Here is a 57,671-nt window from a genome sequence, read left to right on the forward strand (position 1 = left end):
AAAGCATCATTTACTGTAATTGTTGCAGTCCCAATACAGCCTATTACCGCATCCGTAACGGTAACATCATAGTTGCCTGCTTCGAGGCCTGAAATATCCTCACTTGTTGAGGTAAATCCATTTGGACCTGTCCAAGCAAATGTAAACGGACCAGCAGTACCGCCTGGTGTTATATCTATAGCTCCATTAAATGGTGCCGTACAATTTGTGTTATCTATATTATTATCCACAGTCACAGTAACTGTTGGTGTATTATCACCAACTGTAAATGTTGCTGTAGCTGTACATCCCAATGAAATATCTGTTACTGTAACATCATAATCACCATTTTCCAAAGCGGTTATATCCTCATTATTGGAAGTAAACCCATTAGGTCCTGTCCACGAATAACTAAAAGGTCCGGGGGTTCCACTTGCGGTGATTAATATAGCTCCATTAAAAGGTGCTACACAGTTAGTATTATCAGAAATTATATCCGATGATACCGTAATTGTAGGTAAATTATCATTTACTGTTACAGAAGCTACTTCTGTACAACCTGTACCAACATCCGTAACCGTAACATCATAATTCCCTGCTTCAAGCCCTGAAATATCTTCATTAGTTGAAGTAAACCCACTTGGTCCTGTCCATGAATATGTGAATGGACCAGCAGTTCCTCCGGCTGTAATTTCAATAGCTCCGTTAAATGGTGCTACACAACTGGTGTTGTCAGTCACCAAGTCTATAGAAACAGTGATTGCTGGCCTGACATCTCCAACTGCTATGCTGGCCGTGGTAGTACAACCTGAACCTGAATCTGTTACAGTAACATCATAAGTTCCATCCTCAAGAGTAGAAATATCTTCTGAAGTTGAAGTGAAGCCATTTGGACCTGTCCATGAGTATGAGTAAGGTCCTACTCCACCCACAGGCGTAATAAGTATCGTTCCGTTAAACGGTGCTATACATTTAGTGTTATCTGTTGTTGCGTCTACATTTACCGTGATTAAAGGAGTTACATCATTAATAGCAATAGTTGTTGTAGCCGTACAGCCAGTGTTCGTATCAGTAACTAAAACGTCATAAGAACCATTCTCTAATGCAGAGATATCTTCATTAGTAGATGTAAAACCATTTGGACCTGTCCAGGCATAGCTGAAAGGTCCGGCGCTGCCTCCTGCAGTAATATCAATAGCCCCATTGAATGGAGCAACACATCTACTATTATCAGTAACGTTATCAGTGGTTATTATTATGGTTGGAACAGCATCATTAACCTGAATATTAGCAGTTGCGGTACATCCCGTATTTGTATCAGTTACGGTTATATCATACGTACCTACCTCAAGTCCCGTAATATCCTCTGATGTAGAAGTAAAACCGCTTGGTCCTGTCCAGACGTAACTAAACGGGCCTACACTTCCACCTGCAGTGATCTCTATTGCTCCATTAAATGGTGCAACACAATTGGTATTATCTGTAACATTGTCAGTGGTTATAGTAATTGTAGGTTTAGCATCCCCTACTACTATGCTAGTTGTAGCTGTGCAGCCTGTATTCGTATCAGTTACTGTGATATCGTATGAACCATCCTCTAGCGTTGAGATATCTTCTGAAGTTGATGTGAATCCGTTGGGTCCTGTCCAGGCATAACTAAACGGACCGGCACTTCCTCCGGCAGTAATATCTATTGCTCCATTAAAAGGGGCAACACAATTGGTATTATCCGTAACATTGTCAGTAGTTATGGTAATTGTAGGTTTAGCATCTCCAACCACTATGTTTGATGTGGAAATACACCCTGTATTGGTATCTGTTACTGTAATATCATAAGTTCCATCCTCCAATACAGCTATATCTTCATTAGTGGAAGTGAAACCATTGGGGCCTGTCCATGCAAAAGTAAATGGTCCGGCACTTCCTCCCACCGTAATATCTATTGCTCCATTAAACGGTGCTGTACAATTTGTATTATCTACTACATTATCTGTAGTAATTATTATACTGGACGATGCAGCATTAACTACTATACTTGTCGTTGCGGTACAGCCCGTATTAGTATCAGTTACTGTAATATCATAAGTTCCATCTTCAAGAGCTGAAATATCTTCACCCGTGGAAGTGAAACCATTGGGGCCTGTCCAGGAATAACTAAACGGTCCGGCACTTCCTCCGGCAGTAATATCTATTGCTCCATTAAATGGTGCTGTACAATTTGTATTATCAACAACATTATCGGTTGTTATCGTTACTGCTACCGAAGCATCATTAACCACTATACTCGTCGTTGCGGTACAACCCGTATTATCATCCGTTACAGTAACATCATAAGTTCCATCTTCCAGTGCTGATATATCTTCACGAGTGGAAGTGAAACCATTGGGGCCTGTCCAGGAATAACTAAACGGTCCGGCACTTCCTCCGGCAGTAATATCTATTGCTCCATTAAATGGTGCTGTACAATTTGTATTATCAACAACATTATCGGTTGTTATCGTTACTGCTACCGAAGCATCATTAACCACTATACTCGTCGTTGCGGTACAACCCGTATTATCATCCGTTACAGTAACATCATAAGTTCCATCTTCCAATGCAGAAATGTCTTCATTAGTAGAAGTGAAACCGTTGGGTCCCGTCCAGGAATAGCTAAACGGTCCGGCACTCCCTCCGGCGGTAATATTTATTGCTCCATCAAATGGTGCTATACAGTTTGTATTATCAACAACATTATCGGTTGTTATGGTAACCGCTACTGAAGCATCGTTGACTACTATACTCGTAGTTGCGGTACAACCCGTATTATCATCCGTTACAATAACATCATAAGTTCCATCTTCCAATGCAGAAATGTCTTCACTGGTAGAAGTGAAACCATTGGGGCCTGTCCAGGAATAACTAAACGGTCCGATACTTCCTCCAGCAGTAATAGCTATTGCTCCATTAAATGGTGCTGTACAATTTGTATTATCAACAACATTATCGGTTGTTATCGTTACTGCTACTACGGCATTATTAACCACTATACTCGTCGTTGCGGTACAACCCGTATTATCATCCGTTACAGTAACATCATAAGTTCCATCTTCCAATGCAGAAATGTCTTCACTGGTAGAAGTGAAACCATTGGGTCCAGTCCAGGAATAGCTAAACGGTCCGGCACTCCCTCCGGCGGTAATATTTATTGCTCCATCAAATGGTGCTATACAGTTTGTATTATCAATTACATTATCGGTTGTTATTGCTACTGCTACTACGGCATTATTAACCACTATACTTGTTGTAGCAATACAACCCGTATTATCATCCGTTACAGTAACATCATAAGTTCCATCTTCCAATGCAGAAATGTCTTCACTGGTAGAAGTGAAACCATTGGGTCCTGTCCAGGAATAACTAAACGGTCCGGCGCTTCCTCCGGGAGTAATAGCTATCGCTCCATTAAACGGCAACACACAACTTGTGTTATCCACTACATTATCTGTTGTTATAGTAACAGCTACCGTTGCATCATTGACTACTATACTTGTTGTAGCCGTACAACCTGTATTGGTATCAGTTACTGTAATGTCATATGTGCCATCCTCTAGCGTTGAGATATCTTCAGAAGTTGAAGTAAATCCATTTGGTCCTGTCCAGGAATAGGTAAATGGCCCGGCAGTTCCTCCAGGGGTAATTTCTATTGACCCGTTAAATGGTGCTATACAATTTGAATTATCTACGACATTGTCTGTAGTTATAGTTATAGTTGGCTTCGCATTTCCTACTACTATGCTTGTTGTTGCTGTACAGCCGGTATTTGTATCCGTTACTGTAATATTGTATGAACCGTCTTCTAGTGTTGAAATATCTTCTGATGTAGAGGTAAAGCCATTTGGACCTATCCAAGCATAAGTAAAAGGTCCGGCTGTTCCTCCTGGGGTAATCTCTATTGCCCCGTTAAAAGGTGCTATACAATTTGAATTATCTACGACATTGTCTGTAGTTATAGTGATGGTTGGCTTCGCATCTCCTACTACTATACTTGTTGTAGCCGTACAACCTGTATTGGTATCAGTTACTGTGATATCGTATGAACCATCTTCTAGTGTTGAAATATCTTCTGATGTAGAGGTAAAGCCATTAGGACCTGTCCATGCATAACTAAACGGTCCGGCTGTTCCGCCAGGAGTAATCTCTATTGATCCATTAAATGGTGCTACACAATTTGAATTATCTACGACATTGTCTGTAGTTATGGTAATGATTGGCTTAACATCTCCCACCACTATGCTGGTTGTGGCAGTACAACCTGTATTCGTATCGGTTACAGTGATATCATATGAACCATCTTCTAGTGTTGAAATATCCTCTGAAGTTGAAGTAAAGCCATTAGGACCTGTCCATGCATAACTAAACGGTCCGGCTGTTCCGCCAGGAGTAATCTCTATTGATCCATTAAATGGTGCTACACAATTTGAATTATCTACGACATTGTCTGTAGTTATGGTAATGATTGGCTTAACATCTCCCACCACTATGCTGGTTGTGGCAGTACAACCTGTATTCGTATCGGTTACAGTGATATCATATGAACCATCTTCTAGTGTTGAAATATCCTCTGAAGCTGAAGTAAAACCATTGGGACCTATCCATGCATAACTAAACGGTCCGGCTGTTCCACCAGGAGTAATCTCTATTGATCCATTAAATGGTGCTACGCAATTTGAATTATCTACGACATTGTCTGTAGTTATACTAACGGTCGGCTTAGCATCTCCTACTACTATGCTGGTTGTAGCTGTGCAGCCTGTATTCGTATCAGTTACTGTGATATCGTATGAACCATCCTCTAGCGTTGAGATATCTTCAGAAGTTGATGTGAATCCGTTGGGTCCTGTCCAGGCATAAGTAAAAGGTCCGGCCGTTCCTCCGGGAGTAATCTCTATTAATCCATTAAAAGGTGCAACACAACGGCTATTATCCACAACATTGTCAGTAGTGATGGTAATGGTTGGTCTGTTATCTCCTACAGTAATTGCGGGAAAAACTGTTGAACAGGTTGTAGTGTTATCGGTCACAGTAACCGTGTAATCCCCCTGCTCCAATGCTGTTATATCTTCAGATGTTGAGGTAAAACCATTTGGGCCAGTCCAACTATAAGACAAAGTGCCTATAGCATCACCCACAGTAATATCAATAGCACCATTAAAGGGTGCTAAGCAACGTGTATTATCCGTTACGGAAGAAGAAATTGATAAAGTCTGAGTATTCAATGTAACACTACCGTTCATAAACACTGGCGTACATGCACCTTGACTAGCCTGTACTGTTATAACGGCATTATCCGGAAAGCTTCCTCCCGGTAAAGTAATTGCAAAATTAGATGTCCCATCCCCTTGTCTAGTTACGCCACTTGGGGCTCCGTTAATATAAATTTCATAAACCACTGGTGGTTCTGGAAGTGCAGGAACGGGATCACTATCACTCAGGATAATATCTACATCATCAGTACTGCAGACTACCTGAGGGGAAGTATTGGTTATATTGTAAACTGTTGGTGAAGGATCATTCAAGGCAGGGAGTACCGTGAGAACCTCAGAACAATTCGTTCCCTGGTCAAACACCTCAACAGTATATGTTCCTCCAACGATCCCGGAAATATCCTCCAAGGTTGATGTGAATCCGTTGGTACTTGTCCATGAATAATCATACCCTATGCCAGAGCCTCCCGATACTGTAATATTAATAAAGCCGTTTGGAGTCGCACAACTAGTATTATCAGATGGGCTACCCGGATCTACCGTTACAGATAAGGGCGAGACTATATTGTCAATGGTAAAACTCGTATTTACTGTTTCATCATCATCCTGAGCAACTACCAGATATGTTCTTGCAGGCAAATTAGTCAGGGAAGTTACATCCCCGTCATTTGGGCTAAAAGAAAAGTTTGGAGGACCAAAAATCAATAGAGATATAGGTCCGCTGGAGTTAGAAACAGTTATGTCGATGGATCCATTAGCCAACCCATCACAGGCATCCTTTTCGTTGGACAGGTCTACACTAAGTTGTGCAATTGCATAATTACTTGATATAAAAGAAACCAGCGTAAACAACAAAAGGATTAATAAACTACTCTTTCTCATAACTACGTTCATAATAGTTTTACTTGATTTCAGTGGTCACTTCCTTCCTACAACCTGAATTGTCTTGTATGACAATCAAGTAAGTGCCTGGCTGAAGATCAGTTATCCGGGTTAGGTTAATATTTAGTTTATTCTTGGAACGTTTGTCGCCAATAACAGAAATGTTAAAGGGCTTACGCCCTCCTTCTATTATAAGGTCTATAGAACCGTTACTCAGTCCGTGACTGGTATTCTTTATATTGTATTCTACAGATACTATTTCACATGGCTCATCGTTCTGGGAAAAACCGTCAGTAACAAATAAACATATTGAGATGCTCAATACTAGAATTAACTTTCGCATGGATACCACAAAAAATTTCTTTCAATATATATAGTTAAAAAAATTAAAGTAACCGACTATAGACATTTTGAACTATTCCGACATAATATCAAAAAGTAAAGATGTAGCTTTAATTGGTTTTTTCAAATAATAATACTTATCAAGGGTTCAATTTAGTCATATGAGCAATATTTCATAATAAAAAACCCAGTTTTTACAAAATATCGATCTAGGAATAATCTAAAATAAGATTAATTCAAGTTTAATTAATATTTTCTATTGATTATTTCACTTAAGATGATCGCTTTACGTGCCCCATCTTCGTCTTGAAGCATCTCTAAAACCTCGCTGGCCATGGTATTCTCATCTTCAGTTTCATATGGCTTGAAATGATCCATCCTCTCCAGGGGCTCATCCAAACTGACTAATTCATCAAGTGTCTTTAGCTTCTGAGCCTCATTGACCGACCTATTGTAAGTTTCTTGAATTTGATCACCTACATATTCCTCCTCATATGAATATGCTTCTTCCTGATGCGTATATCCAGACTCAGGTTTAGGTTCTTGGTGAACTGGTCTATCCTCTCCTGTAAATTCTCGAAGTAGCTCCTCAAAGGTAAGCGTCTTCTCCGTTTTTCTGGTGGGCGTATCCATGGACTCAGTTTGATCTGACGAGGTAGGCTGACTGCCCTCTTTCTTACTTTTTAAAACCCTAGAAAGTATGGCAATTGCAATAAATATGATATAAAGTATTAATTCGATATCCATGGTTTAACAAATTTATCATTTTTAATTTTAAATTTGTTGCCTTTGCTTTGATTAATAATGTTATTAGTTGATGGTCAGGGCAATCAAATTTTTTAATTAGTTTTAGTGAATGCAACTTTCCAAGCTAGAGATCAAGGGTTTTAAAAGTTTTGGTGATAAGGTAACCATAAATTTTGATGAGGGGATTACCGGGATTGTTGGACCAAACGGTTGCGGGAAATCTAACATTGTTGATTCTATCCGCTGGGTGCTAGGAGAACAGAGTAGTAGAACCCTACGCTCTGAGAAAATGGAAAATGTTATCTTCAATGGAACAAAAAAGCGTAAACCCACCCAACTCGCTGAAGTTTCACTAACCTTTAATAATACAAAGAATTTACTACCAACTGAATATTCACATGTAACCATCACAAGACGCTATTATAGGACAGGTGATAGTGAATATTTACTCAATGGAGTGACTTGTAGGCTAAAAGACATTACAAATCTATTTTTAGATACCGGTATTGCCTCTAACAGTTATGCTATCATAGAGTTAAAAATGGTGGATGACATCCTTAATGATAAGGATAACTCCAGAAGAGGACTTTTTGAAGAAGCTGCGGGAATATCAAAATTCAAAAAAAGGAAGAAAGAAACTCTTAAAAAGCTACAAGATACTGATGCAGACCTGGAGCGTGTTGAAGACCTGCTTTATGAAATAGAGAAAAACATGAAATCTCTTGAGCGACAAGCCAAGCAGACTGAAAAATATTATAAATTAAAGGAAGAATATAAAAAATCAAGCATTCTTTTAGCTAAGCTTACAATCAGCAAGCATACAGAAAGCTATCAAAAGCTCAATAAGCAGATTGAATCCGAAAACGACAAGAAGATAAGTCTTAATAAGCAGGTTAGCGAAAAAGAAGCCGGTCTGGAAAAGTCAAAGGCCGAACTTATTAATAAAGAGAAGACGCTCTCGTCCAGGCAAAAGACACTCAATGAACATGTAAATAAAATCAGACAGTACGAGAGTGAAAAGAAAATAAAAAATGAGCGTCTTCGTTTCCTGAATGACAAGTCTGAAAGTCTGAGAGATCAAATTGAGCAAGATAGAAAAAGTAATGAAAGGGCTAAGTTCAGTGTTGAAAGCCTTACCCATGAAAGAAGCTCCGCTCAAAAGATATTTAGTGAAATAGAACAAAAAGTAGCTTTTCTACGAGAGGACTATGAAGTACAGAAAAGGAAAACTTCTCAACTCCAGGAAGAAACTGACACTCTACGAAAAATTCAGAAAAACAAACAAGAAGAAGTTTATCAGCTAAAAAAATCTGTTGAGATCAAAGAGCTCCAGCTCTCTAGCTTGAAGCAAGAGCTTGAAAAAACAGCTACAGATACAAGTCAACAGAGCGCCAGCTTAGTAGAATTTGACAAAAAAGTTAATACGCTTTCAGAACAGTTAGCTGTTAAAAATAAGGAACTTCAAAAACTACAGGCTACGGAAGAGGACATTCAGTACAGAATGGAAGCAACCTCCAAGACCATAGAAGTTATCAGAGAAGAGTTAACCCAGACCAACCGGAAGCTTGATGCTAGACAAAATGAATATAATCTAACCAAATCACTGGTTGAAAACCTTGAGGGTTTCCCTGAAGCTATCAAGTTTTTGAAGAAAAAAGCCGGATGGAAAAAGAATGCGCCCCTCCTTTCAGATATTCTAACTTGTGATGACGAATATCGTGTAACCATCGAAAATTATCTAGAGCCATACCTTAATTATTATGTTGTAGACCAAGAAGCCGAAGCATATGAGGCTATCAACATACTAAGTGATGCCGCCAAAGGAAAGGCTAATTTCTTCATCCTTGACTCATTTGAGAAATTCACACCTTCCGACACCAAACTTTACAATAATGCCTTTCCTGCTACTGAGATCATGGAGTATGATACCAAATACAGGAAATTAATGGGGCATATTCTTGATAGGGTTTATATACTCGAAGGGGATTACAAAAACATACCTCAGGATGATGAGAATATATTCATCACCAAAAGTGGTAAGGTAACCAGGCGTAGATTCAGTATTTCCGGAGGATCGGTTGGACTTTTTGAAGGAAAAAAAATAGGAAGAGCCAAAAACCTTGAAAAACTTGAGAAAGAAATAAAGCTGCTCTCAAAAAAACTTGATGAAGTGCAACAAAGCCTTGGCGAAAAGCAAAAGGAACTTGAAAAGCTAAAGGCAAGTACACGAAAGCAGGAAATTGAAGAGCTCAGAGAAGAGATCAAGCTCATTAATGAGGAGTACATTTCCATTAAAACCAAGCAGGAACAATTCAGCCAAATGCTTTCTGATGCAGATATGCGTAAGGAAGACATTATTGCTAAAATAGAGGAGCTTACCGATGCAATTAGCATAGACAAGCCTAAAGCTGAAAAAGAAGAGAACGAGCAGCAGGAAAAAGAGAGCAGACTGAGTCAGTTGCTTTCTGATCTCAATGAACAAAATGAGCTTTTAACAGAAAAGTCATCTGCCTTTAACGAGCAGAATATTTTCTATCACCAGCAAGAGAACAGAGTTAAGAGCATTGAGCAAGAGATTGAATACAAGCAGGACGCCTTTGAAAATAGTAAAGCCAGAATAGAAAAAAACCAAGAAGAGCTGAAGCAAAATGAGGCGGAAATCAAACAACTGGTAGAAAGGGCGGAAACCAGTGACGATGAACTCATAGCCATGTACGATGAAAAAGAAAGCATCGAACAAGGTGTAAATGAAGCTGAAAAAGAGTACTACGCCGCCAGAGGGGACATTGACGAGCTTGACAAAACTGCCAGGGAGATACAAAGAAGCCGCGAGAGTATTGACACACTTCTGATGGAACTTCAAAATAAGCTCAATGAAACAAAACTGGAACTGAGTGCTGTTAAGGAAAGACTCTCTGTTGAATTTAACATCAATCTGGATGACTTGATCGAAGACGAGGAAACTGACACACCTACAGAAGAAACTCCCGATGAAGAAACTCTGCACGAGGACGTTGCCAAAATCAAGGATAAACTGGAGAAAATGGGGCCAATCAATCCCATGGCCATGGAGGCTTACCAGGAAATAAAAGAGAGAAATGACTTTATCTCCTCTCAACGTGAGGATCTTTTTAAAGCCAAGGACTCCTTGCTCACTACTATTGACGAAATTGATACCGTAGCAAAAACCACCTTCATAGAGGCTTATGAAAAAATTAAGGAGAACTTTATGAAAGTTTTCAGAAGTCTGTTTACTGAAGAAGATGATTGTGACCTAAGGTTAAGCGACCCTGAAAACCCATTAGAATCGAGCATTGAGATCATTGCCAAGCCAAAAGGTAAACGTCCGCTTACTATCAACCAATTGTCGGGGGGTGAGAAAACATTAACCGCCACCTCTCTCCTGTTTGCGATCTACTTACTAAAACCAGCACCATTCTGTATTTTTGATGAAGTTGATGCGCCTCTTGATGATGCAAATATTGATAAATTCAACCAAATCATTAAGAAGTTCTCAAAGGAATCTCAGTTCATAATTGTTACCCATAATAAGCGTACTATGGCCAGTACAGACGTCATCTATGGTATTACAATGATCGAACAAGGTGTATCGAGAGTAGTACCCGTTGACTTACGTGAACTGGCAGATGAATAACCTCCATTACTATAACCACATTTAAATCAGCGCTTTCCCCAGAAAGGGTCTCGGGGTTACCCCTGAGACATCTTCTTTTGAGAGTTATTAACATATTAATAATACCCACATAAAGCATCAAAATTCAACACACACATGCATTTCAGAAGGTGTTTCTCTGATATTTCATTTTAAGAAAACACCCTGAAAGAAATGGCTTATTTACACGCCAAATTTGATATATCATTTTCAACCAAAACAATATATCAAATGAAATCCACCCAAACCTCCTTCTCAATTTATATGACGCTCATTCTATTCGTCATGGCTAGTATAAATGCAAATGCGCTTACAAAAAAAGAAAGAAACACAAAAGAAGACCGTGTCAAGGGACTCGTAATTTTTTCAATGATCAAGTATGTTCAATGGCCTGAAGCCAATAAAGAACTTATCATAGGAATATTATCAGATGATAAAGAAATGATTGACTTGTTTAACGAAATGGCTTCCAGTCGGTCTAACTCTCACAAAAGGATTATTGTCAGGTCATTCTCAACTCTTGGAGAGGCTACTCAACATTCAAATATTCTCTTTATTCCAAATGAAAACAGCGCAATGTTCGAAGCTTACACAAAAGACATCCAAAATGTTTTGATTATTACCGAGAAAGAAGGGTTATGCCAACACGGCAGTGCAATCAATCTCATAACAGTTAATGGAAAGCTAAGATTTGAAATCAACAGAAAAGCTGTTGAACAATCCACATTAAAGGTTTCTTCAAAACTCACAGAAATGGGTATTGAAGTTTAGTTGTGGCTAACTAAATTCCGGAGGAGCCTATTGGCTTCTCCTTATATTATCACAAATTATGGCAGTTGCCATAGCCACATTCAAAGACTCCGCCTTTCCATACCGAGGAATAGTTATTTTTTTTGTCAGACACCTCAGAACGTCAGCTGAAATGCCATTTGCTTCATTACCCATTACAAGAATTCCTCCTTTTTCAAATGAGGAATTATGAACATCTCCTCCTTCCATTGCTGCCCCATATATGCACAATTGGCTCTTACTCAAAAACTCAGGCAAATCAGCATAGTAAATATTAACCCTACAAAATGAACCCTTAGAGGCCGCGATTACCTTCGGGTTATAAAAATCTGCTGTCTGAGCAGAAGCTAAAACCGTATCAATCCCATACCAATCTGCAATGCGCAAAATTGTACCCAGGTTTCCCGGGTCATTGATATCATCCAAGGCTATAGCCCACTCATCAGGCTGCAGCCTTATTTCTCTTTGAGGCTTCATGTTAACCACTGCAATTGCCGCATCATTGGTTTTTAATGTTCCCAGACTTGCAAGCTGTTTTGCAGAAGTCTCTATTATCTCCAGTTGATGGGATAGCAATGACGTATGACCATTGATAAATTGCTCTGTGGCAATTAACTGCTTAAGCTCATAATCAGAATTCAACACTTCAAGCACACTTTTTGCTCCCTCCACCAAAAAGCATTGTTCTTGTTTCCTGTATTTCTTTAATTGCAATGATTTAATGAACTTCGCATTACTTTTTGAGACCATAATTAGCTTTTGAATTTGAGGATAGCCCTGTACTTAGCACTTTTTTTAGTTATTGGTATAGTCACTTCCGGGTGTCTGGGGACCAAATATCTGAAAGATGATGAAAAATTGCTGTATAAACAGAAAATAAAAGGTGCCAAAAACATTGATAAGGAAGAACTTGCCCAACTTTATGCTCAAGAGCCCAACAGACAGTTTCCAATAATTCCTTTTTCTCCCTATGTATGGTTCTACTATTGGGGACTGGATAACTATGATGTTGCAGAATATGAAGCCAAACGTGAAGCTGTCAAAGTCAAGTACAACTCAAAAATTGCCCTAGCCAAAGAAAAAGACAAAACACGTAAAATTGTACATCTGGAGAAAAAGAAAAGAAGGAGAATAGCCAAGATTGATAAAACAATTCAGGAAGGGAACGTATTAATGCGCTGGGGTGAACCTATTGCTGTATTTGACTCAACTCTCGCTGAACAAACTATGGGCAGGCTCAAACTCTACCTTAATTCCAAGGGTTATTTTCAAGCCAAAGTAGATACTTCCATTGATGTCTCTAACAAAAACATCTCAATCACCTACTTATTGAACCAAGCTGACCCATATCGCATCGATACACTATTCTCTCAAACTGGTGACAGTGCCATTAATAAAATACTGAAGCGAAACAAAGCCAAAAGCTATTTGATAGAAGGTGAAAATTATGACCAAAATAACTTAACAAAAGAACGAGAAAGAATAGACCTTTTGCTAAAAGATAACGGGTATTTCGACTTCAGTAGACAATATGTCGAGTTCAACATAGATACCGCGTTGATGGGAGACAAGAAGATCGCAATCCAAACCGTAATCAATAAACCCTCAAAACGTGGATATCATAAGGTATTTACTGTTGGTGCGGTTAATCTTACCACAGATGCTGATATCAGCCTGATACCCGACTCTTTAAGAACAGAAAAAAAGTACCGAGGCATTACATATCGCTACCATAACTATCAGTACAATGAAAAAATACTTAGTCGACGGATATTTATCAAAAAAGACAGTGTATACAGCAAATCAAATACCTTTAGTACACAAAGGCAGCTTGCCAACCTGGACCACTTCCGGTTCATTAATATCCACTACGACTCATCTGGAGGCAAGCTCATAGCCAACATATTTACCAGCCCCCTGAACCGCTACCAATGGACCAATGAAGTTGGCATTAATGTAACACAAGGCTTTCCTGGACCTTTTTACAACCTCTCCTTCAAAAAAAGAAATGTATTTAAAGGCCTTGAAATATTTGAGATCAACGGACGTATCGGTATCGAGGGTGTGGCTCCAGCCACCGAAGTGAACGATGTTTATACTAGTGTGGAAGCCGGCATTAATGCCACACTGACATTTCCTCAATTTGTACTTCCATTAAGCACTCGTGCCAAAGAAAAACTGGGTAGAGTAAATCCTAAAACCAGATTATTGGCAGGTTATACCTATACCGATAGACCTGAATATATACGGAAGAACACTAATTTTTCAAATACCTACTCATGGCAAAACGAGAATCGTGGGCTTTTTAGCTTCACTGCCACAGATGTCAGTATAATCAACTCCAACCTTGATTCCGCCTTTCTGGGTACCCTGTTGGCCTTGGAGAGAAATGGAAACAGGCTTATCAACACGTTCAAGCCTTCTTTTGTGAGTAGTATGACGCTCAGTGCCACCTGGAACTTTAATAGCTATGGCCTTAACTTTACCAACTCATCATTCCTCAAGGCTTATATTGAAAGTGGTGGCACCAGCCTGAATTTCATTGGCACGAAAACCTTGGAAAAAGAAGATCTGGAGTACTATAAATACATAAAACTTAATGTAGACTACAGAAAGATTCACCCTGCCAATAAAAACACCACTATTGCCTACAGGATCAATGCCGGATTCGCCAAACCCTATAGTGATAACCGGATTTTACCTTACGAAAAGTACTTCTTTGCCGGGGGGAGTAACGGTATCAGAGCCTGGAGACCCAGGCGATTAGGGCCTGGCTCGTATACCCCACTAGACTCAAGCGACGACAAAGTACGTATTAGTTACAACTTTGAGCAACAGGGTGAAATACTTCTGGAAGGAAGCTTTGAATTAAGAAAAAACCTCATTGGGTTTATAGATTATGCAGCATTCATTGATTTCGGCAATATTTGGACCATACAAGAAGATCCCTCACGAGAAGGGGCTCAATTTAAATTTGATCGTTTTTATAAAGAAATCGCGATAGGTACGGGCCTTGGACTCCGCTTTGATTTCTCATTCCTCGTACTGAGACTCGACGCCGGGTTAAAAATCTACGATCCTGCCAGACCTGAGAATAAGCGTTTTATCTTGTCGAAGGGCTTTTACGATCCACCCTTCACTCCAAGCGCCGCAGAATCAGTAGTATTCAACATCGGAATTGGGTATCCTTTCTAAGTATTAAGCAACAAAAAAGTGCTTCTGTATAATGGCAGAAGCACTTTTATTATCAATTTCAGGTAATTAATACGCAAGCAAACTCTCCAATGCATCTGCCACCTTATCAGCATTCGGCAACATTTTCTTTTCAAGATCCACATTTAATGGGATTGCCGGTAGGTTAGCCGCTCCAAACGTTTGAACCGGTGCATCTAAATACTCAAAACATTCCTTTGAGATTCTGCCTGCCAACGATTCTGCAAATGAATTCATTATTGGCTCTTCCGTAAGCACCAAGGCCCTACTATGCTGTTTAACGCTCGCCTGGACAGCATCCCAGTCAAGAGGGTTAAGCGTTCTTAAGTCAAGGATTTCAATTCTTCCTGCATATTTTTTAGCCGCTTCTTTAGCCCAATAGACCCCCATACCATAGGTAATCACCACCAAAGACGATTCCGTTTCCATTTTCTGCTCATCCGCTTCAAGGACTTTGTTTGCTTTGCCCAAAGGAATAATATAATCCTTGTCAGGCTCATGTGTTTTGGCATCCCCAGTACCTGGCACTTTAGACCAGTAAAGCCCCTTATGCTCCAACATGACTACAGGGTTGGGATCATGGAAAGCAGCTTTCATAAGGCCCTTCATATCCGCAGCATTAGACGGATACACCACCTTTATTCCCCTTATATTCAACAGAGTAGACTCTACGCTTCCTGAGTGATACGGCCCACCTCCTCCGTAGGCTCCTATAGGTACCCTGATCAATGATTGTATAGGAAATTTACCTTTCGATAAGTAACAACTTTTCGACAGTTCTTCTACCAATTGATTAATACCCGGCCAAATATAGTCTGCAAATTGTATTTCAACGATTGCCTTGGCACCCACAGCTGACATACCAGCCGTTGATCCCACAATATAAGCTTCCTGAATCGGGGTATTGAATATCCTTTCATCACCATACTTTTGTGCTAATGTAGCTGCTTCCCTAAATACACCTCCAAGTGTACCCCCAACATCCTGGCCATAAAACAACGCCTCGGGATGATTCTTTAGAATATCATCTACTGCATGAAGAGCAGCATCGACCATTACTACCTTTTCAGCACCCTTAGGCTTACGCTCACCCTTTTCTTCAATTATTGGCGTTTGTGCAAACTCATGACTATCAAAATCATTGATATCAGGATCAGGAGAATTTAGTGCATGTTCATAATCCTTGGCAACTGTATCAAATGCAGCATCAGCACGCTCCTTCAGGCTTTTCTTAGTTTCCCCCGTTTCCAGAAGGTATTTTTCAAGTATCGGCAATGGGTCAATCTGGGCATGGAGCTTAAGATCATTATCACCTCTATACCATTCCTTTCTTACCCCTGAGGTATGATGCCCTAACAAAGGGCATTTAGCATGTACCAAAATAGGCCCTTTACGATCCCTTGCATACTTATACGCCTTTTTCATCCCTTGATAAGAGTCCACAAAGTCAGACCCGTCAACCCTCATCCGCTCCATTCCTTTAAAGCCCGCCGCAAACTCGTAGGCATCCATTGTCCTCATCTCCTTACCAGTAGCAGAAATACCCCAATCATTATCCTGAACCAGATAAACAATGGGTAATTTTTTCAATACTGACATCTGGAAAGCTTCAGAAACTTCTCCTTCTGTGACTGAGCCATCTCCCAACGAGCATAATACAACGGGTTTATCTTTTCCCTCCAAAAGCCCCTGACTCTCGAGATATTTAAGACCATGGGCCATGCCTGTTGCTGGTATGGCCTGCATACCTGTAGCTGAACTCTGATGTGGAATAGTTGGGAACCCATCCCTTTTCAAAGAGGGATGCCCATAATAAGTTCGTCCACCAGAAAAAGGATCATCAGCCTTACCCATTAATTGAAGCATCAATTCATAGGGCTGCATACCAATACCTAAGAGAATCGACTCATCTCTATAGTAGAGAGATGCAAAATCGTAACTCTCAAGCTGCATTCCAGCAGCCAGCTGAATAGCCTCATGTCCTCGCGACGTACTGTGAACATACTTACTGCATACCTCCTTATTCTCATCGTAGGTTTCAGCCATCCTTTTAGAAGTACACATCAGCTGATAAGCCTTAAGTATGATCTCCTGATTAATTTTCGGTCGTTTAACTTTTTTTGCAGGGTTAGCTTCTCTTGTTGAGGGCATATATTTTATCTTTTTTCTTCTGATAAAGTTTATGAATAATCTATCTCCAAACAAACGATCATTTGTAATACAATCGTTTGCGAATTTACGGAATTTATAAAAAAAGACCTGTGTGAATTAAGAATTTAGACCTCTTAAAATCATAGATGTAAAGAGATCAGAACAAAGGGCATGGGTTAAGTAAAATAGATTCAATACTTTTGCTGCATGCTAACTAAAGAAGAGATCACAGACTGGTTTAAAAATCTCCAGGACAACATTTGCAAAGAGCTCGAAGAAGCTGACAGCGCAGGGAAATTCAGAGAGGATCTTTGGAAACGCGAAGGCGGTGGTGGCGGAAGGTCACGTACTATTGCCGATGGTGACGTTATTGAAAAAGGTGGCGTTGGTTTTTCAGCTGTTCATGGAGATACTCCCGAAAACATACTAAAAGCCCTTCAATTGGAAAAATCTGGTTTTTATGCCACAGGAGTTTCCATTGTATTGCACCCTAAAAACCCACGTGTACCCATCATTCACATGAATGTACGTTACTTTGAAATGACCAATGGCACTTGGTGGTTTGGTGGCGGAATTGACCTTACGCCTCATTACATTGATAAGAATGATGCCAGGTATTTCCATGAAAAACTGAAGTCAGTATGTGATAACCATGATGCTTCTTACTACAGCAAATTCAAAAAATGGGCTGATGACTATTTCTATATTAAACACCGCAATGAAACCAGAGGCATCGGCGGAATATTTTTTGACAGACTGGGCGCAGAACAGCCAAAATCAAAAGAAGAACTGTTCGACTTTGTGAAAGAGGTTGGCAATAGCTTTGCTCCTATTTACACCTATTTCATGAACAAAAATAAAAATATGAGCTATGGTGAGCGAGAGAAGCAGTGGCAAATGTTACGCCGTGGCAGATATGTTGAGTTCAATCTGGTATGGGATAAAGGTACCAAATTTGGACTTGATACTGGTGGGCGTACAGAGTCCATTCTCATGAGTTTACCACCACAAGCCAACTGGCTTTATGACTATAAGCCAGAAAACAACTCTGAAGAAGCCCAAACACTGGAACTTTTGAAAAAGGATATCGATTGGGCCTGAACTTCAAATAACCAAGCATCTCAAGATTAGTTAACAACATGCTCGAATCACTGATTGAACTAGACAAAGAGCTCTTCTTTTTTCTGAACAGCCTTCATACCAAAGGATTGGACCAGATTATGTATTGGATCTCAGATAAACTAATTTGGATTCCTTTTTACGCATGGATATTGTATCTGATCATAAGAGAATATAAGTGGAAAGCAATCATTTGGCTAGCTGGTATCGGACTGGCTATAACAGCTTCAGACCAGATCCTCTCAGGAATAATGAAGCCTTTTTTTGAAAGATACCGTCCCTCTAGAGACCCGCAATTGGAAGGTTTAGTCCACATTGTAAATGGATATACAGGTGGCAGATATGGTTTCGCATCATCACATGCAGGTAATGCATTTGCACTTGCCACCTTCCTATATTTTCTATTTAGAGAGAAGTACCATTGGATAGGCTGGCTTTTCGCATGGGCAGCCATCGTATCATATTCCAGAATTTACCTTGGTGTTCATTTCCCCGGAGATATACTAACCGGAGCCATCATCGGTGCGCTGATGGGATACCTGTTCTTCAAACTTAGCCATACAATAAAGAACAGACACTATCCTGAAACAATAACCTAACCTTTAGCCAAAAGACGCTGCACATATTTGCCAACAATATCAAACTCAAGGTTAACAATACTACCAACTTTCACCTCCTTCATGTTGGTGTGCTCATAGGTATAAGGAATAATAGCTACACTAAAAGCTCCTTCACGGGAGTTAAAACAGGTTAGACTAATACCGTTGATAGTAATTGACCCCTTCTCAACAGTCACATTACCTAAAGAAGCATCATATTCAAAGCCAAATACCCAGCTTCCCTCCTCTTCCTTAATACTTTTACAGATACCTACCTGATCTACATGTCCCTGCACGATATGTCCGTCAAACCTACCATTATTCAACATGCAGCGCTCAAGATTAACATATGTACCAGGTTTAATGGACCCTATGCTGGTTTTTTTCAATGTCTCATCAATAGCTGTAACCCAGTGTCTGTTGGCTTCAGCTTTGGTTACAGTAAGACAAACCCCATTATGAGCAACACTTTGATCTACCTTTAACTGATCGGAAATACTACTCTCAACTTCAAAATGTTTATTAGTTCCCTCTGTTTGAATTGTCTTAACCGTACCCAGAGCTTCTATTATTCCTGTAAACATGTGCTTTTTGTTATTCTTTCTGCTAAGATAACCCAACCAAACTGAGAAAAAAACACGAACTCATCTTCCTATACTTGGATTGAAGACGGATTTTATTCGCCTGATGGTAAGCAATATTACCCTTTCTTTCACATGAACCTAAAAAAACTACGGTAACTAATTTTTGATGCCAGTCGTTTATGATAACTTTGAAGCGTGAAATTTTGCCTCGACCGGCATCAAATTTTAATTTAATGACCTCAAAAGAAAAGTATCCGATCACCCTGTACAATACCTTATCAGGGAAAAAAGAAGTGTTTAACCCCATTCATCCTGACCACGTCGGCATGTATGTATGCGGCCCTACAGTTTACAGCGATGTCCACCTCGGTAATATAAGGACTTTCATGTGTTTTGATGTCATTTACAGATACCTCATGTATATTGGGTATAAAGTAAGGTATGTGCGAAATATCACTGACGTAGGGCATCTTGAAAATGATGCAGATGAAGGTGAAGACAAAATTGCCAAAAAGGCCCGGCTACAACAGCTTGAGCCAATGGAAATTGTACAACAATACACTAACGGCTTTCATCATGTGCTGGATCAATTCAACCTTATGCCTGTAAGTATTGAACCAAGTGCTACCGGCCACATCATGGAACAAATAGAAATGGTACAAAACCTGATAAACAATGGCTATGCCTATGAGATAAATGGTTCAGTATACTTCGATGTATCCAAATACGATAAGGCCCACAATTACGGTAAACTATCCGGACGGAAAATAGAGGAATTGATGGAAAGTGGCCGATCCCTTGACAGTCAGGATGAAAAAAGAAATAAGATTGACTTTGCAGTGTGGAAAAAAGCCTCCCCTACCCATATTATGAGATGGAACTCTCCTTGGGGAGAAGGTTTTCCGGGGTGGCATCTGGAATGTACAGTTATGAGTACTAAGTATCTTGGAGAATCTTTTGATATTCACGGCGGAGGAATGGACCTAGTATTCCCTCACCACGAATGTGAGATCGCTCAGTCCATAGGCTCAACCGGAAAAGACCCTGTCAAATACTGGTTACATTCCAATATGCTCACAGTAAATGGTCAGAAAATGAGTAAATCTCTTGGAAACTCATTCCTGCCACATCAGCTTTTCTCAGGAGACCATGAACTGCTGGACAAAGGATACAGCCCTATGGTAGTTCGCTTTTTTATGTTGCAATCGCACTACTCCAGCACGCTGGATTTTTCTAACGAAGCGCTACAAGCAGCCGAAAAGGGTTATAAAAGGTTAATGGAAGGATTTAAAATCTCTAATAACCTTAAACACAATAGTGGTCAAACTGATAGCGACCTTGAGAATAAAACCAAAGAACTGATCGATGACTTATTCAAAAACATGAGTGATGACTTCAATACAGCTAAAACACTAGCCGTACTTTTTGAGATCACCACCATGATGAACAATTTCAAAGCTGGCAACTTAAAAGTAAGCCAACTTTCAAAAGAAACATTTGATGAGCTTATTGTTCAATATCAAGGTTTTATAACTGACGTACTGGGTATTAATGAAGAGAAAGAAAGTAGCAATGACTTACTTAATGGCGTGATTGATGTACTAATCAACCTACGTCAAAATGCAAAAGAAGCTAAAAACTATCAGTTATCTGATAAGATCAGGGATGATTTAAAAGACCTTGGTGTTATCTTAAAAGATAGCAAAGAGGGTACAGAGTACTCGTTATCGTAAGAGAACTTATAAATTACGCTACTTGAAGCTGATTAAACTAATATTTATTATCCCTATCCGGTTCTATCAACTGGCAATAAGTCCCTTGCTAGGCTCTAACTGCAGACACACACCGACCTGCTCAAGTTATATGATAGAGTCCATAGAGGTGTGGGGACCATTCAAAGGAACATGGCTCGGGTTAAAAAGAATATCCCGATGCCACCCTTGGGGTACTAGTGGTTATGACCCTGTACCCAAAAAAGAGAAATAGTCTTATTTAACCACTATTTTCATACGCAAAACATCAGGGGCATCTATAATCTCGATAAAATAATTGCCTTCTTCAAGAGGAAGTAGCTCTATTACCTCCGTATCCTTTTGCAGTACTTGGTCAAACTGATGTACTCCATTAATGGTAAAAACAGATACTTTAGAACCTCTTGATATTTCCTTATTGAATTTCAGCTTTATATTCGTGTTAGGCAAAAGTGTATTGGGATATACTACTAAATCTTCAAGATCACGGTAGTACATAGTTACTTTAACCGGTTTGGAGTAAGTATACTCTTCCCCACCATCCTCTACTTTTAACCTGTAGTATGCAGAACTCCATTTAGGGATAAGCCCTTTCAAACTGTATTCTAAAGCATTATTTCCTTTTAGATAATCCAAAACTGTCCAGGTTTCTGCAGACCTGCTTGTTTCAATGATAAAATCAAGGCTATTTACACCCGAGGCCGTACCCCAGCTAAAATCCAGCGTGTAACCATTCTTCACCACATTGAAATAAGTCACCTGATCAACTTTATGACAATCCGCCTGAGCAAAAGAATTAATTTCATAAATTGACGAAGCAATGAAAATCAGTATTTTTATACCTGAAGAAACAAAAGCACTCATGATTCAAAAAACTAACCATGTAATATCCGTGTAATATATTGTAATATAATAAATAAAAACCGATCTATATAATATCCTCCTCGAAATATCCATGCACTTCCCGATTTCAAATTATACCAAACTTATGCTGCCATAAACATCCATTTTAATAGATTTGTGAGATTGGCAAAACCTTATCTACAATTATGCTGAAAATAGACATGCACACCCATATTATTCCCGAACATATGCCCAATTGGACAGAAAAGTTTGGTTATGGGGATTTCATATACCTACAGCATCATAAACAAGGATTTGCCAAGATGATCAAGGGCAATCAGTTTTTTCGAGAAATAGAAGAAAATTGCTGGAATCCTGATTTGAGGATCAAGGAATATGAGCAATTCAATACCCAGGTACAGGTAGTCTGCACCATTCCTGTAATGTTTTCTTACTGGGCTAAACCTGAAGATTGTCTGGACCTGTCAAGATTCCTGAATGATCATATCGCTGAACTGGTCAATAACCATCCTAAAAATTATATTGGTCTGGCTACCGTTCCAATGCAGGATAGTGACCTTGCTATAAAAGAGCTTGAAAGATGTAAAAAACTAGGTTTTCCAGGAATACAGATAGGAAGCAACATCAATGATGAGAACCTAAGTGAAGAACGCTTTTTCCCTATTTTTGAAGCCTGCCAAGAACTAGATCTTGCAGTAATGGTTCACCCCTGGAATATGATGGGTATGAAAAACATGACCAAATACTGGCTTCCCTGGCTGGTAGGTATGCCGGCAGAAACATCGAGGGCTATCTGCTCTATGATTTTTTCGGGCGTACTCGAAAAGCTACCTGACCTGAGGGTGAACTTCGTTCATGCGAGTGGATCATTTCTGGCTACAATAGGTCGTGTAGAGCACGGGTTCAACTGCCGGCCTGACCTGGTAGCTATAGATAACCCTATTAATCCTAGAGAGTACCTTGGCAAATTCTGGGTGGACTGTATCACTCATGACCCTAAAATGCTACAATATGTACTGGATCTGCAAGGTTCTAAAAAGGTAACTTTAGGATCTGACTACCCCTTCCCATTGGGCGACCTTGAAATTGGCAGGTTTATTGAGGACATGCAGTTACCAAAAGAAACTGTTGAAGATATATTTTGTAACTCAACACTTGAATGGCTCAAGATAGACAAGAGAGACTACATAGATGTATAAGATTATTTTATTGTTGATTGCCTGTTCTTTTTCATTTGCAGGCATAGCTCAGGTTACCGAAGAAGACCGAGTACAACAACTTCTTCGTGATCAGGAGCAGGCTAAGCATGCGGAATTAATGAGGCTAATGGACCAGGGTATAGAGCTGATGGATGAAGAACAATATGAAGAGGCTAACCTCAAGTTCAAGGAAGTTCTTAATACCGCTAAAGTTGTGCCTACTGAACTTTGCTTTTTCTTTGGCAAGAACTCATTCTATATGGGTAAGTACCGTCAAAGTATTGATTGGCTCAACAAATACATTGAATTAAAGGGCACGAAAGGTCAATATTATGAGGAGTGTGTTGATTATTTGGATAAGTCCAATGAGGCCTTTCTAACCGTTAGACAAGAAGAGAGAAAAGAGGTTCACAACATACTTACAACAAACTATGACATAGACTGCGGCCCTTCTGGCAAAGTTGTATGCCCTGTCTGCAAAGGCAAAGCAGTAATTATAACAAAAGGCGCCTTTGGTGATTCCTACAAAGCCTGCCCTTATAGTGACGACCACGGATATCTCACCTGTGAGGAATATAATAAACTTCTAAGGGGCGAGCTGGAACCCAAAAACTAACACTTTGCCGACTTTTTGATAAATCATGTCATTCGGGTATTGACGTTTGTCTATTGATAATTGTTATATTTGCGAGTTGAAACTAAATCATTCTTGCAAAATGATATTGCACAATAGAGTAGACAGAAGAATCCTTAAAAAAAAATTAAGGGAGAGTAACGAAAAGAGAGTTACATTATCCTTTTACCGGTATATTCAGCTTGCCGAACCGGAAGAATATCGTAATCAACTATTCCTGGACTTTAGCAATCTTGGAGTTTTTGGTCGAATTTATGTAGCCCACGAGGGTGTTAATGCCCAAATTAGTGTGCCTGAAGAGAAATTCGAAGCCTTCAAAAGCTACATTTCCAACTCTCCCGAGTTAAACGGAATCAGGTTAAATATCGCTATAGATGATGATGGAAAATCCTTCTTCCAACTAAAAATACAAATTAGAAACAAGATTGTAGCTGACGGGCTTAATGATAACACTTTTGATGTTACTGATCGAGGCACTCACCTTTCTGCTGAAGAATTCAACAAACTGGCAAATGATCCTGACACTGTGATCGTAGATATGAGAAATCACTACGAAAGTGAAGTTGGTCACTTCCAAGATGCAATTTGCCCTGATGTAGATACCTTCAGAGAATCTCTCCCCATTGTGGAAAAGATGCTTGAAGACAAGAAAGAAAAAAACATAGTAATGTACTGCACCGGAGGTATCCGATGCGAAAAAGCAAGTGCCTACTATAAACATAAAGGCTTTAAAAATGTTTTTCAACTGGATGGTGGTATTATAGAATACGCCCGACAAGTAAAAGGTCAAGGACTTGAAAACAAGTTCCTAGGTAAGAACTTTGTGTTTGACGAAAGACTTGGTGAAAGAATCTCAGAAGAGGTTATCAGTACGTGCCACCAGTGCGGACAACCATGCGATGACCATACCAACTGCAAAAATGATGGTTGTCATCTTTTATTTATCCAGTGCAAGGAATGCGCTGAAAAACATCAGGGGTGTTGCTCTACCGAATGTAAAGACATCATCAATCTACCTGAAGAAGAGCAAAAAGAAATTAGAAAAGGACTAAACAAGGGCCGGCAAGTATTTAAAAAAGGTCGCTCTGAAAAACTTCTCTTTAAAAAATAATGCAAAAAGCTAGAATAGGTATAATCAATGTATCTGACCGAGCCAGTCAGGGTATTTATGAAGACACTCCTGGGAAAGCTATTGTAGCAACTCTGGAAGAATTCGTTACCTCTGACTGGGAATCAGAATATATAGTTTTACCCGATGAACAAGACCAGCTGGAAAAGGCCATGATAGAGATGGCAGATAAAAAAAGCTGTTGCCTGATCATCACCTGTGGAGGAACTGGTCCGGCTAAAAGAGACGTAACCCCTGAGGCTACTGAAGCAGTTTGCGACAAGATGATGCCTGGTTTTGGAGAGTTAATGCGACAGGAAAGCTTGAAGTATGTACCCACTGCTATTCTATCACGACAGACAGCGGGTATTAGAAATCAAACTTTAATTGTTAACTTACCTGGGAAACCAAAAGCAATTCGAGAGTGTTTAGACGCTGTATTCCCGGCAATACCTTACTGTATAGATCTGCTGGAAGGCCCATATATCGAATGCAATGAACAATTTGTAAAGGTATTCAGGCCCAAACAACATTAGAACATGGCACGAATAAAGTACTATTACGATACAGAAACTTGTAAATACGAGCGAGTTAAGGTTAAAATGCAGGATGTGGTCCTTAACTTTTTAGGTTTAGCGTCACTCATTGTAGCAGTGGCTGCCGGGCTTCTCATGTTATACAACAGCTATTTTGAATCACCTAAAGAAGTGATGTTGAAAAACGAGGTTTCTGAGATGGAGTACTACTACGAACACCTCAACGAGGAAGTTTCCAAGCTGAACCAGATACTTGCTGCTCTTGAAAAACGAGATGATGACGTTTACCGTGTAGTACTAGGGGCTGAACCTATTGACCCGTCTATCAGGGATGCTGGTATCGGTGGTGTAGACCGTTATAGTGAAATTCGCAACAAGAATATTGATCATAAAGATCTGATATTATCGCTTAATGAGAGTGTTGACAAACTAAGAAGGAAAATGTATATCCAGTCAAAAAGCTACGACGATATTGTTGAGCTGGCGGATAATAAAGCTAAAATGTTTGCTGCAATTCCTGCTATTCAACCGATCTCCAACAAAGAACTCATTAGGTTGGCCTCAGGTTTTGGCTACCGTGTTCACCCAGTATACAAAGTTAAAAAGCTGCATACTGGTATAGATTTCTCAGCTCCTATAGGAACTCCAATCTATGCTACGGCTGATGGCACGGTTGCCAAGGTCAAGGTTAGGTTCAGCGGTTATGGAAAGCTGGTAGAAATAGATCATGGTTTTGGTTTTAAAACCAGATATGCACATATGCATGAGTTTGAAGTTAGAGAAGGACAAAAAGTTAAGCGAGGGCAGATCATTGGCTATGTAGGAAACACTGGACTTTCCACGGCCCCTCATCTTCACTATGAGGTGATCAAAGGAAGCAAAAAGATCAATCCTGTTCACTATTTCTTTAATGATCTTAACCCGGATGACTACGAAAAAGTAATTGAACTGGCCTCCATTGAGAACCAGTCATTAGGCATGTAATTTTCTAATTTTCAAAAAAAATTTGGATGCCAAGAAACAATTAACTTTATTCGCATCAATAGCAAAGACAAATGACATTATTCACTAGTACATATCATCATCACCATCATCATTTCAACATCGATCTGATGCATGGTAGATATATGTTTTAGCTAGAGATATAAACTATTTTAAGTAAAACAAAAAAGGCTTGCCATGTGGCAAGCCTTTTTTATTTGGTCAAATTTTCAAAGTTATGAGTAAAAAAATCAGAATCGCAGTACAAAAATCCGGCAGACTTCAAGAGCAATCTGTCAAGCTACTAAAGGAATGTGGGCTTTCATTTAGTAACGGACCTAATCGCCTGAAAACAGAAACCTACAATTTTCCTGCTGAGATCCTATTCCTCCGGGATGATGATATTCCCCAATACGTTGAAGACAACGTTGCTGATATCGGCATTGTAGGTGAAAATGTATTTATAGAAAAACAAAAGGACATCTCACTGATTGAAAGGCTGGACTTTTCAAAATGTCGTTTATCTATAGCCGTCCCCAGAGAGAAAGATTATGAAGGTATAGCAAGTATTAACGGTAAAAAAATTGCCACCTCCTACCCTAACATTGTACAACAGTTTCTAACTGAAAATAACATAACAGCAGAAATACACGAAATCAGTGGCTCTGTCGAGATCGCCCCTGGTATTGGACTGGCAGATGCCATTTGTGATATCGTAAGCACGGGAAGTACACTCTTGAGCAATGGGCTTAAAGAGGTTGAGACCGTAATGAAATCAGAAGCTGTACTTATAGCCAATAATACGCTTGATGCAGAAACTCAGGTACTACTAGAGAAACTTATATTCAGAATCAAGGCAGTAAACACTGCAAAAAACAACAAATACCTGCTACTTAATTCACCCAATGATTCTATTGAGGCTATAACAAAAGTGCTTCCAGGTATGAAAAGTCCTACAGTAACCCCATTGCAACAGGAAGGGTGGTCATCTCTCCATTCTGTTGTCAATGAAAATGAGTTTTGGGAAATTATAGACCAACTCAAGGCTCTCGGGGCTCAGGGTATATTAGTTGTACCCATTGAAAAAATGATCATTTAAGAATAACCATTAGAAAGACCATAACATGAATATCATAAAATACCCACAAATATCAGAACTCGATAGCGTTTTGAAGCGCCCGGTTTTTGAAGCTGATTTTCTCGACAGTATTGTGAAAAATATTCTCGCCAGAGTTCGTCAGGGTGGAGACCAGGCCTTATTGAAGTTCAACGAACAATTTGACAAAGTAAACCTTACCCAACTGGCCGTGACAGATGAAGAGAAAAGTGAAGCGGCCGGCCAACTGAGTGATGAGCTGAAGTCAGCTATTCAAACCGCCCTCAATAACATCAGAAAATTTCACGAAGCACAAGTCAGGGAAGAAGTAAAAATTGAAACCTCAAAAGGTGTTACGTGCTGGAGAAAAGCTATACCCATTGAGAAAGTAGGTATCTATATACCCGGTGGTACTGCTCCATTATTCTCAACTGTTCTTATGCTGGGTGTGCCCGCTTCTATCGCCGGATGCAAAGAGATTGTATTATGCACACCTCCGGGATCAGGTGGAAAAATCCACCCGGCAATCTTGTATACAGCAGAGCTTATTGGTATATCAAATATCTATAAAACGGGAGGAGCACAGGCTATTGCCGCTATGGCTTATGGCACGGAAAGTATTTCAAAAGTAGACAAGATATTTGGTCCGGGAAACCAATACGTAACCGCTGCTAAACAGCTTGTGAGTATGGAGGGCACTGCAATTGACATGCCTGCTGGTCCGTCCGAACTAGCAGTAATTGCGGACAGCTCATGTAACCCCGCATTTGTAGCTTCTGATTTGTTATCACAGGCAGAGCATGGCCAGGATAGTCAGGTAGTACTCATTTGCCCTGTAGAAGATATCATAGAAAAAATACGGAAGGAGATTGATAGCCAACTAGCGCAACTAAACCGAAAGGAAATAGCCAAAGCAAGCCTGCTCAATAGCAAAGCCATCCTGGTCAAAGACCTTGATGAAGCTATGCAGGTGAGCAATAGATACGCTCCCGAACACCTGATCCTAGCCACTGAAAATGCTTTGAGTCTAGCTGGAAAAGTAGTTAATGCCGGGTCAGTATTTATAGGTAACTATAGCCCTGAATCAGCCGGGGACTATGCATCAGGGACAAACCACACCTTGCCAACCAATGGTGCTGCCAGAGCCTATAGTGGTGTATCATTAGACAGTTTTATGAAACAGGTAACTTTTCAGGAAATAACAAGGGAAGGCTTAGCCGATCTTGGTCCGGCAATCGAGGCCATGGCTGAAGCAGAACAATTAACCGCTCACAAGAATGCAATCAGTATACGACTGTCAGAAATGAATTAGTTATGAATATAATGAACAAAGTAAGACCAAATATACTCAACCTTGCCCCCTACTCCTCCGCGCGTGATGAGTTTGAAGGCAATGGCGAGATATTTCTTGATGCCAATGAAAACCCAAACGAAACAGGCCTCAACCGGTATCCCGACCCTTATCAACTTAAACTGAAAGAGCAGATTGCCTCCTTAAAAAAAGTAGATCCAAATCAGATCTTTCTTGGAAATGGAAGTGATGAGGCCATTGACTTGGTAATGCGCATTTTTTGTGAGCCGGGGAAAGACAATATTGTAATTTCCAATCCCTCTTACGGTATGTACGCTGTCTCAGCTGCTATCAACAATGTTGCAGTAAAAAAAGTAGCCTTATCAGAGAACTTCGGCTTTACAGCCAGCGGGATGCTAAAAAAAGCAGATAGCAATACCAAAATGGTTTTTATCTGCTCTCCGAATAACCCTTCCGGCAACACACTAAATGCCTATGAGATATCTAAGGTTATAGAAAATTTTGATGGTATTGTGGTTATTGATGAGGCTTACATCGATTTTTCAGAACAATCTTCGTTTATCCTTCAACTTGATAAGTATAAGAACCTGATCATTCTCCAGACCTTTTCAAAAGCCTGGGGACTCGCGGGTGTTCGCTTAGGCATGGCTTTTTCATCACCTGATATCATTAAGCTAATGAATAAGGTAAAGCCTCCTTACAACATTAATATACTCACCCAAAAGGAAGTACTACAGGCCCTTGACAACAAGAAAAAAGTAAAAGAAGCCATCAGTAACATTCTCCAAGAGCGGGAATTTCTGATATCAGCACTCTCAAATCTTAGTATTGTAAATCATATTTTCCCAAGTGACAGTAACTTCCTGCTAATAAGGTTTAATGATTCTCAACCCATTTTTAAATATCTAACAGAAAAAAGAATCATCATACGTGACAGATCAAAAGTAAAACATGGAGAGAACTGTTTGAGGGTTACTGTGGGAACCCCCGAAGAGAACAGAAACCTGATAAAAGCATTAAAAGAATATCAATCATGAAAAAAGTACTTTTTATAGATAGAGACGGCACCTTGATCATTGAGCCTGAAGATGAACAGATTGACAGCCTCGAAAAACTTGAGTATTACCCAGGTGTATTTACATGGCTGGGAAAGATTTGTCAGGAATTTGATTATGAACTGGTCATGGTTACCAATCAGGATGGGTTGGGTACAGAGAGCTTTCCTGAAGAAACCTTTTGGCCTGCACACAACAGGATGATGGAAACATTAAAAAATGAAGGAATTTCATTTGACGAGATCATCATAGACAAAACCAGACCGGAAGACAATCAGCCTACAAGAAAACCTGGTACAGCGCTTTTAAATAAATACTTGTCAAAATCATATGACATGTGCAATTCATATGTAATAGGAGACCGATCCAGTGATATCATGCTGGCCAGAAACCTTGAATGTAAGGGGATACTGATTAATGATGGTTCCCTGAAGGAGCAATTAGCCTCAGTAAACCTTAATTCATATTGCGAGCTTATCACCATCCACTGGCGTGACATTTATGAACTTTTATCAGAACAGCCAAGGAAAGCCACTGTAAAACGTACGACAAAGGAGACTGACATAGACATAACGGTTAATCTTGATGGAACAGGCAAAAGCCAAATTGACACCGGCATAGCTTTTTTTGACCACATGCTTGATCAAATCGCCAAACATGGCCAGACAGACCTCTACATACAGGTTAAAGGTGATTTGGAAGTAGATGAACACCACACCATTGAGGATACAGCAATTGCACTCGGTGAGGCTATGAGCAAGGCACTTGGAAGCAAAAGAGGTATAGAAAGATATGGTTTCTACCTGCCTATGGATGATGCTCTAGCCCAGGTTGCCATAGATTTTGGTGGTAGGAATTGGATAGTATGGGAAGCCGAATTTAAGCGTGAAATGATCGGAAAAATGCCTACAGAGATGTTCTATCATTTTTTCAAATCGTTTTCTGATGCCTCTAAATGCAACTTGAACATCAAAGTTGAAGGAAATAATGAGCATCATAAAATAGAAGCGATTTTCAAAGCGTTCGCCAAAGCCATAAAGATGGCAGTAAAAAAAGAAAAAGGGAATAATCAGTTACCAAGCACCAAAGGTGTAATCTGAAACCTATGGAAATAGCAATCATAAAATACAACGCCGGTAATACGCAGTCAGTAATATATGCACTCGAGCGCCTAGGCATTAACCCATTATTAACCAATGACTTTGAGATCATTCAAAAAGCTGACAAGGTGATCTTTCCAGGAGTGGGGGAAGCCAGCACAACCATGAAACATCTTAAAGAGTTGGGTATGGATGTACTAATCCCCAGGTTAAAACAGCCTGTATTGGGTATATGCCTTGGAATGCAGCTTATGTGTGAATATTCCGAAGAAGGCAACACTACCTGCATGGGAATTTTCAATACCGATGTGAAAAAGTTCCAGCCTCAAAATGGTGAGAAAGTACCGCACATGGGTTGGAATAATATTACAACAATTAGAGAGAGCTGGACAGCAGATAATATCATAAGCGCTGATATGTATTTCGTTCACAGCTATTATGTACCAGTAACACCTGATTCAGTGGCCACCTGCAATTACATTGAAAATTTCAGTGCTGCAATGGCCAAGGACAACTTTTATGCTACGCAGTTCCACCCCGAAAAATCGGCAAAACAAGGTCAACAGATCATCAAAAACTTTATCGAATTATGAAGATCATACCCGCAATAGATATCATCGAGGGCAAGTGCGTGAGGTTATCGCAAGGTAATTATGATAAGAAGAAAATATACAACGAGAACCCACTGGAAGTGGCCAAATCTTTTGAAGGTGCCGGACTAAAATACCTCCACCTTGTAGACTTGGACGGAGCCAAAGCGGGAAAAATAATAAACTGGAAAGTACTTGAATCTATTTCAACAGAGACTAGCCTGGAAATTGACTTTGGTGGAGGCGTAAAATCCAATGATGACATTGCGCTGGCCTTTAATAGCGGCACAAAGAAAATAACTTGTGGAACTATAGCTGTTAAAAATCCTGCCAGGGTAATTGAATGGCTCGAAAAATATGGCTCTGACAAGCTAATCTTAGGTGCGGATGTAAAAGAAAAAATGGTTGCTGTAAGTGGCTGGACAGAAGAAACCACCCTTCATATAGAAAACCTGATCCATAAATACATGAGCGAAGGACTCAACCATGTGATCTGTACGGATATTGCCACCGATGGTATGTTATCAGGCCCAAACCTTATCCTTTATAAAGATCTATTACACACTTTCCCCGGCATCCATCTGATTGCCAGTGGTGGAGTAAGCAGAGTTCAGGATCTGGAAAACTTAAAAGAAGCCGGATTGGATGGTGCCATCCTTGGCAAAGCCATCTATGAGGGGAAAATTACGCTGACAGAACTTAGTAAAATGTGATATGTTAAAGAAAAGAATAATACCCTGCCTGGATATCAAGAATGGTCGAACAGTAAAAGGCACCAATTTCGTCAACATCAGGGATGCCGGAGATCCTGTAGAGCTGGGTGCTCTATATGCTGAGCAGGGAGCTGATGAATTGGTATTTCTGGATATTACCGCCACTAATGAGGGAAGAAAGACTTTTAAGAAATTGGTAAAGGATATCGCTCAACACCTCAATATACCTTTTACGGTAGGTGGTGGTATCAGCTCCGTTGAAGATGTGGCTCCACTACTCTATGCGGGAGCCGATAAAGTTTCCATAAACTCATCAGCTGTAAAAAGGCCTGAGTTGATCAATGAACTTGCTCTGGAATTTGGCAGCCAATGCATTGTAGTGGCTATAGATGCAAGGCTGGTCGAAGGGCAATGGATAGTCCACACCCATGGGGGATCTAAACCAACAGAATTGGAGCTTTTTAGCTGGGCTCAGGAGACAGAACAGCGAGGAGCCGGTGAAATCTTATTTACCAGTATGGATCATGACGGAACAAAACAAGGTTTTGCTGTGGACGCATTAAAAGAATTGGGGCAGAAAATCAGTATTCCAATTATTGCTTCCGGTGGAGCGGGTGTAATGTCTCACTTCGAAGAAGTCTTTACTGATGGAAATGTTAATGCAGCCTTAGCAGCAAGCATTTTTCACTTTAAAGAAATTGGCATCCCAGAACTTAAAAACTACTTAAAACTAAGGGATATACCCATCAGATAAGAAAAAATTCCTTCAAAAAAAGAAAACACAACACAAATGCTACAACCAGATTTTGAAAAAAGTAACGGATTGATCCCTGCCATTATTCAGGACTTTTATAGCCAAAAAGTACTTATGCTCGGCTACATGAATGAGGAATCTCTAGAAAAAACCAGAACCGAAGAAAAAGTCACCTTTTATAGTCGCTCCAAACAACGATTATGGACCAAAGGCGAAACTTCAGGAAACTTCCTTATGGTGAAAAAAATTGAACTGGACTGTGATAAAGACACACTACTCATTTCAGTGGTACCAGAAGGACCAGCATGCCACAAAGGAACTGATACATGCTTTGGAAACAAAGCAAACAAATCTACAGATCTGGGCTTTCTGGAGCGCACCATTCAAGAACGAAAGGTCAATCCCAAACCTGGATCCTACACTAATGATTTGTTTAATAAAGGTATTAACAAAGTAGCTCAAAAAGTAGGTGAAGAAGCAGTGGAGTTGGTGATTGAAGCCAAAGATAACAATGAAAAACTATTTTTAAATGAAGCTTCGGACCTGATGTACCACTATCTGGTATTGCTTGCTGCCAAAGGTTATGAACTGAATGACGTAATCTCCGTATTGCGAGAACGTCACAAATAAATAATCCTTATCCCTAATTTAGCAGTCGCACAATAGAGAATAGGATGAAAAACTTTTTGATACTTATCGGTAAATCTTTGCTGATCATGATTCTTTCGGTTGCATTTCTGGCCATTGCAACCAGAATCTTTCCTCCTCCCCAAAATCACCCAAATGGCACCGGAATGGTTGTTGGCGTGCTCATGATCATTGGCCTCACATCCCTGCTCTATATCGTTATATCGGCTATTTGGAGATCCAAGGAATCATTTTTCTTTAAAATCATCCTTATAACCAATTTATTAATTGCCTTATTTTCTATGTTCTCTGTTTCGCAGTAGCCCTGATATACTTTTTACGAATTAATTTTGTCAACTACCTTACAAACTGTTTACAATTAAAAGATCAACTTGGCCAAACATTAAAACACTAAGATTCCCCATGTCAAAAACTAAAACCATAGACGGATACCCATTTGAAGAGTATTCCAAGGAAACATATCCAGAAGCTGAAGTCATTAAAAGAAGTAAGCAGTTTTACGAATGGATGGACAAGCGAAGAACAGTACGTGACTTCTCTGATAAGCCCATTCCCAAAGAGGTCATTGACAATATTATTCTTACAGCATCTACGGCTCCATCGGGGGCACACAAACAGCCCTGGACCTTTTGCGTAGTAGCAAACCCTGAACTTAAAAAACAGATCAGGGTGGCCGCAGAAAAAGAGGAATATGAAAGCTACAATAACAGGATGAGTCCGGAATGGCTTGAAGACCTTAAGCCTTTGCAAACAGACTGGCACAAACCCTTCCTTGAAATTGCTCCCTATCTGATTATTGTTTTCAAAAAGGCTTATGATCTGGATGGAGAAGGAAACAAAAAGAACAATTATTATGTCAATGAATCCGTAGGTTTAGCGGGAGGTTTTCTTCTGGCTGCTATTCACCATGCGGGCCTTGTGGCTCTAACACATACCCCTAGCCCAATGAACTTTCTAGCCAAACTACTCAACAGACCATCTAATGAAAGACCTGTACTTCTAATTCCAGTGGGGTACCCCGTGGAAGAAACCTATGTACCCCAATTGAAACGCAAGTCTCTTGATGAGGTAGCTGTATATTATCATTAATACTCAAACGCCCCGCCTTATGCCTGTCCCCCCAACAGGCATCTCTCTTCTGCTCAAACAGGCGTTTTATCCACTCATATGCCAGAAACCGCTGGTCATATATTGATTATTGGTAAAGCTATAGTGAATGCATACCTTTATTTGATTCACAAAAACTATAGCATATGAAATTATTTAACTTCCTGCTGGCTCTGTCTCTTGCAAGCATTATGGCTTGTCAACAGAAGACGGAGCAAAAAACTGATGAAACCACCAACCAAAAAGATTCCGTACAATTAGAAGCTCTCCTCATGGATTATCATGACGAAAGGTTGCAGTTTTACCCTCTGGAAGCAACTTTTGCCGGAGATAACAGATACAACGATACACTTCCCAATAATATATCGCAGCAGTATTTGAATAAACTTGAAGCCTTCTATTCTAAATACAAAAAACAACTTCAGAAACTCGACCGAAATCAACTTTCGGAAAACGGTCAGATGAGCTATGATATTTTAATGTGGGAATGTGATATTAACCTAGAGTCTTTCAAATATCCAACGCACCTCACTCCTATTGATCAATTCTGGAGCTTGCATATCAGCATGGGCCAACTGGCAAGTGGTGTTGGGGCTCAACCCTTTAAAACAGTGGAGGATTACAATAACTGGCTAAAGCGCCTGGATGATTTCACTATTTGGTGTGATACCGCCATTGCCAACATGAAACAAGGCATACAAATAGGCTGGATACTTCCGAGCTCATTGACCCAAAAAGTAATTCCGCAAATAGCTGACTTGGATCATGGTCCTGTAAACGAACACCTGTTTTACTCTCCAATAAAACTTATCCCTGATGGTTTTTCTGACGAGGACAAAAAATTGCTTACAGAAAAATATGAGATCATATTAAAGGACCAAGTAATCCCTTCATTCAAGAAGCTCCATGACTTCCTTAAAGATGAGTATCTACCTGCAGGCAGAGAGACATCAGGAGCAAGTGTCTTGCCGGATGGCAAAGAGTACTATGCTTTCCGCATCAAGCAGTTCACAACAACTTCAAAGTCAGCAGATGAAATCTTCGAATTAGGGAAAAGTGAAGTTGCCAGGCTACTTTCCGAAATGGAAAAAGTAAAAGAGCAAGTTGGCTTCAAAGGTGATATTATGGCCTTTTTCGAACATGTAAGAACAAGAAAAGAATTGATGCCATTTACATCCCCAGATCAGGTTATCACTCACTTTAATGATATACATGAACAAATGAAGCCGCAGCTTAAAGAACTGTTTGACCTTGTACCAAAGACTCCATTTGAAGTACGGCGTACCGAAGCTTTTAGAGAAGCTTCCGCCAGTGCGGAATACAACCCTGGCTCATTGGATGGCACTCGTCCGGGCATCTTCTATGTGCCAATTCCTGATGTATCCAAATACAATTTATTCTCTGATGAATCGCTATTCCTTCATGAGGCTATTCCGGGACACCATTACCAAATTTCACTTCAACAGGAAAATGAAGAATTGCCAGAGTTCAGACGTACATTATGGTACAGTGCCTATGGTGAAGGGTGGGCACTTTACAGTGAATCTTTAGGTAAAGAACTTGGTCTTTATACTGACCCTTACCAATATTTTGGAATGTTAAGTGCTGAAATGCATAGAGCCATCAGGTTAGTGGTAGATGCCGGCATGCACGCCAAGGGCTGGACCAGAGAACAGGCCATTAAATACTCACTTGAGAATGAAGCGGAGTCAGAGGAAAGTATTACTTCCGAAATTGAGCGCTATATGGCTATGCCAGGGCAGGCGTTATCATACAAAATGGGGCAATTGAAAATTATTGAATTAAGAAATAAAGCAGAACAGACCCTGGGAGATAAATTTGATATTAAAGTATTCCATAATAAAGTGCTGGAATCAGGGTGTGTACCTTTGGCTATTCTGGAGAAAAAAATCGACCGTTGGATAGCAGAATAACTCATCTAATTCACCGTTTCCCGGTAATGAGGAAACGGTGAATCATTTATTTTTTCGTCCCCTCTATTCCTGAGAATACAAAACAAAGACCTCACTGACGGCATCGATATGAGAATAAACAGAGTATTGTTACATATCCTGATTTTTGTTTTTCTCACTTTTATTAGTCAGGTAGGAGGCTTTGTTTATCTAATGTATTTATTTCTTCACCCACTCATTAGCAGGCGCCTTGGAAAGTATAAAATGTATTGGTACCACAGGCTACTTCTTTTTTTAAGCATATACCTAACAGTAACGCTAATGATTATCCCATTGATTGCCCCTTTTGCTGGTCGGGTAGCCTTACCTGTATTCAACAAACCTCTTAAACCCCTGACTATCTCTACAGTGCTCTTAAACAGGCATTATGTAAGACCTCAGTTACTCACAATTGCGCAAAGCACAGCAGAAGAACTTGATAAAAAATATCCAGGTACTATCCTGTTTTACCTCGATGCTAATTTCCCTTTTCTAAACGGATTTCCTCTGTTCCCCCACCTCAGCCATAACGATGGTAAAAAACTGGATTTGGCATTTTGTTATCTATCTCAAAAGGAACACAAATACACTTGCCAACATCCATCGCCAATTGGATACGGCATTTATGCTGATCCTATGGAATGTGAGCCGGATCAACCTCAAATTTGTAATGACAATGGTTTTTGGCAATACGGTTTGATGGAACAAATCATCCCTCAATGGAACAAGAGTAAATTTATATTGGATATCAGCAGAACTAAATACATGATCAATATCGTAACATCAAAAAGCTCCATTGAAAAGGTGTTTATTGAACCGCACTTAAAACAACGGTTGGGTATATCTTCTCCTAAAGTAGGTTATCATGGTTGCCATGCTGTAAGACATGACGACCATATTCATTTACAAATAAAATAGACTGTTTTTACAAAAAACTTTCCCATCAAAACCGTAGAACATACTTTTGTCAAAACAAATTACACCAAAAAACGCCACAAACTATGAAACAGCTATTGAACACAAAGTTTCCTACATCGGTTTCGCACGTATGGCTACTAGTGCTCAGAGTTACATCAGCCGCATTTATGCTTACACATGGTTACCCTAAACTGATGACGTTACTGGAAGGTGGGGAAATTGCCTTTTACGATTTCCTGGGGTTAGGTATGACAGCCTCCTTGGCATTAGCTGTACTGGCCGAATTCATTTGTTCTATTTTATTAATCCTGGGACTCGCCACACGACTTGCCTCAATACCCCTTATCATCACTATGTTGGTAGCTGCCTTTGCTGTACACGCTGATGATCCATTTGGTAAAAAGGAGTTTGGTCTGCTTTACCTTTTAATATTTATCACCACTTTAGTCTTCGGAGCAGGGAAATACTCAATTGATCGACTACTAGAAAAGAAATAACCCGAATAATTCGTAAATTTTCCTTCATCAAAATCATTAGTTGTTTTAATTTCGTGCATTAAAATTTTCAACAGGATTTATATACCATGGGAAGAGCGTTTGAATACCGAAGAGCAGCAAAGGAAAAACGTTGGGACAAAATGTCCAAGTTATTTCCAAAACTGGCTAAAGCTATAACAGTAGCTGCAAAAGAAGGCGGAACGGACCCTGAAATGAATGCCAAACTAAGAACGGCCATTCAGAATGCCAAGGGTCAAAACATGCCTAAAGACAATATAGAATCAGCTATTAAAAGAGCCGATGGCAAAGATGCTGAAGCATATGTAGAAGTAAACTACGAAGGTAAAGGCCCTCATGGTGTTTTGGTATTTGTAGAGTGCGCCACTGATAATACTACACGCACTGTAGCCAACGTAAAATCATACTTCAATAAAGCTGGTGGTAGCCTTGTACCCTCAGGTTCTCTTGAGTTTATGTTTTCTCGCAATGCCGTTTTTGAGTTTGAGAAAACAGCCGAAATGGATATAGAGGAGTTGGAGTTAGAGCTTATCGATGCCGGCATGGAAGAAATTGAAGAGAAGGATGGTGTAGTTTACGTATATGGTGATTACACCCACTTCGGAACGCTTTCAAAAGCCCTGGAAGATATGGGTATTGAAGCTAACAAATCGTCACTTCAGCGAATTCCGAACTCTCCGGTAGAGTTTAGCGAAGAGCAAATGGAAGACATTGAGAAAATGCTCGATAAGATCGAGGATGATGATGATGTTCAGGCGGTTTATACCAATATTGCTTAAACTTTGTAAAGAGGTCGAATTTGCATAAATTGATCTATGCAAATCATCGAAAAAAAGCCTCATCAGCAGTTTAGAACACTTAAACTTATATATGCTTCAATGGCAGTGGCCATAGCACTTTTTGCATTAGCTGTATTAACGATCAACTATGTACAGCTAATGCAACCCACTCTTTCTGAAGAACAAGATTTCCGAATTTTCATCTACATCAGTGCTGCCCTCGTCATTTTATCCATGCCCATGAGCATGATACTTTTTGGCCAATCTATCAAAGGAATTAAATGGAATGAGTGTTCCCTGACAGAAAAGCTTGCACTCTATCAAACAGCGCTAATCATAAGAGGTGCAATACTTGAGTTTCCTGCACTATTTGTATGTGTGACAGTATTATTAACGGGTAACCTGTTAGCACTTTTGCTCATACCTATGGTCTTATTTATCTTTTTCATTACCAAGCCATCACTCTATAGATTGGGAAGCGACCTTGAACTTACACGTGATGAAATAGAACAGCTCAAAGGTTAAAATACAATATCAGCATATTCTCCATTGGTATATGTCTTACATGAAAGCTTACCTCTCAACGCATCGGGCTTAAACATAGACTTACCCAGTAGCATGCGTACACACTCCTGAATACCCTCCGTAATGGATGGGTGCGGATGAACACACTCAGCAAGCTCCTCTATGCCTTTATCCATACTTATCAGCAAAGCTACTGCCTGAATAGCGCTAGAGGCATGGTTTCCAACCACGCGCATACCTAGTATTTTCATATCCACATCATTAGTCACCAATAGTTTAATAAATCCCTGAGTATTTCGCTTAGCTATAGCTCTCGGGATACACCCATAATCGAGAGTCACTACTTTATAAGGGATTCCTCGTTCAGCCGCCTGGTTTTCATTAAGCCCTACCCCTGCCACTTCAGGGTTGAGGAACATGATAGTAGAAATATTTTCATACATAAGCTTACGCTTCGGCTCACCAAAAATCTTCTCTACAGCATACCTACCCTCCAACTCACCTACATTAACTAAAGCGATGTCGGCTGTTATATCACCGACAGCATAAATATTAGATACACTGGTCTGCGTCTCATTGTCTTCAATACCCCTCTTGCTCAGTACTATATTAACGCCCTTAGCCCAAAGCTTTTCATAGTTAGGCACCCTCCCTACAGACACCAGAGCCTTCTCAACATTGAAGATTTCATGAGAACCATCATCGTATTCCAGCTCATACTCCACTCGCCCGTGAACTACACCCATTCTGATCAGTCGGGAATTGCGGTGAATGTGTACGCCATTGTTCTCCATATTTCGCTCAATAACATTCACCACATCAGTATCTTCGAAAGGCAATATTCTATCCCCTTTATCAATCAGATGCACTTTAGTTTTACCGAATCCCGAAAAAATAGTGGCAAACTCACAACCTATAACCCCGGCACCTAGTATTACCATACTCTCCGGAAAATTATCTATCTGTTCTATACCGTCACTAGTGAGAATGATTTTTTCATCGATTGGGATATTTGGTAATTTTCGAGGTCGACTTCCAGTAGCAAGTATTACATAGTCCGCCCACACTATCTCTGTTTCATCCTCATAACTAATTTCAATTTCATTGGGAGTCAAAAGCTTTGCAACACCTACTTTGTAGGTTAACAGATTGGCAAAGCATGATGAATTAAGCATGGCCATGTGCTCTTGAAGCAAAGCTTTCCTTTCCTCCACCGCACGATTAACCTCTGCCTGAACTTCTTCAAAGTTGACATCTGGCGCACTCATATTGAAGCGTTTCAGATGTTTATGTAACATATGAGTTTCTCTGGCAATCTCCCACCATGTTTTTGAAGAAAGTGCCCCATTGGTCACACCAGCACCTCCAACGCCTTCCTTCTCTACCAAAAGCACCTTTTTCTTGAAATCAATAGCCCGCATTGCTGCCGCATAACCGGCTGGGCCTGCCCCGACAACCACCAAATCATATTTCTCCATAGTTGTAAAGCCAATAGTTAATCTTAAATATAGTAATTTATCATGCAAAAAAGGAACAAAAACAACGAATGTAATAATTAAGTAAAAAACATACATATTGTCGCGTATTTCACTGATATTCTTTAAGTTAAGATGATAAAAATAAAATTTTGTAATGATTCCACTGGAGTTACTGGTTACACCAGCAGACACAATTGCCTGATTAACAAAAACTTAACCACAACTCCGATTACTCCTAGACAGGAATAAAAGTTAAAAATATTATTATTCGCATTAATTTTTCCAATCTTTAACTATTTGAATCCTCTTGTATTAAAATTATAATATTATTTATATTTAATAAAAATATAAGACTTTTATTACTTGTAAAATAAATTATTTACATTTAATATTACACAAATAACCAAACTTTTTTAAACTAAACATTTAAGAAAATGACTACTACAACCACTACAACTAACACAAAATCAATTGACAAGAAACAAGAATTGATTAACAGATTATTTGAGAAGAATAAGTCTCATAGCAAGTCTCCAGGCTGCCTGACATGTTATTCAAACGATTAGTCATGCCCTGCGCCAACTCAAAAGTTGGTGCAGAAATCCTTAGTAAATGCAATATTTATTTTTAACTGTTAAAAAAACTATTATGTGCAAGTTATCAGAAGCCTTGGACTGTGAGTACGAAGACATCGTGGTCACCGCCTTTACTGAAAGATATAACGTGACTTTGGAAGAGGCCCAGGATATTTTTACCGAAACCAAAAAATGGCTTTGGTTAGCCGCTTATGGCCCAAAAAGCAAACAAGAACATCTATTCATAGATACTCCTTTAACTATTATTGACGAAATGTGGCATAATTTTTTGCTACACTCAAAAGCATACTATAGTTACTGTATGAAAAAATTTAATAAATTAATTCACCATACCCCAACATCACATATTGAAAAGGAAGAAAACGATAAATACTATAAAGAGAAACCTTCAGAGTATGAAAAAAAAGTCAAAAATCAGTATAAACTAATATACGAAAAACTTGGCTCTGAGACTTTAATCAAATGGTATGATACCATGGCAAACAAATATACTCCTGAGTATATGCGATCTATCAAAAAATATTAGCTTATCTCATAGCTTAGATAGTATTTTAAATTTTTTTTCTAAAATACAACGGCTTATTTTTAACATTCATTATACATTAGTGAATGTTATTTTTTTTACCTAAAACATGTAACTTCTTTCATTTTCCCTTTACGACTCAGGGGCTTAAAATTATTTGTTTTATAATCGGTATTTTCATTTCTCAAACACTACCAGCCCAACAGCAAAATGGTCGATTAATCAAAACATTTGGAAGGCCAGACTTTAATGCATCTCTATCAAATTGGGATATTATGTCTGATAAAAGAGGAGTAATAGTCGCTGCAAATTTTGATGGCATCCTCACATACAATGCCAATAATTGGAGCTTTTCCCCAATAAGTAAAATGCTCCCAGGACTATCCGTAGTTCATGACAAAGAAAATAGAATATTTGTTGGCACGAAGGGGGATTTTGGTTACTTAAGGCCAGATTCTACTGGTCAATTGATTTATGTATCAATAAATAAAAATTTACCAAAAGAGTTGAATTCAAGTACTTTTTGGCAAATACGCTCTACCAATTCAGGCTGTTACTTCTATTCTCCAAACCTTATAATTAACTGGAATAATGGAGATATACGCTACTGGGAAACCCCTATTGATGAAAGGTTTACATCAATTTATAATCTCAATGACACCATTTATACCGCCAAACAAGGTGTTGGAATATTTAAATTTAAAGGTGACACTTTGAAGATAATACCAAAGACTAAATTTTTGTCAGACAAAAAAATTATTCTCATAAATCAAATTAAAAATGATTCTATTCTATATTCAAACAGCAGTGGCTTTTATTCTCTAAACAATCAGCGTATAGAAAAGTATAAAACAAAAGCAGATCAATACCTTAACCAAAATCATTTATTCACTAGCAGTAAAAACGCATATTCTCCTTCCCTTGCAATGGGAACCTTAACTGGAGGTATAATCACCCTTGACCGTAACCTTGAAGTCGTTGATACTCTCAACAAATCAACTGGCCTTACTAGTGATGTTATTAAAGCACTTTATTTTGACTCTCATGGAAATTTATGGAGTGCAATGCGTGATGGACTGGCTCTAATTGAGCTATCTTCCCCTATAAAACATTGGAATAATAAAACGAAACTCTCAGGAATTCCTACTGCAATAATAAAGCACAACAACTCTCTTTATATAGGAACTTCAGAAGGTCTTTTTAAAGTAGAAAACAATAGCTTTGATAGCACACCTGTAATCAGTAGTCACGTTTGGAGTATCCACAATATAGACTCATCTCTTTTAATAGCAACTCAAGAGGGACTATACACCCTTAACGGTAACTTACCCACTGAAATTTTAAATTTCTCTAATGTAAGCGAATTAAATACCATATCTATTAAAGATAAAAACCTCCTATGTGTTGCTCACAACGAAGGAGTAAGTATCTTATTGTATAATAAAACGAGTGGATGGACAATTGTTAATACCATTGACATCCCTAATCCTGGTTACGAAAGTATTATACTTGATAAGAATAATTCCCTATGGGTAAATGCAAAGTTTAATGGGGTATACAAAATAGATATTAACATAAACTTAGACTCTCTACCTTATACAACTACCAAATATGATACTCAATCCGGCCTCCCAGACGTCAACGAAATCAAAATAATCAAAAAGGATGATCAACTTCTCTTCACTACCAGCAACGGTTTCTACCAGTTCAATGAGCGAACAGATAGGTTTGAACCCGATAGCACCATACTTGAAGAACGTCTAAACATCAATAACATAGCGGAGGACAAATATGGCAACTACATTATATCTGTCATAGATGAAAACAGGAAGACTCATGTAGAAATGCTAAAAAAGGTTGGCAGCGAATATGTTAGGGATTATATACCCTTTAGGCGGCTTCCCGAAATGGAAATTACAGCCATTTATCCGAAAGATGACTACATATGGATTGCGGGAGGGGAGGGTTTATTCAGGTTTGATCGCAATATAAAAAAAGACTACACTATTCCTTTTAATACCCTGATAAGTCAGGTAAGTGTAAGGGATTCCGTCATATTCTATGGCCACTACTATGACCCTTCGGATACCACAGGTGTGCCTCCTATTGTACTGGATCAGCCAGAAATTTTCAAACCGAAACTAGAATTTAGAGACAATAACCTGACCTTTAACTTCAGCGCTGCATTCTATGAAGCCCCTGAACGAACGCTTTACAGCTACTACCTGGAAAATAATGAGGAGACTTGGTCCAAATGGTCTACGAGCACAACTAAGGAATATAATAACCTTAGTGCTGGAAAGTACACCTTTTATGTAAAATCCAAAAACATTTACGATACCGAAGGAAGAGTAGCATCTTATGAGTTTACAATATTGCCTCCATGGTACCAAACCAGTTGGGCTTATTTTATATTTACCCTGCTTGCCCTTTTATTCATATGGCTTATAGCTTTGACCTATACTTACCGTGTTCGCATGCAACGTAGGCGATTGAAACTCATTGTGGCGGACAGAACCTACGAGGTAATTGCGCAAAAAAAAGAAATTGAAAGGCAAAAGGACCTTCTGCAGCTTCAATTTGAAAAGATCAGCAAGCAAAAAGATAGTATTGAAGAAAAAAATAGCAAGCTTCAAAATGCTCAGCAGGAAACACAAAATGCTAATAAAGCTCTCCAAAAACTAAATCTGCACCTTGAAAAGGAAGTAGAAAAAAGAACTGAAAAAATTAAATCTACCCTTCATCAGCTACAGCTTAAGAACAAAGAATTAGACACCTTTATTTATCGGGCATCGCATGACCTTGAGGGGCCAATAAGTAGAATTAGTGGTCTTTCCGCCTTGGTAAAAATGGCTTTCCCGAAAGAAGCTGACCCACAATACCTTGATCTTATTGAAGCGACCACTAAGAACATGAAGGTACTTATCTACAAACTGACCCAGGTCCATGACTTACACAATGCTGTAGCAAAGAAAGAACAAATCATTTTAAAAGAACTGCTTTCCTCAATAGTTCAAAGCCTACAACACCTGGAAAACAACTGCACAATTCAATACACCTTTGACTTTCCGGACGAAACAAAAGTATGTGGAGATAAAGAACTTTTAACCATTACTCTTCAAAACATCATTGAAAATGCGTTGGTATTTCGAAAACCACGCGGTGATGATCAACATGTCACTGTCAAGGTCAGTAAATCAGACAACAAAGCTTATATAAGCATACACGATGTTGGCATGGGTATTCATCAGGATAATATATGCAAGCTATTCGACATGTTCTATCGCGGCACCAGCCAGTCTTTAGGCAGCGGCTTGGGTCTTTATCTTGCCAAGATGGCTATAGAGCATTTAAAAGGCAAGATAGAAATTAAAAGTGAACTGCATAAATATTCGGAATTTACAGTTATTATCCCCCAGTAGTTCAGGTAACATTGTCAGGCATAATCACTTCAAATGTGGTTCCGGAACCTTCACTACTTTTAACTAATTTGACTCTTCCTCGAAGCACTTTAGCAGCGGTTTGTACGGTGTACAGCCCCAGGCCTGACCCTTGAATATCATCCTGCCCCACAAAAAACATATCAAAAACCCTATCTGCAACACTCCGTGGTATACCGATTCCATTATCAGTTACTTCTATACATATATTGGTTTTATCCTTCCTGCTACAGATTACTTTTACTTTATGTCTCCCTGTTTCCTTTCTAAATTTTAAAGCATTCTCCAACAGGTGATAAAGTATAATTTCCACTGTTTCTCCATCAGAGTACAACCTAAAATCCGGAGAAACTTTTATTTCGATATCAATATCGTTTGAACCTTCAGGCAAAAGGCGCTCCAACACCCTATGAATAATCTTATCGATAGCAATTTCGTTGATATTCAACTCTGACGCCTTCAACCTTGCAATATTGAGCAGGCTATAAAACACATCATTCATTTCATTGGCAGTCTGGTTAAGCAGGCTCACCAACTCCAGGATATTTTCATCAGATGTTTCCAAAGATATCAGATGACTCAATCCCTGAAGCCGGGCAATAGGCCCTCTTACATCATGAACTGACCTATAAATAAAAGTATCCAATTCCTTATTTGCACTTAACAGATCCTTATATGCTTTTTTGAGTTGTTCTGTACGCTCTTCCACCAAGTCTTCCAAATGCATATTGACTTTATGCAGCTCCTTGTTCTTTGATTCTATTTGCTTCTGTTGACCTTCTATGGCTTCCTTTTGAACTTCAATCTCTTCCTTTTGGCGTACCACTTCAGATGTTCTCTCTGCAACCAGCTTGGCCAACTCGTATTGTGCTTTTTTGAACGACCTAACCCTAAGATTATAAATTAATACCCCCATAAGAACTACTAAAATCACTACCCCGAGTACAAACGTATTGGTTTCATAAAAGGCGGGTTTAATATAAAAGGAAATTGTAGCCCCATCTTCATTCCATATACCATCACTATTAGCAGCTATTACTTTAAATGTATATCGCCCATAGGGCAGGTTAGTATAACTTGTCTCTCTCTTATTTGACTTCTCCCACTCATCGTCAAAGCCAATCAGCGTATACTTATATTCAATATTTTCGGGTGAGACATAACTCAGGGCGGAGAATTTGATCTCAACTCTTTGTTTGCCTGATGGAATACTTATACTACTATCCAATTTCACCTCTTTACCATCCACAAAAAACTCTTCGATCATTACCGGTGGCTTTTGCCGGTTGACCTTAACCCTTGAAGGGTCTATGCTTTCTACCCCATTATTAGTAGCAAAGTATAAAGTACCATCAGGAGACTTTAAACTGGTTGCCGATGAGATCGCCGCCGTTGATTTCAAACCATCTTTTTGCGAATAGACCACTGGGTTAATCCAGGACATTTTACCATCGGCCAGGTCATTCAGATCCTGCTCTGATACTTTAAAAACAGTCATATTTTTCTGATTGGTAGTGATCCAATAATACCCATAATTATCTTTAAGCATCTGAAATACGGTATTGCTCGCCAACCCATGTCCCGCAGTAAGCCCTACAAATTTCCCATCTTTATATCTGGTTAATCCAGCATTGCCACACAACCACATAGCTCCATGGTCATCAAAATATGTTTTGAAAATAAAGTCACCTGCCATACCATCCTTGGCAAAATAATTGGTGAATTGCCCTCCTTCAAGTCTATTCAGACCATTACGGGTTCCAATCCACATGGTTCCTAAGCTATCCTCCCTAATACTCATAATGTATTCGTGTGACAGCCCATCTTTTACTGAGTAATTTTCAAACCCCTCCGGGGTGATTACTGTTATTCCATTGGTAGTCCCTACCCATACATTACCCTTAGAGTCTTCATAAGTAAGCCTTACATTGTCATGAATTAGTCCGTTGGCGGTAGTATAGACTTCAGATTTACCATCTTTATACTTCAGGAGACAATTAAGCGCCGATACCCATAGGTTCCCTTTACTATCCAACATCCCACTTTTAAAGCCGTTAACTTGAACATTATAATTCAAATCAAAACCTTCAAGCATATTACTCTTTAAATTCAGGAGATCCACTCCTTCCTGCTGAACAATGATCAATGTACTATCATCTTTTTGCAGAATACTATGAACAACATATGATTCATGTTCATTGGATATTAGGTTGGAGTAATTTGTAAACTTCCCATCCCAAAGTTTGTACAAACCACTCCTGTAAGTGCCCAACCATAGATTCCCTTCTCTGTCCTGAACCATTGAGGTTACATCTTGCCCAAAAATCGGATGTGCATGAGAAAAGTATGAAAACTTGCCTTTATTGATTCTACAAAATCCCCTGTATGATCCTACCCAGGTTACCCCATTATTATCCACCAGTGAAGACACCACATAGTCATTCTGCAACCCTTCTTTCATTGTGATATTTTCGATGGTACTATCCTTCTTAATAATGGAGAGTCCCATATCCGTACCTACCCAAACCCCATTACTTTCTGTATTTAAATAGTTTATTATATTACTCACCAGCCCCTGTTCTACAGTATAATGTCCATTGACTTTACCCTCTGAAAACCGAAAAACTCCTGCATCCGCCGTAGCTGCCCAAATTTGATTTGCATCATCACATGCAATGCTTTTGAGCTCTCTTGACTTCAACGCTGAGGGAGTATCATCATTGACAAAAAACTCACCTTCTTTATAGTACAGTCCATCACTGGTAGCTACCCAAATCCTTCCTCGCTTATCCTGAACCACCTCTTCCACAAAATTACTGGGCAGACCGTCTTCTATAGTGTATGTGCGCGTGTTCTCCCCACGAATTGCGGTGACTCCTCCTCCACTGGATGCAGCCCAGATCACCCCTGAGTTATCTTCATAAATATGTGTATAGGAATTATTAATTATCTCAGGAGTATTAAAAGAGTTAAAGGTATAGAACTCTATTCCGTTAAACCGTGTAATCCCTCCGTAGGAAACAAACCAGATATAGCCGGTTTCTGCCTGAATGATATTTATAATTGAATTAACAGGAAGGCCATCTTCACTTTTCCAGTGATCAAAGTTATATTGATCAAGCTTTTTATATGGTCTTAACTCATTTTGGGCAAACAAACAGCCACTTGAAATCCATACGATCAAGAAAAAACAGCCGATTGACTTAGACAAGTAGCCTACCACATTATTAGCTTCATTATTCAAATTGCCTACTGAATTAATATTCAGCTAAATTGTAATATCAACAATTTACCCCACTAGTTCAAGCAAGATCTGGAGAAAATAATGACGAGAAAGTCCTTTTACAGACTTTCTCTCAGTTCGAAGACTTTCCTTATTTTATTGATAAGTTTTTCTGAATCTCTGAAATTAAGCGTCTGCTGTCCATCTGAAAATGCTTCGTTTGGTTTTTCATGAGTTTCATAGATCACGCCGTCTGCTCCAGCCATAACACAAGCCAATGCTACTGGCTCAACATAATCACGGATACCAATACCATGAGATGGATCCGCAATTACAGGCAAGTGTGTCTTTTCCTTAATAATAGGTATAGCATTAATATCCATGGTATTTCGGCTTGCCCTTTCATAAGTTCTTATACCTCGTTCACAGAGCATCAGATTCTCATTACCAGCAGAAAAAACATATTCTGCAGAATATAGTAATTCGTCAATAGTTCCTGAAATTCCGCGCTTAATTAGAACCGGTTTGTCTACTTTACCAAGTTCATCCAGGAGGTTAAAGTTTTGAGTATTTCTGGCTCCTACCTGATACACATCAATATAGTCATACATCTCCTCAATTTGAGACACCTGCATCACTTCGGTAATGATTTTAATTCCGGCCTCTCTGGCAGCTGTATACCATTTCTTTAGCCCCTCTATGCCAAGCCCCCGGAATGAATAAGGAGAACTTCTGGGTTTATACACCCCTCCTCTCATGATTCTTACATCATTAGCTTTGAGATGTTCTATAATCTTATTGATTTGTTCCTCACTTTCAATGGAACAGGGTCCCGCCATTATAGCCATATCTCCCTCAGAAATAAACACGCCATCTCCAAGGTCAATGCTTGTCGGGTTTACCTTCCACTTTCTCGATACCAGCTTATAATCATCAGAAACAATATGGATATCTGAAATACCCTGCATTTGTCCTATTTCCCTAATATCAAATTCATTTTTCCCAATACCGATGATATAATCCCCTTTTTGCGTGGTAACCTCGGTGGTTTTGTATTTCAGAGTATTAACCTTTTCTATTATCCTTTGCTTTTTTTCTTCTGGTAGGCCGGTTTGTAACTGTATAATCATTGTTTATGCTTTTATGTCCTTTACGAATGTTTTTATCTGCTCTTTAAGGTTTGTGGCCGTCTGAAGTAACTTAATGAAAGCACTACCTATAATAGCTCCATTACTATATGATGAGGCCGCCTTGAAAGTCTCATTATTGGATATACCAAAACCTATAAGCAATGGGTTTTTCAACTGCATATTTTGCACACGCTCAAAGTATTTTCGCTGCTGGTTTCCCAACAAATCTCTGGCACCTGTTACGCTTGCTGACGAAACCATATAGATAAAACTATTGGTGTGTTTATCAATAAGTCTAATGCGACTTTCTGAGGTCTGAGGTGTAATCAGAAAAACATTTTTAAGGCCATGTTCTAAAAATATATTTTCATAAAGTGCCAGATATTCTGCCATGGGCAAATCAGGGATTATGACACCATCAACACCGCACCGCTCACACTCAGCACAAAATTTACTTATACCAAACTGCAGTACAGGGTTGATATACCCCATTAATATAACAGGAATAGATACTTTTTTACGCAAATCTGCCAACTGATCAAACAGAATGCGTAAGCTCATACCATTATCCAATGCCTTCTTGCTGCTTTCCTGGATTGTTGGTCCATCTGCCACCGGATCAGAAAATGGCATTCCTATCTCTATGATATCGGCCCCGGCTTCCTCTAGATACTGAGCAATTTTCAAGGTATCACCCAACTCTGGAAAACCTGCTGTATAGTATACCGAAAGCACATCTTTACTGTTCGACTCAAACAATTCGTTTATTCTATTTGAAGTTTTTGTATTCATAATTCAAGGTTGTTAATACGATTAAAACTCTCCCTATTCAGTATTTCCCCCATTTGATATAAGTATCAAGATCCTTATCTCCCCTGCCGGATAAATTAACCACAACTATATCGTCAGAAGCAAACTCCATTTTCTCCAAAGCAGCAAGAGCATGCGCTGACTCTATGGCTGGAATGATACCTTCATACCTGCTCAACTCTACACCAGCATGCATGGCTTCTTCATCACTGGCATTAACAAACTTAACTCGACCTGTTTCAAACAAATGAGCATGCATAGGGCCAATACCAGGATAGTCCAGCCCTGCCGAAATAGAATATGGTTCAATAACCTGTCCGTCTTCCGTTTGCATAAGTAGTGTCTTACTTCCGTGAAGTACTCCCTCTTTCCCCAAGGCAGTAGTAGCCGCTGACTCACCGCTGTTCACACCTTTACCTGCAGCCTCAACGGCAACCAGGTTTACTTCTTCATCGCCCAGAAAATTATAAAACGCACCTGCTGCATTGCTACCTCCACCCACGCAAGCTATAACATAGTGAGGTAACTGCCGCCCTTCTTCCTGCTCCAACTGGAGCCTCATCTCTTCACTGATCACACTTTGAAAGCGAGCCACCATATCTGGATATGGGTGAGGCCCCACAACCGACCCGATAATATAATGGGTATCCAAGGGGTTATTAATCCAGTGGCGCATAGCTTCATTAGTGGCATCTTTAAGGGTCCGACTCCCACAAGTCGCAGGCACTACTTCAGCACCAAGTATCCTCATGCGCTCTACATTGGGCCTTTGACGAGCCATATCAACTTCACCCATATAAACAATACACTCCAGCCCCATCAAAGCACAAACAGTGGCTGTTGCCACACCATGCTGACCTGCACCTGTTTCTGCAATTATTTTGCTTTTACCCAACTTTTTTGCCAGAATGATCTGTCCAATAGTATTGTTTACTTTGTGAGCCCCTGTATGACAGAGATCCTCTCTCTTCAGGTATATTTTTGTGTTATACTTTTCAGATAGTCTTCGTGCATAATATAACGGTGTAGGCCTACCTACATAGTCCTTAAGCAGCTTCTGAAATTCATTACGAAAGTCTGTTGATTCTATTATTTGCAGGTAATTTTCTCTTAGTTCATCAACATTAGGATATAACATCTCAGGGATATAGGCTCCTCCAAACTGACCATAATAGCCCTGTTCATCTACGGTATACCGGCTTTTCTCAATCGTATTTTTTATTATATCAGACATAATTATTGCATTTGCTGTTTTAGTTGTTTGATAAGTTCAGTGTTTTTTAGCCCGGGGCTAACTTCAAACTGGCTATTAATATCGATGGCATAAATATCCAGATCATCAATTTCCTCTAGCTGGCAGATATTTTCCAAAGTCAAACCTCCACTCAAAATGATCGGTTTAGGCAAGTCTAGCCCCTTTAGGTGTGTCCAGTCAAAAGCTACTCCGTTGCCCCCATATTTCTGAAGTCTCGTATCAAACAGATAGTAATCTACCACTTCCCCATATCCCATCAGCAGGTCCCTGTCTATAGTATCGTTTCCTGAAAAGACCTTGATCACCCCCACTCCATTTATCTTAAGGTGCAGACACTCTTCAAAAGGCTCATCTCCATGTAATTGGGCAAAGTCCAGTTCATACATGCGAGCTATCTCCAATACCTTTTCCACTGGGTGATTCACAAACACACCGACCTTCATTGTAGACTCCGAGAATCCAGAAAAATGATCTTTCATCAATACATCCCCAACATAACGTGGCGACCTGTTATAGAAAATAAACCCGACGAAATCAGGCTTAAGTTCAGCCACCTCGGGTATGTTATCTCTTAGACCACACACCTTCAACTTAATATTGCTAAGCTTTGGCATAATTGACCTTTTCAATTTCACTTAACTGCTCAATAAATCTGGCGCAAGACTTTTCAGGCCTACTGTTTCGCATAAAGCGTTCACCTATAAGAAAACCGTTAAAACCATGCTTCTTGAGTTCAATTACGTCCTCAGGAGAATGAATACCGCTTTCAGATACTTTAACAACCCCTGAAGGTATTATTCCTGATAACTTTATGGAAGTATTAATGTTCACATCAAAAGTAGTGAGATCTCTATTATTAACACCTACCAGATCTATATGATCATTAATATGCCCCAATTCATCTTCATTATGAATTTCCAGCAGTACTTCAAGCTCCAAAGAATGTGCAAATTTCGCCATTTGCAATACCTCTTGTGGAGTGAGTACGGCAGCTATCAATAGTATAGCATCAGCACCAATGGACTTAGCTTCTATTATTTGGTATTCATCAACCGTGAAGTCTTTACGGAGTATCGGACAAAAATTAAACTTTCTAGCCACAAGAAGATCCTCATTTTTGCCTCCAAAATAATTTGTATCAGTAAGTACAGAGAGAGCCGATGCTCCTGCCTGCATGTACCCTATCGAGATTCTTTCAACAGAAACTTCGGGGTTAATTACACCCTTGGAGGGAGACCTTCTCTTAATCTCTGCTATCACACCCGACTTATCTTCTCTTAAAACGTACTTTTTCAAGGAGACGGGCTGCGTATTAAAAAACAAACTTTGTTCAAGAAGTTTAACAGGAAAAAGTTCTCTTTTTCTCTGCACTTCTATTCTCTTATGTTCTACTATCTCTTCTAGAATATTCATGGTTTATGCTGTTGTAAAAGTTCTCTTTTTATTTACTAATCTGTTGAATGCTCTTAGCGCTTTACCTGATACTAAAGAGGCATGTGCTCTGGCTATACTATCCTCCATTGATTCTGTCTGGTCAGCACAGTTCAATGCCATCCCTGCATTAGCGATTACTACTGCATTTTGAGCATCAGTACCTTCTCCATTCAATATTTTCATAAATATTTTAGCCGATTCTTCAATGGTTTTACCTCCGGATATCTCTTCTTTCATTACTCTGGGCAGTCCCAGGTTATCCGGGCTTAGAATTTTCTCGCCTTTATTAGAAATCATTTTAAAGTTTCCTGTTAGAGAAATCTCATCATAGCCATCCAATGCATGCAGGATAACAAAATCCTTATTCGATTTCTGATATAAATACCCATAAAGCCTAGCCAACTCCAGATTAAAAACGCCAACCAGCTGCTTGCGTGGAAATGAGGGATTAACCATGGGACCTAACATATTAAAGAAGGTTTTCACTCCCAGCTCTCTACGAATAGGTGCAACATTTTTCATTGCAGGATGAAATAATGGTGCATGCAAAAAGCATATCCCCGCTTCATCGAGGCTTCTTTTCAATTCACTTTTATTGCCGCTAAATTCATAACCAAAGTGGCTCAGCAAATTGGAAGACCCGCATATAGAAGACACCCCATTATTTCCATGTTTGGCAACATTTTGTCCGGCCCCTGCTACTACAAAAGACGAAAGCGTAGAAATGTTAAAGGTATCTTTACCGTCTCCTCCTGTTCCGCAAAGATCAATAGCATCATATTCATCAATTTCAACAGGTGTACATAGTTCCAGCATAGCATCTCTAAAACCTTCCAGTTCATCTACCGTGATGGTCCGCATCATATAAACTGTTAAAAATGCGGCCACCTGACTGTGGGTGTACTTCCCTTGGGCAAGCTCAATGAGTATTTGCCTTGAAAAGTCTCTATCAAGCGATTTATGTTCAATAAGTTTATTAAGTATATCTTTCATCTGTAAATATTTTTAGTAATGAAGTATAGGTTCTAAGGCTGTTATCAGTCTAATTCAATTAGTTCTTCAGCCAATTACCAATAAGTTGTTTTCCATATTCCGTCAGTATTGATTCCGGGTGAAATTGCAAACCTCTCACATCATACTCCACATGCTTCAATCCCATAATATTGTTCTGTTCATCAATGGCGGTTACTTTCAGCTTACCGTTAATAGACTCAGGTAAAACAGCCCAGCTGTGATAATGGCAACCTTTAAATTTTTCAGGCACGCCTTTAAACAAGTAATCCTCAGGCTCTAGTACTGAAATATCGCTTGCCACGCCATGAAGCACTGTAAACATATTATATAGCTTGCTACCGAATACTTCGGCAATACCTTGAAGCCCAAGACAAATTCCAAGAATACTTTTTTCAGCTCCATACCGCTTGATCAACGGCTTAAGTATACCTGCCTCATCAGGTATCCCTGGCCCAGGGGAGATGAGTATTTTATCATAAGCACCAGCTTCTTCAACCGTAATTTTATCATTACGAATTACGCTAAGAGCTTCTCCATAGCCCAATTCCTTAATGATATGAACTATGTTGTAGGTAAATGAATCGTAATTATCGAGTAAAAGTATATCTTTCATTGCTGTAATTCAGTTAAGTTTTTGAGCCATATCAATTGCTTTTCTTAGAGCAGCGAGTTTATTATTTACTTCCTGAAGTTCGCTTGAAGGCAGTGATTTTGCCACCACTCCAGCTCCCGCCTGATAATGTAATGTATTATCCTTACTCAAAAATGACCTTATCATGATGGCATGATTAAAATCTCCATTGAACCCCATAAAGCCGATAGCTCCTCCATAATAGTTCCTGCTCGTATTTTCATACTTGTCAATTAATTGCATAGCCATGTGCTTGGGAGCTCCTGAAAGTGTACCTGCCGGAAAAGTACTGGCTACCAATCTCAGTGGAGAAGACTCTCCGTTAAGCTGCCCTGTAACTTTGCTTACCAGGTGTATTACATGCGAATAATATTGTATCTCTTTAAAGACATCTACAGCAACATTTTCCGAACTACGACTCAAGTCATTTCTAGCAAGATCCACCAACATCACATGCTCTGCATTCTCCTTTTCATCCGCAGCGAGTTGTTGTGCCAGTTCTGCATCAGCCATATCATTACCAGTGCGTTTAAATGTACCTGCTATTGGATAAATGCTAGCTTGTGAACCTTTGATGACAATTTGCGACTCAGGAGATGATCCAAAAATTTTAAAGCTTCCATAATCGAAATAAAAGAGGTAAGGAGATGGATTAATGGAGCGAAGGGCACGGTAAACATTAAATTCATCACCTTGAAACTCATTCTCAAATCTTCGTGACAACACAATCTGAAAAACATCACCACGCAAACAGTGAGAGCGCCCTTTAGTAAGTATCTGGAGAAATTCATCATCAGTGTAGTTTGACTTCTCCTCCCCGTTTAAAGTAAAATCAAATTGTGGATCATTATTGATCTTTATGAGTGACTCAACATAACTGAGGTTTCCTTTCTTTTCAAACTCATCTATTTTGTGTTCAAAAAGATATAACTCATTTTTGAAGTGATCGATGACTATTACATAGCGGTACATTTTGTAAATCATATCCGGTATGGCATCATTCACCTGCTCTATAGCTATATCTTCAAAATACTTTATATTGTCGTAGCCCATATAACCAAACAGCCCATTGGAGATAAACTTATATTCAGACTCTTCAGTAATGAAAGACTCTCTAAAAGCGTTTAACTCATCCAGCAAATTCCCTCTATCTACTTCCAATATTTCGCTTTTACCCCCTGGATATTCTCTCCTTAGTTTTCCATTGCTCACCTCAAAAGAGGCAATAGGAGAACAACATATATAGGAGTAACTGTTGTCTGCTCCATGGTAATCAGAACTTTCCAGCAGGATACTTTGAGCAAACTTGTCCCGTAACCTAAGGTAAATACTTACCGGGGTCAGGGTGTCTGCCAGTAGTTTTCTGGTGTTGGTCTTAACGGTGAATTTGTTCATTAAATTGGCTTTTTTGGTGTTTTGGTTAATGTTTTAAAATAAAAAAGGCTTGCCGTATGAACGGCAAGCCTTTTAATATATGCATAGCATGGTCGTTCACTCTCCGATATGCGAAAAATGCCACCACCATACTTTATTGATATATATTAATGTTCTCATCTTATATTTTTAATTAATATAAAAAAAGCTCGCTGTTGAACAGCGAGCCTTTTGAATGTTTTGATCTATTTTATCTCATAACAACGCCGTTCTACCAAGTTTTGGTATAGTGCCACCACCATGCGTTATTTAATGAGTTGTTTTTCATATCCAGATCAAAAGTATAAAAGGGAAATTTTATGTGCAAGTAAAACTTTCAATTTTACTTACTATCGGCCTTAGCACCTTTTTTAGAGGCCGTCTTTTTGCCTCTCGTCCCTTCCCCATTATAAATTTGATTAAAGTCAAACTTTATTAAACTATAAAACAAGTTTAATAAAGTTCAAAAATTTTACCAAATCTTTACTCTGACACTATCTGCCCTGTACATACCATCACCCGGCTTCACATCAAAAGCCTGATAGAAGGTTTCCAGATTAGCCAAAGGCCCGTTGGCCCTGTACATACCTGGTGAGTGAGGGTCAGTATTTACTTGTGTTCTCAAGGTTTCGTCCTTATACTTAATTCTCCAAATGGTTGCCCAAGATACAAAGAATCTCTGCTCAGGGGTCATTTCGTCGATGAGTCCCGGATTACCGTGCTCTGCAAGGTGACGCTGAAGCCCATCATATGCAGCACTAACACCTCCCAAATCACCAATATTTTCGCCCAAAGTAAAGGCTCCGTTAACTTTAACACTATCTAAGGGCTCATACGCATCATATTGTGCAATAAGTTGTCCAGTTCTGGCTTTAAAGCTGACGGCATCTTCATCGGTCCACCAGTTTTTCATATTTCCTTCTGCATCAAATCTACTTCCCTGATCATCAAAGCAGTGAGATATCTCATGTCCTATTACGGCGCCTATACCACCATAATTCACCGCCATATCAGCTTTATAGTTGTAGAAAGGAGGCTGAAGAATAGCTGCAGGAAATACAATTTCGTTAAATAATGGGTTAAAATATGCATTTACTGTCTGCGGACTCATCCCCCACTCTTTCTTATCAACAGGTTTACCTATTTTATTAATCTGATAATTAAAGGCAAACTTATTCGCATTGAGTATATTTCCAACATAAGAAGATTTCTCCGGGTCGCCTTCAACAACGAGACCTGAGTAATCTCTCCACTCATCAGGAT

At 39.4% G+C, this 57,671-nt stretch carries 47 protein-coding genes (2 of these 47 cut by a window edge); 29 read left to right on the forward strand and 18 right to left on the reverse strand.

The window, feature by feature from the left end:
* From JMN32_RS24160 to JMN32_RS24170, 3 genes are all read right to left on the reverse strand, one after another.
* A protein-coding gene (locus tag JMN32_RS24160) for a gliding motility-associated C-terminal domain-containing protein (RefSeq protein ID WP_202858956.1) crosses the window boundary here: on the reverse strand, nt 1-6,119 show its 5' portion. Its footprint begins 5,668 nt before the window's first position; only the first 6,119 of its 11,787 coding nucleotides appear in the window; its start codon is at nt 6,117-6,119; its stop codon lies beyond the left edge, outside the window.
* A 7-nt stretch (nt 6,120-6,126) separates the two neighbouring features.
* Nucleotides 6,127-6,450, reverse strand: coding sequence for a hypothetical protein (locus JMN32_RS24165; RefSeq protein WP_202858957.1), 324 nt, complete (start codon nt 6,448-6,450; stop codon nt 6,127-6,129).
* Nucleotides 6,451-6,695: 245 nt separating this feature from the next.
* Nucleotides 6,696-7,196, reverse strand: coding sequence for a hypothetical protein (locus JMN32_RS24170; protein WP_202858958.1), 501 nt, complete (start codon nt 7,194-7,196; stop codon nt 6,696-6,698).
* A 109-nt stretch (nt 7,197-7,305) separates the two neighbouring features.
* On the opposite strand from JMN32_RS24170, the gene smc reads away from it, so the two are divergent.
* Nucleotides 7,306-10,851: a chromosome segregation protein SMC gene (smc, locus tag JMN32_RS24175; RefSeq protein WP_202858959.1), complete on the forward strand. Its 3,546-nt coding sequence runs from the start codon at nt 7,306-7,308 to the stop codon at nt 10,849-10,851.
* A gap of 249 nt (nt 10,852-11,100) precedes the next feature.
* Nucleotides 11,101-11,640 carry a YfiR family protein gene (locus JMN32_RS24180; protein ID WP_202858960.1) on the forward strand — a complete coding sequence of 180 codons (540 nt, stop codon included), beginning with the start codon at nt 11,101-11,103 and terminating at the stop codon, nt 11,638-11,640.
* A 27-nt stretch (nt 11,641-11,667) separates the two neighbouring features.
* Here JMN32_RS24180 and JMN32_RS24185 read toward each other — a convergent pair whose 3' ends face one another.
* The gene (locus JMN32_RS24185; protein WP_202858961.1) at nt 11,668-12,408 is read right to left on the reverse strand and encodes a TrmH family RNA methyltransferase; all 741 of its coding nucleotides are present in this window, start codon (nt 12,406-12,408) and stop codon (nt 11,668-11,670) included.
* A 15-nt stretch (nt 12,409-12,423) separates the two neighbouring features.
* Between JMN32_RS24185 and tamL the strand changes: the two genes are divergently transcribed.
* Nucleotides 12,424-14,853 (forward strand): translocation and assembly module lipoprotein TamL, encoded by a 2,430-nt coding sequence (gene tamL, locus JMN32_RS24190; protein ID WP_202858962.1) that lies wholly within the window; start codon nt 12,424-12,426, stop codon nt 14,851-14,853.
* A gap of 66 nt (nt 14,854-14,919) precedes the next feature.
* Here the strand turns inward: tamL and JMN32_RS24195 are convergent, their stop codons facing one another.
* Entirely contained in the window at nt 14,920-17,022 is a 2,103-nt protein-coding gene (locus tag JMN32_RS24195; RefSeq protein WP_202858963.1) for an alpha-ketoacid dehydrogenase subunit alpha/beta, read from the reverse strand.
* A 207-nt stretch (nt 17,023-17,229) separates the two neighbouring features.
* Between JMN32_RS24195 and hemF the strand changes: the two genes are divergently transcribed.
* Together hemF and JMN32_RS24210 are read left to right on the forward strand one after the other, a co-directional pair.
* Nucleotides 17,230-18,123 (forward strand): oxygen-dependent coproporphyrinogen oxidase, encoded by an 894-nt coding sequence (gene hemF / locus JMN32_RS24205; protein WP_202858964.1) that lies wholly within the window; start codon nt 17,230-17,232, stop codon nt 18,121-18,123.
* A 38-nt stretch (nt 18,124-18,161) separates the two neighbouring features.
* Nucleotides 18,162-18,740 carry a phosphatase PAP2 family protein gene (locus JMN32_RS24210; protein WP_202858965.1) on the forward strand — a complete coding sequence of 193 codons (579 nt, stop codon included), beginning with the start codon at nt 18,162-18,164 and terminating at the stop codon, nt 18,738-18,740.
* Here JMN32_RS24210 and JMN32_RS24215 read toward each other — a convergent pair.
* Complete coding sequence (locus tag JMN32_RS24215; RefSeq protein ID WP_202858966.1) at nt 18,737-19,324, reverse strand: riboflavin synthase; 588 nt, start codon at nt 19,322-19,324, stop codon at nt 18,737-18,739. The two genes, JMN32_RS24210 and JMN32_RS24215, sit on opposite strands and share 4 nt — an antisense overlap.
* A gap of 233 nt (nt 19,325-19,557) precedes the next feature.
* Here JMN32_RS24215 and cysS point away from each other — a divergent pair, with 233 nt between their 5' ends.
* Nucleotides 19,558-21,057 (forward strand): cysteine--tRNA ligase, encoded by a 1,500-nt coding sequence (gene cysS, locus JMN32_RS24220; protein WP_202858967.1) that lies wholly within the window; start codon nt 19,558-19,560, stop codon nt 21,055-21,057.
* 31 nt (nt 21,058-21,088) lie between these two features.
* The gene (yidD, locus tag JMN32_RS24225; protein ID WP_317191804.1) at nt 21,089-21,310 is read left to right on the forward strand and encodes a membrane protein insertion efficiency factor YidD; all 222 of its coding nucleotides are present in this window, start codon (nt 21,089-21,091) and stop codon (nt 21,308-21,310) included.
* Between the two features lie 2 nt (nt 21,311-21,312).
* Here yidD and JMN32_RS24230 read toward each other — a convergent pair whose 3' ends face one another.
* Entirely contained in the window at nt 21,313-21,939 is a 627-nt protein-coding gene (locus tag JMN32_RS24230; RefSeq protein WP_202858968.1) for a T9SS type A sorting domain-containing protein, read from the reverse strand.
* 185 nt (nt 21,940-22,124) lie between these two features.
* Here JMN32_RS24230 and JMN32_RS24235 point away from each other — a divergent pair, with 185 nt between their 5' ends.
* From JMN32_RS24235 to JMN32_RS24330, 20 genes are all read left to right on the forward strand, one after another.
* A complete protein-coding gene (locus tag JMN32_RS24235; RefSeq protein ID WP_238354603.1) occupies nt 22,125-23,138 on the forward strand; it encodes an amidohydrolase family protein in 1,014 nt (337 codons plus the stop codon).
* On the forward strand, nt 23,131-23,754 hold the full coding sequence (locus JMN32_RS24240; RefSeq protein WP_202858969.1) for a hypothetical protein: 624 nt from the start codon (nt 23,131-23,133) through the stop codon (nt 23,752-23,754). The genes JMN32_RS24235 and JMN32_RS24240 overlap by 8 nt, the downstream gene beginning before the upstream one ends.
* A 100-nt stretch (nt 23,755-23,854) precedes the next feature.
* Nucleotides 23,855-24,883, forward strand: a complete 1,029-nt coding sequence (gene trhO, locus JMN32_RS24245) for an oxygen-dependent tRNA uridine(34) hydroxylase TrhO (protein WP_202858970.1) — start codon at nt 23,855-23,857, stop codon at nt 24,881-24,883.
* Nucleotides 24,883-25,416 (forward strand): molybdopterin adenylyltransferase, encoded by a 534-nt coding sequence (mog, locus tag JMN32_RS24250; protein ID WP_202858971.1) that lies wholly within the window; start codon nt 24,883-24,885, stop codon nt 25,414-25,416. The genes trhO and mog overlap by 1 nt, the downstream gene beginning before the upstream one ends.
* Before the next feature lie 3 nt (nt 25,417-25,419).
* A complete protein-coding gene (locus tag JMN32_RS24255; protein WP_202858972.1) occupies nt 25,420-26,400 on the forward strand; it encodes a M23 family metallopeptidase in 981 nt (326 codons plus the stop codon).
* Between the two features lie 235 nt (nt 26,401-26,635).
* The gene (gene hisG / locus JMN32_RS24260; RefSeq protein ID WP_202858973.1) at nt 26,636-27,496 is read left to right on the forward strand and encodes an ATP phosphoribosyltransferase; all 861 of its coding nucleotides are present in this window, start codon (nt 26,636-26,638) and stop codon (nt 27,494-27,496) included.
* A gap of 25 nt (nt 27,497-27,521) precedes the next feature.
* The gene (gene hisD, locus JMN32_RS24265) at nt 27,522-28,805 is read left to right on the forward strand and encodes a histidinol dehydrogenase (RefSeq protein WP_202858974.1); all 1,284 of its coding nucleotides are present in this window, start codon (nt 27,522-27,524) and stop codon (nt 28,803-28,805) included.
* Nucleotides 28,806-28,816: 11 nt separating this feature from the next.
* Nucleotides 28,817-29,842 carry a histidinol-phosphate transaminase gene (gene hisC, locus JMN32_RS24270; protein ID WP_317191801.1) on the forward strand — a complete coding sequence of 342 codons (1,026 nt, stop codon included), beginning with the start codon at nt 28,817-28,819 and terminating at the stop codon, nt 29,840-29,842.
* A complete protein-coding gene (gene hisB / locus JMN32_RS24275; RefSeq protein WP_202858976.1) occupies nt 29,839-30,960 on the forward strand; it encodes a bifunctional histidinol-phosphatase/imidazoleglycerol-phosphate dehydratase HisB in 1,122 nt (373 codons plus the stop codon). The genes hisC and hisB overlap by 4 nt, the downstream gene beginning before the upstream one ends.
* 5 nt (nt 30,961-30,965) lie before the next feature.
* The gene (hisH, locus tag JMN32_RS24280) at nt 30,966-31,553 is read left to right on the forward strand and encodes an imidazole glycerol phosphate synthase subunit HisH (protein ID WP_202858977.1); all 588 of its coding nucleotides are present in this window, start codon (nt 30,966-30,968) and stop codon (nt 31,551-31,553) included.
* Complete coding sequence (hisA, locus tag JMN32_RS24285; protein ID WP_202858978.1) at nt 31,550-32,263, forward strand: 1-(5-phosphoribosyl)-5-[(5-phosphoribosylamino)methylideneamino]imidazole-4-carboxamide isomerase; 714 nt, start codon at nt 31,550-31,552, stop codon at nt 32,261-32,263. The genes hisH and hisA overlap by 4 nt, the downstream gene beginning before the upstream one ends.
* Nucleotide 32,264: 1 nt before the next feature.
* Nucleotides 32,265-33,017 (forward strand): imidazole glycerol phosphate synthase subunit HisF, encoded by a 753-nt coding sequence (gene hisF / locus JMN32_RS24290; protein WP_202858979.1) that lies wholly within the window; start codon nt 32,265-32,267, stop codon nt 33,015-33,017.
* A gap of 6 nt (nt 33,018-33,023) precedes the next feature.
* Nucleotides 33,024-33,647 carry a bifunctional phosphoribosyl-AMP cyclohydrolase/phosphoribosyl-ATP diphosphatase HisIE gene (gene hisIE, locus JMN32_RS24295; protein WP_317191805.1) on the forward strand — a complete coding sequence of 208 codons (624 nt, stop codon included), beginning with the start codon at nt 33,024-33,026 and terminating at the stop codon, nt 33,645-33,647.
* A gap of 44 nt (nt 33,648-33,691) precedes the next feature.
* A complete protein-coding gene (locus tag JMN32_RS24300; RefSeq protein WP_202858981.1) occupies nt 33,692-33,967 on the forward strand; it encodes a hypothetical protein in 276 nt (91 codons plus the stop codon).
* Between the two features lie 100 nt (nt 33,968-34,067).
* Nucleotides 34,068-34,754 (forward strand): nitroreductase family protein, encoded by a 687-nt coding sequence (locus tag JMN32_RS24305; protein ID WP_202858982.1) that lies wholly within the window; start codon nt 34,068-34,070, stop codon nt 34,752-34,754.
* Nucleotides 34,755-34,918: 164 nt separating this feature from the next.
* On the forward strand, nt 34,919-36,706 hold the full coding sequence (locus JMN32_RS24310) for a DUF885 domain-containing protein (RefSeq protein WP_202858983.1): 1,788 nt from the start codon (nt 34,919-34,921) through the stop codon (nt 36,704-36,706).
* Between the two features lie 300 nt (nt 36,707-37,006).
* Nucleotides 37,007-37,642, forward strand: a complete 636-nt coding sequence (locus JMN32_RS24315; RefSeq protein WP_202858984.1) for a hypothetical protein — start codon at nt 37,007-37,009, stop codon at nt 37,640-37,642.
* 83 nt (nt 37,643-37,725) lie between these two features.
* Nucleotides 37,726-38,139: a DoxX family protein gene (locus JMN32_RS24320; protein ID WP_202858985.1), complete on the forward strand. Its 414-nt coding sequence runs from the start codon at nt 37,726-37,728 to the stop codon at nt 38,137-38,139.
* An 86-nt stretch (nt 38,140-38,225) separates the two neighbouring features.
* Entirely contained in the window at nt 38,226-38,936 is a 711-nt protein-coding gene (locus JMN32_RS24325) for a YebC/PmpR family DNA-binding transcriptional regulator (protein WP_202858986.1), read from the forward strand.
* A gap of 36 nt (nt 38,937-38,972) precedes the next feature.
* Nucleotides 38,973-39,461, forward strand: a complete 489-nt coding sequence (locus tag JMN32_RS24330; protein WP_202858987.1) for a hypothetical protein — start codon at nt 38,973-38,975, stop codon at nt 39,459-39,461.
* Here the strand turns inward: JMN32_RS24330 and JMN32_RS24335 are convergent.
* The gene (locus JMN32_RS24335; protein WP_202858988.1) at nt 39,458-40,939 is read right to left on the reverse strand and encodes a dihydrolipoyl dehydrogenase family protein; all 1,482 of its coding nucleotides are present in this window, start codon (nt 40,937-40,939) and stop codon (nt 39,458-39,460) included. The two genes, JMN32_RS24330 and JMN32_RS24335, sit on opposite strands and share 4 nt — an antisense overlap.
* A gap of 612 nt (nt 40,940-41,551) precedes the next feature.
* Between JMN32_RS24335 and JMN32_RS24340 the strand changes: the two genes are divergently transcribed.
* Entirely contained in the window at nt 41,552-42,061 is a 510-nt protein-coding gene (locus tag JMN32_RS24340) for a glycine-rich domain-containing protein (RefSeq protein ID WP_238354604.1), read from the forward strand.
* Nucleotides 42,062-42,333: 272 nt separating this feature from the next.
* On the forward strand, nt 42,334-45,480 hold the full coding sequence (locus JMN32_RS24345; RefSeq protein WP_202858989.1) for an ATP-binding protein: 3,147 nt from the start codon (nt 42,334-42,336) through the stop codon (nt 45,478-45,480).
* A 1-nt stretch (nt 45,481) separates the two neighbouring features.
* On the opposite strand, the gene JMN32_RS24350 is transcribed toward JMN32_RS24345, so the two are convergent.
* From JMN32_RS24350 to JMN32_RS24395, 10 genes are all read right to left on the reverse strand, one after another.
* A complete protein-coding gene (locus JMN32_RS24350) occupies nt 45,482-48,742 on the reverse strand; it encodes a sensor histidine kinase (RefSeq protein WP_202858990.1) in 3,261 nt (1,086 codons plus the stop codon).
* Nucleotides 48,743-48,840: 98 nt separating this feature from the next.
* Nucleotides 48,841-49,851, reverse strand: coding sequence for a bifunctional 3-deoxy-7-phosphoheptulonate synthase/chorismate mutase (locus JMN32_RS24355; RefSeq protein WP_202858991.1), 1,011 nt, complete (start codon nt 49,849-49,851; stop codon nt 48,841-48,843).
* 3 nt (nt 49,852-49,854) lie between these two features.
* The gene (trpA, locus tag JMN32_RS24360; RefSeq protein ID WP_202858992.1) at nt 49,855-50,643 is read right to left on the reverse strand and encodes a tryptophan synthase subunit alpha; all 789 of its coding nucleotides are present in this window, start codon (nt 50,641-50,643) and stop codon (nt 49,855-49,857) included.
* 37 nt (nt 50,644-50,680) lie between these two features.
* Nucleotides 50,681-51,895: a tryptophan synthase subunit beta gene (trpB, locus tag JMN32_RS24365; RefSeq protein WP_202858993.1), complete on the reverse strand. Its 1,215-nt coding sequence runs from the start codon at nt 51,893-51,895 to the stop codon at nt 50,681-50,683.
* 2 nt (nt 51,896-51,897) lie between these two features.
* A complete protein-coding gene (locus JMN32_RS24370; protein ID WP_202858994.1) occupies nt 51,898-52,530 on the reverse strand; it encodes a phosphoribosylanthranilate isomerase in 633 nt (210 codons plus the stop codon).
* Nucleotides 52,517-53,329: an indole-3-glycerol phosphate synthase TrpC gene (gene trpC, locus JMN32_RS24375; RefSeq protein ID WP_202858995.1), complete on the reverse strand. Its 813-nt coding sequence runs from the start codon at nt 53,327-53,329 to the stop codon at nt 52,517-52,519. Before trpC ends, JMN32_RS24370 begins: the two co-directional genes overlap by 14 nt.
* A gap of 3 nt (nt 53,330-53,332) precedes the next feature.
* On the reverse strand, nt 53,333-54,343 hold the full coding sequence (gene trpD, locus JMN32_RS24380; RefSeq protein ID WP_202858996.1) for an anthranilate phosphoribosyltransferase: 1,011 nt from the start codon (nt 54,341-54,343) through the stop codon (nt 53,333-53,335).
* A 58-nt stretch (nt 54,344-54,401) separates the two neighbouring features.
* The gene (locus tag JMN32_RS24385) at nt 54,402-54,977 is read right to left on the reverse strand and encodes an anthranilate synthase component II (protein WP_202858997.1); all 576 of its coding nucleotides are present in this window, start codon (nt 54,975-54,977) and stop codon (nt 54,402-54,404) included.
* A gap of 9 nt (nt 54,978-54,986) precedes the next feature.
* Nucleotides 54,987-56,390 carry an anthranilate synthase component I family protein gene (locus JMN32_RS24390; protein WP_202858998.1) on the reverse strand — a complete coding sequence of 468 codons (1,404 nt, stop codon included), beginning with the start codon at nt 56,388-56,390 and terminating at the stop codon, nt 54,987-54,989.
* Between the two features lie 490 nt (nt 56,391-56,880).
* Nucleotides 56,881-57,671, reverse strand: the end of a protein-coding gene (locus JMN32_RS24395; RefSeq protein WP_202858999.1) for a M13 family metallopeptidase. Its footprint extends 1,294 nt past the window's final position; 791 of the gene's 2,085 nt are visible here — the last part of the coding sequence; its start codon lies beyond the right edge, outside the window; its stop codon occupies nt 56,881-56,883.

This window comes from Fulvivirga marina (assembly GCF_016775155.1).
Lineage (GTDB): Bacteria > Bacteroidota > Bacteroidia > Cytophagales > Cyclobacteriaceae > Fulvivirga > Fulvivirga marina.

Bases quoted from the DNA above. Each gene is read 5' to 3' on its own strand.
- JMN32_RS24310 (WP_202858983.1), top strand. From the start codon at position 34,919: ATGAAATTATTTAACTTCCTGCTGGCTCTGTCTCTTGCAAGCATTATG.
- JMN32_RS24235 (WP_238354603.1), top strand. From the start codon at position 22,125: ATGCTGAAAATAGACATGCACACCCATATTATTCCCGAACATATGCCC.
- JMN32_RS24230 (WP_202858968.1), bottom strand. From the start codon at position 21,939: ATGAGTGCTTTTGTTTCTTCAGGTATAAAAATACTGATTTTCATTGCT.
- JMN32_RS24305 (WP_202858982.1), top strand. From the start codon at position 34,068: ATGTCAAAAACTAAAACCATAGACGGATACCCATTTGAAGAGTATTCC.
- JMN32_RS24390 (WP_202858998.1), bottom strand. From the start codon at position 56,390: ATGAACAAATTCACCGTTAAGACCAACACCAGAAAACTACTGGCAGAC.
- mog (WP_202858971.1), top strand. From the start codon at position 24,883: ATGCAAAAAGCTAGAATAGGTATAATCAATGTATCTGACCGAGCCAGT.
- JMN32_RS24325 (WP_202858986.1), top strand. From the start codon at position 38,226: ATGGGAAGAGCGTTTGAATACCGAAGAGCAGCAAAGGAAAAACGTTGG.
- hisA (WP_202858978.1), top strand. From the start codon at position 31,550: ATGAAGATCATACCCGCAATAGATATCATCGAGGGCAAGTGCGTGAGG.
- trpB (WP_202858993.1), bottom strand. From the start codon at position 51,895: ATGTCTGATATAATAAAAAATACGATTGAGAAAAGCCGGTATACCGTA.
- JMN32_RS24170 (WP_202858958.1), bottom strand. From the start codon at position 7,196: ATGGATATCGAATTAATACTTTATATCATATTTATTGCAATTGCCATA.
- trpC (WP_202858995.1), bottom strand. From the start codon at position 53,329: ATGAATATTCTAGAAGAGATAGTAGAACATAAGAGAATAGAAGTGCAG.
- hisD (WP_202858974.1), top strand. From the start codon at position 27,522: ATGAATATCATAAAATACCCACAAATATCAGAACTCGATAGCGTTTTG.
- JMN32_RS24370 (WP_202858994.1), bottom strand. From the start codon at position 52,530: ATGCCAAAGCTTAGCAATATTAAGTTGAAGGTGTGTGGTCTAAGAGAT.
- hisF (WP_202858979.1), top strand. From the start codon at position 32,265: ATGTTAAAGAAAAGAATAATACCCTGCCTGGATATCAAGAATGGTCGA.
- hisB (WP_202858976.1), top strand. From the start codon at position 29,839: ATGAAAAAAGTACTTTTTATAGATAGAGACGGCACCTTGATCATTGAG.
- hisC (WP_317191801.1), top strand. From the start codon at position 28,817: ATGAACAAAGTAAGACCAAATATACTCAACCTTGCCCCCTACTCCTCC.
- JMN32_RS24165 (WP_202858957.1), bottom strand. From the start codon at position 6,450: ATGCGAAAGTTAATTCTAGTATTGAGCATCTCAATATGTTTATTTGTT.
- hisH (WP_202858977.1), top strand. From the start codon at position 30,966: ATGGAAATAGCAATCATAAAATACAACGCCGGTAATACGCAGTCAGTA.
- cysS (WP_202858967.1), top strand. From the start codon at position 19,558: ATGACCTCAAAAGAAAAGTATCCGATCACCCTGTACAATACCTTATCA.
- JMN32_RS24210 (WP_202858965.1), top strand. From the start codon at position 18,162: ATGCTCGAATCACTGATTGAACTAGACAAAGAGCTCTTCTTTTTTCTG.
- JMN32_RS24355 (WP_202858991.1), bottom strand. From the start codon at position 49,851: ATGATTATACAGTTACAAACCGGCCTACCAGAAGAAAAAAAGCAAAGG.
- hemF (WP_202858964.1), top strand. From the start codon at position 17,230: ATGCTAACTAAAGAAGAGATCACAGACTGGTTTAAAAATCTCCAGGAC.
- JMN32_RS24345 (WP_202858989.1), top strand. From the start codon at position 42,334: ATGTCTGATAAAAGAGGAGTAATAGTCGCTGCAAATTTTGATGGCATC.
- JMN32_RS24255 (WP_202858972.1), top strand. From the start codon at position 25,420: ATGGCACGAATAAAGTACTATTACGATACAGAAACTTGTAAATACGAG.
- JMN32_RS24300 (WP_202858981.1), top strand. From the start codon at position 33,692: ATGAAAAACTTTTTGATACTTATCGGTAAATCTTTGCTGATCATGATT.
- trhO (WP_202858970.1), top strand. From the start codon at position 23,855: ATGATATTGCACAATAGAGTAGACAGAAGAATCCTTAAAAAAAAATTA.
- trpD (WP_202858996.1), bottom strand. From the start codon at position 54,343: ATGAAAGATATACTTAATAAACTTATTGAACATAAATCGCTTGATAGA.
- JMN32_RS24330 (WP_202858987.1), top strand. From the start codon at position 38,973: ATGCAAATCATCGAAAAAAAGCCTCATCAGCAGTTTAGAACACTTAAA.
- smc (WP_202858959.1), top strand. From the start codon at position 7,306: ATGCAACTTTCCAAGCTAGAGATCAAGGGTTTTAAAAGTTTTGGTGAT.
- JMN32_RS24335 (WP_202858988.1), bottom strand. From the start codon at position 40,939: ATGGAGAAATATGATTTGGTGGTTGTCGGGGCAGGCCCAGCCGGTTAT.
- trpA (WP_202858992.1), bottom strand. From the start codon at position 50,643: ATGAATACAAAAACTTCAAATAGAATAAACGAATTGTTTGAGTCGAAC.
- JMN32_RS24215 (WP_202858966.1), bottom strand. From the start codon at position 19,324: ATGTTTACAGGAATAATAGAAGCTCTGGGTACGGTTAAGACAATTCAA.
- JMN32_RS24315 (WP_202858984.1), top strand. From the start codon at position 37,007: ATGATTATCCCATTGATTGCCCCTTTTGCTGGTCGGGTAGCCTTACCT.
- hisG (WP_202858973.1), top strand. From the start codon at position 26,636: ATGAGTAAAAAAATCAGAATCGCAGTACAAAAATCCGGCAGACTTCAA.
- JMN32_RS24185 (WP_202858961.1), bottom strand. From the start codon at position 12,408: ATGGTCTCAAAAAGTAATGCGAAGTTCATTAAATCATTGCAATTAAAG.
- JMN32_RS24195 (WP_202858963.1), bottom strand. From the start codon at position 17,022: ATGCCCTCAACAAGAGAAGCTAACCCTGCAAAAAAAGTTAAACGACCG.
- JMN32_RS24180 (WP_202858960.1), top strand. From the start codon at position 11,101: ATGAAATCCACCCAAACCTCCTTCTCAATTTATATGACGCTCATTCTA.
- JMN32_RS24240 (WP_202858969.1), top strand. From the start codon at position 23,131: ATGTATAAGATTATTTTATTGTTGATTGCCTGTTCTTTTTCATTTGCA.
- JMN32_RS24320 (WP_202858985.1), top strand. From the start codon at position 37,726: ATGAAACAGCTATTGAACACAAAGTTTCCTACATCGGTTTCGCACGTA.
- JMN32_RS24385 (WP_202858997.1), bottom strand. From the start codon at position 54,977: ATGAAAGATATACTTTTACTCGATAATTACGATTCATTTACCTACAAC.
- JMN32_RS24340 (WP_238354604.1), top strand. From the start codon at position 41,552: ATGCAATATTTATTTTTAACTGTTAAAAAAACTATTATGTGCAAGTTA.